Source organism: Chachezhania antarctica (assembly GCF_003646465.1).
In the GTDB taxonomy this organism is placed as follows: domain Bacteria; phylum Pseudomonadota; class Alphaproteobacteria; order Rhodobacterales; family Rhodobacteraceae; genus Chachezhania; species Chachezhania antarctica.
In genome coordinates, this window is sequence record NZ_QZEX01000020.1 from 1 (window position 1) to 47,330 (window position 47,330).

The following is a 47,330-nucleotide window of genomic DNA, read 5'->3' on the forward strand; positions in this document are numbered from 1 at the left end:
GTCCGTGGGGGGTCCGGCATCCGCGGGCGATGGCCTTCGTCCCGCGCCACCTCGCGCATCCGTTCGCCCAAGCGGCCCTGGTAAGCCGGGCCCATGACGGGCCGGATCGGCGGGCTGAAGTATTTCAAGGCATCTCCCCCATCACGAACACCGGCGTGCGCAGGCCCAGGGCCCACCGAAGGACGGCCCAGACCTCGGCACTGGCGTTCCAGCCCGGCACGGGCGCGATCGCCACCGCGCCGGCCCCGCGCAGGAACGGCGCCGACCAGCAGGCCCAGAATTCGCGGTCCAGCGGATCAAGGCGGAATTCATCCATGTCGGCCTGCACCATCCCCGCCATCAGCGCGGCGACCGGCAGCGCCGTGACCCCGGCCAGCACCAGCTCACGCGCGCAGGCCATCGCGGCGTCGCCACAGGCGATCGATGCGTCGAGGTCGAAAGGCATGCCGTTGGCATCGCCTGCGATGTCGTCGACATAGGGCGTGGCCAGGTACACGATCCGGCCCGCCGCGTGTCGGGCGATCAGGGCGGGCGTGGCATTGTGGGTCAGGAGGCCGGCCGCGGCGCAGTGGTTCAGCGCCGGGTGCGTCCAGTCAGGGATGGCGGGCAGCTCAAACATCGGCCCGCGCCTCGCGCCGCTCAATCGTTTTGGTCAAAAACGTTTGGGCGGGGGTCAAAAGACTGGCCAGCCATTGAAAAGTTATTCCAGACCCGGCGAGGATGCCGATGGCGAGGGACACCGCCCCCCGCGCAATACGAAGGGCGGCAATCATGCGGTCTCCTCCCCCATGTGCTTGGTCAGCGCGTCGCCGTGGCGCAAGACGGCCATCATGACGAATTCGCCACCGGGCTTGTTGGCCCCGTTCCACCAGTTGAGAGCCGTCTGGTACCGCACACCGAACGCGACCGAGACTTCCTCCGGATTGCGGTAGTTCTCGTGAAGGAATTCAGACCAGCGCGCTGCAAAGAACGTACGAAATCCGCGTGGTTCAAAAGGTTTGGATAAAGACATTTGAGCTGGTGCCCCCCTATGTTCGCCTTGTGACGGGCGAACAGGAACACTGGTTGAAAGGGCGGATGCGGAGGCCATCAGAGGGTGGTCTCCGTTTCTGTTTGGGCGGGGTTCTGCTCCATGTACTTTACGATTTTGTCTGCGGTCTTGAGAGTAGGCGATCCATCGCCAGCCTCCCATTTCGACCACGCCGAACCACCAAGCTTGGCCGCTCTCTGGATCACAGTTGAAGGCCGTACCCCCAGCGCGTCCGCGTAGGCGCGCACCATATCCATGAACTGCTCCATGATCACGGGATAGGACTTTTGTCCTACACCGTCAAAGGATTTTTGAACGATAGGCGAAAAAGCCTATTTCGTTAGAATTGAAGCCATGCCCGAGCCAACTTTTTCAGAACGCCTTCAAAGTGTAATCGACCGGGATCCGAACCTGACGGTAGCGGGACTGGCGGTCAAAGCCGGGTTGGACAACAGTGCCCTGCGGTCGCTTCTATCCGGGCGAGTAAAGAACCCGCGCATGGATACGGCCATCAAGGTTTGCGCGGCACTCGGGACCACACTCGAGGATTTCATGTCCGGGGCATTCCAGGCCGGGCAGGTTCCTGCTGACTCAGAATTGCAGCGTATTCGTTCCCTACTGTCCGAACTATCACCTCGAGAGCGCCATCTTCTGATAACCTACGGAGAAGGTCTTCGCGATGCGCATCGTCCTGGCAGCGAAGAACCTCCAGAAGACGACGGATAAACTCTTTACTTTCCACTGACACCTCCCTGTGGACAGGAACATTTAGCGAACAGATGACCAGATTTTCAATGCACAAGATGTTGGATATCCCGCCAAGGTTGAGCCAAAGGAGAGTGCAACTAACAAGCCGAAGCTGCAGAATCGGCAGAACGAAGCTTCGGAAGCGGTCAGTTGCCTAGCAAGGGCTGTGACTTGGAGTTCCGTTAGCCTCATCGTGGTTCGGCGCACTCGTTGCCGCTGCCAACGATACGCGAACAACGAATCTCATCATAGGTTTTTTATCCTACTTTTGTTGACTTAGGTTTTTTGTACTATTACAAAACCCTCCATTGACGCCGCGTGCCACAGGCATACCGGGGTCCTATGGAGGAAACAAATGCACGCGCAAGCCGACAACATCGCCCCCGAACTTGTCACCCTCTGCGACGAGTTGGACCGCCTGCCGCAGGCCGAAATGGCCGACCGTCTGTGCACAGCCATCATGGAAAACGACGGCCTGCTGGCCCTCCCGTCGCTCAATAGGCGCCGGGGGCAGGCAGGCTACGAATTCCAGGTCTTCGGCATCCGCGCCAGCGGCCACACCCAGCGCGCGGCCGCAGAACTGTGGCGCTGCACCGCCCGCACGGCGATCGGCGGCTACGATGCCCCCGCCGTCGGCGACATGGTTGTGCTGCAGGCGCAACTGCGCTGGCTGCAATCCGCGATGATCATCCGCATGCCGCCCGACACGCGCCACCGCTGGGCCACGCTGGCCGTGGCCATTTCCACCGACCACGGCCTGCTGACCCGCGCCGATGCGGTGCTACGTGCCAGTGTGCCGATGGCGGCGGAATAGGAGCGCAGCCCCATGGATCATCGAAACGCAACCATGTTCACCCTGCCGGCGATCACCGCATCGGCCCCGCGGGCACCAGCGCAACGACGGGCCCAGAAACGGAAGCCGACCGCCCATTGGCTCGGTTGGGCACTGCCCGCCGCACTGGTGTTTTGGGTTATTTTCCTCGCCGTGATCGCAGCGGCTTGCGCAGGGGCGCTGTGATGGCCGTACACGTCGATGACATGCGCGCCCTGTTTGGCCGCGTGGTCATGTGCCACATGGTTGCCGACACCACGGCCGAGCTGCGCGGACTGTCCCGTTTGATCGAGGCCGCGCGTCTGCGCAGCCGGTCCTTCCCGGGAATGATGAACGCCGCCGCCGACCAATGGGGCGGATATGCGATGCAGGAGGTAGCAGCGTGAAGGCAGAACCCGCCCGCCCCTACACCCCCGAGCAACTGGCTGTCCGATGGGATTGTTCCGCTGAGACCGTCCGGGCCATGATACGGTCCGGGAGTCTCCCGGCATTCCGAGTCGGCGGGAAACTCTTGCGCATCGCGCGCCAGACCGTGGAGGACTTCGAGTGCGGGACTATCGGATCGGGAGACTCAAGGGACGTTTCGTCGTCATGTGGAACGACGACGACGGCACGCGGCGCCGATATCGCCTTGCGGCACACACGGCCAAGGAAGCCGAACGCGAAGCCCGCGACGTCATCCTGACTGCCTCTGCGCCACCTTCCGGCCTGACAATCGCGCAGGCGTGGGGGGCGTACCAGGTCGAAATGGGTGAGCGCAGGCAAGCTGCCAAGTTGGCACAGACGGGCAAAAACGTATTGCCCGAGCTCGGCCACCTATCCGCCGAAAGCCTGTCCCGCGACGACTGCCGGCGTTACATCGCCTTGAGACGTGAGGGCGGCCGCAAGGACGCGACGATCCGCACGGAAATGGGATGCCTGCGGTCCGCGCTGCTGTGGGCCGCCAAGGCCCGCCTCATCCCCCGGGCGCCAGAGGTGGAAATGCCCGGTACGCCTCCCCCGCGGGAACGCTATCTGACGCAGAGCGAAGCTTTGAAGCTGATCGCGGCTGCATCCGACCCGCACATCCGCCTCGCCATGCTTTTGATGCTAACGACGGCAGGGCGGATCGGCGCCATCCTGGAACTGACATGGGATCGGGTGGACTTCGATCGCCGTATCATCAGGCTCGCCACGACCGACATAGGGCCGCGTAAGGGCCGTGCGACCGTGCCGATCAATGACACGCTCATGGCAGCACTGACGGTCGCCAGAGAGGCAGCCCTGTCGCGCTTCGTCGTCGAATGGGGCGGACGGCCAGTGAAATCGATCAAGACCGGCTTCAACGCCGCCGTGAAGCGCGCCGGGATCGATCACTGTACCCCGCACGATCTGCGGCGCACTGCCGGCCGCTTCATGGTCGAGGCGGGCGTGCCGATCGAGGAAGTCGCCCAGTACCTGGGCCATACGAATCCGAACGTGACGCGCTCGACCTACGGCCAATTCAGCCCCGAACATCTGCGCCGCGCAGCGGGCGCACTGGACGTTTTTGGAGGCGTTTCGGTTCAACGAACCAGAGGTAAAACCCAAAAATGAGAACTAAGTCATTGTTTTTATGGTGACCCCGGCAGGATTCGAACCTGCAACCTGCCCCTTAGGAGGGGGCTGCTCTATCCAGTTGAGCCACGGGGCCAGCCATGCGCAAACGCGCGCGGGGACCGGTTAGCACAACCGGTTTCGGTTGTCTCGCCATCAATTCCCGCTGACCCTCCGCAACAGGGCCGTAACGGAAAAGCGGCGCGCGGGTGCGAGCGTTGTTGAATCCCCTGAACCGCTCACGCTAACATCGCGCATAGTTTTCCCGGAAGGTTCCTCTGTTGGCAGCTCCCCACAACCGCCCCCTGACATTGCGCGATGTTTCCGAAGCTTCGGGCGTGTCGGAAATGACGGTCAGCCGGGTGTTGCGGAACCGTGGCGACGTGTCGGATGCCACCCGCGCCAAGGTGCTGAAGGCGGCCAAGGACCTGGGCTACGTCCCCAACAAGATCGCGGGCGCACTGGCCACCAGCCGGGTGAACCTTGTCGCCGTGATCGTGCCGACCCTGTCGAACATGGTCTTCCCCGAGGTCCTGATGGGCGTGAACGAGGTGCTGGACAATACCGACCTGCAGCCCGTCATCGGCCTGACCGACTATACCCCCGCCAAGGAGGAACGTGTCCTCTACGAGATGCTGTCGTGGCGGCCGTCGGGCGTGATCATCGCGGGGCTGGAACATTCCGATGCCAGCCGGGCGATGCTGAAATCCGCCGGCATCCCGGTGGTCGAGATCATGGATACCGACGGCACGCCGGTCGACGCGATGGTGGGCATCTCGCACCGCCGCGCGGGCCGCGAGATGGCCGAAGCGGTGCTGGACGCGGGTTACCGCCGGATCGGGTTCATGGGCACCAAGATGCCGCTGGACCACCGCGCGCGGAAGCGGTTCGAAGGCTTCACCGAACGGCTGGCGAAATCGGGGGTGGAGATCGAGGACCGCGATTTCTACCTTGGCGGCTCGGCCCTGGCCAAAGGGCGCGACATGACGAAGGCGATGCTGGAACGCTCGCCCGATCTGGATTTCCTGTACTATTCCAACGACCTGATCGCCGCCGGGGGCCTTTTGTACCTGATCGATCAGGGGATCGACATTCCCGGCCGCGTCGGGCTCGCCGGCTTCAACGGGGTCGAACTGCTGCAGGGCCTGCCCCGGCAGCTGGCCACGATGGATGCCTGCCGGAAGGAGATCGGGCGCAAGGCGGCCGAGATCGTGATCCGCCGCCTGGCCGAACCGGATGCCACGGAGCGCGACTCCGTCACGCTGGCGCCGACGATTGCCTGGGGCGATACGCTGAAACGCACCGGGCGCTGACCGCGCCATGGCTGCCCCCCATCTCGACAATCGCACCGCGCGGCGGCTGTTCCTTCACAGCCACGGGCTGGGCGCAGCGCCCGCCGGCCCCGGCAAGGGCGCCGACCTGATGGACGTGGTCGAACGGCTGGGCTTTGTCCAGCTTGACAGCGTGCGCACCGTGGCGCGGGCGCATGACATGATCCTGCGGGCGCGGCGGACGTCCTACCGGCCCCCTGCCCTCAAGAGGCTCTACGAGGTCGACCGCCAGCTGTTCGAACACTGGACGCACGACGCGTCGATGATCCCCAAGGCCTACTACCCGCACTGGCTACTCAGGTTCGACCGGGATGCCGCGCGGCTGAAGGAACGCTGGAAATCGTGGCAGGGCGAGGCCTTCCAGTCCAAGTTCGACGATGTGCTGACGCATATCCGCGACCATGGATCGGTGTCCTCGGCCGAGGTCGCGCCGGAGGAGGAACGGTCGAGCGGCGGCTGGTGGGATTGGCACCCGTCGAAGGCCGCGCTGGAGTTCCTGTGGCGCACGGGGCAGCTGGCCGTCGTGTGCCGGAACGGGTTCCAGAAACGCTATGACCTGACGGAGCGGGTGATCGAGGAACATCTGCACACCCCCTCCCCCCGACCCGAGGCGCAAGAAACCATCGACTGGTGCTGCCGCGGCGCGCTGAACCGGCTGGGCTTTGCGACATCGGGCGAACTGGCGGCCTTCTGGGCGACCGTTACACCCGACGAAGCCAAGGCGTGGTGCACCCGCATGCTGGCGGCCGGAGAGATCGAGGCGGTAACCATCACCTGCAATGACGGCGCGGTCCGCAAGGTGTTTGCCTGGCCGGGGATCGAAAAAGAAGCCGCCGCTCTGCCCCCGCCGCCGGGGCGGATGCGGGTATTGTCGCCCTTCGATCCGGCCCTGCGAGACCGTAAGCGGGCCGAGCGGCTGTTCGGCTTCTACTACCGGATCGAGATTTTCGTGCCCGCGCCCAAGCGGATCTACGGCTATTACGTCTTCCCGCTGATGGAAGGCGACCGGCTGGTCGGCCGGATCGACATGAAGGCCGACCGCGACGCGGACGAATTGGCGGTCACCGCACTCTGGCCCGAGACCGGGGTGAAATGGAGCACGGGCCGCCAAGGACGTCTGGAGGTCGAACTGGACCGCGTCGCCCGGTTCTGCGGTGTCGCCTCGGTACGCTGGCTGGACGGCTGGCTGCGCGACCCGAAGGTTTAGCGCGGCGCCAGAAACCCGCGCGCTTCGATCAGGCACAACAGGTCTTCCAGCGACTGTTCGGTCGTCTTGCCTGACGTGTCCAGATGCGCCTCGGCCCGTGCGTAAAGCTCCTCGCGTTCGGTGAGGATCGAGCGCAGCTGCTCCATCGCTTCCGGGTTGCCGGCCATCGGACGTTCGTCGCCCTGCGCGCGGACGCGGGACATGTGTTCATCGGGGGACGTGCGCACCCAGACCGTGTGGAAATGGGCCAGAAGCTGGGCATAGGCCTCCGGGTCCGACACGATGCCGCCGGCAACCGCCAGCACCAGCGCATCGTGGGTTTCGACCATCCGCGTGACAGCCTGCGCTTCCAGCTTGCGATAGCCCTCCTGCCCGTAGAGCGCCATGACCTCGGCCACGGGCATGCCGCTCTGATCCTCGATCTCCTTGTTCAGTTCCACGAAGGGCAGCCCCAGCGCATCGCCCGCCAGTTCGCCCAGCGTCGATTTTCCGGCCCCGCGCAGACCCACAAGGCAGATCCGGTTGCGCCGCGCATCCGGGACCTCTCCCGGCGCGAGAAGTTCCAGCACCTGCGCCTGCACTTCGGCCGACGCCGCGCGATACAGATCGGCAATCCGCGTCGCCTCCCCCGGCAGATGGGGTTCGCCCGCGATCAGCCATTCAAGGCGCTGGTCCAGCGCGACGGCCACACGCTCCAGCAGCGCGATCGAGATGTTTCCCTGTCCGGCTTCCAGCTGCGCAAGGTAGCGCGCCGATACCCCCGATGCCTCCGACAGCGCCCGCCTTGGCACGCCCTTTTCCGTCCGTGCGGCCCGAACCCGCGCGCCCACGCGGCGCATCACGTCGGATGGCAGCGGTTCCGGCGCCTCCGGTGTGGAGTGGGCGCGAGGCGGACGTAATCCGCGGGGCAGTGGCTGGTCGGACATGAGAAACCTTTAAGAACAATACGCCCGAGGCTACCCCGAATACTTTCCAAGGAAAAGGATGGATGCATTATTCTTCCAGTGGGTCTCACACTGGCAGGTAAGGCTCCACCGCCGCGCGGATTTCATCGGGTGCCGGGCGCGACGTGAAATCGGCGGAGTTCGTGAAGACGCAGACGAAGCGGCCTTCGAAACAGGGCGTGCCATCCTGCGATCCTTCGACGGCGAACTCGATGCTCTTGGTGCCCAACCGCACGGGCCGGACCGCGCAGATCAGCCGGTGGCGCGGCGTGACGGGCGACCGGAAATCGAGCCTCATGTGCACGAAGGGAGAGCCATAGCCGCGGTCGATCTCCATCTGGAACCAGCCGTCGCCGTCCAGCACATGTTCCCAGAACCCGTTGATCGCATCCAGCGCCCAGGCGGGAATGCGGGCGGTGTAGGCGATCCTGGCCGGGTCGCAGTCGCCCCAGGTGACGCGGATTTCGTGCAGGTACGGATCCCGCACTAGTAGGTTTCCACGTGATAGCGCCCGTCTTCGCGCATCTCGTCCCGGATCGCCATCCAGTCCAGCCCAGCGCTGCGCGCAATGTCGGACAGGGCCTGATCGACCCCCTGCTCCATCGCCTTCAGGCCGCAGATATAGATGTACCCCTTGGGGTCCTTCATCAGCGTCAGCACGCGGTCGGCTTCATCGCGCAGACGGTCCTGAACATAGGCCTTCTTTTCCCCCGTCTCGCGCGAGAAGGCGAAGAGCTTGGACATGAAGCTGTCGGGCACCTTCTTCAGCGGCCCGAAATACGGCAGCTCCGCCGGCCGCCGGGCGCCGAAAACAAGCGTCAGGGAGCCGTTCAGAGACGGAAACTCCCGCTGCCGGTGCATCGTGAAGGCGCGGAACGGGGCGGACCCGGTGCCGGTGCAGATCATCAGCAGGTGCGCCTCCGGGTCCGACGGCATCAGGAACGTGGCGCCGAACGGCCCCGTCAGGCTGACCTTGTCGCCCACCTTCAGGTCGCAGATGTAATTCGAACACAGCCCGTGCTCCTCCCGCTTCACGGTCAGGGAGATGTTGTGATAGCCGGCCCGTTCGCCATCCCGCGGGCTGGACACGGAATAAAGCCGCGGCAGGTGGGCCTTGCCGTCCGCGTCCTTGCCGGGCGCGATGATGCCAAGGCTCTGACCTTCCAGCACCGGGAAGGGCAAGCCGCCGAGATCGAGGATGATGTGGCGCACGTCGCTGTCGCTGCCCGCCTCGGTCAGGCGGAAATTGCCGGTCACCGTCGCCTCGGCCGGTTTGCCGAGGTTGTACATGTTGATCGCGGGCTTCGATGCCGTCGCCGGCGCCTTTGCTTTGCCCCCGGCCCCGGCATGGGCCTGGGCCAGAAGGGCCGCGATGGGATCCTCTTCGGCCTCGTCCTCGTTGGCTTCGATCTCTTCCTGCTCGGGCAGTTCCATCCATTCGTACTGGTCGTCCAGCGAATAGGGGTCCGCCACCACGCGCCAGTTGTCGATGGATCCGGTGGGGCAGACCGGGATGCAGTCCATGCAGAAATTGCATTTCGATGCGTCGACCACGACGTTGTTGTCGTCATGTTCGATCGCTTCGACCGGGCAGGCCATTTCGCAGGTATAGCAGCGGATGCAGATCTCGGGATCGATCACGTGCTGCTTCAGGGGCTTGTTCATGAGGGCTTCCGTGATCAGTCGCCGTCGCCCGACCGCGCGGACCGCCGCAGCACTGCGTCGGGCACGGTCAGCGCATCCAACAGGGCAAGACAAGTCCCGTTGCAGCCGGGGCAGTCGATGCAGGGCCCATGGATCGTCGAAAGCTGACGCGACAGGGTGTTGGTCCGGGTGCGGGGCGTGGGTTGGCGAGCAATTTCCATCTCGGTTGCCTCCTCCTTGGTCCGGTCATCCGGCCTGGGTGTCTGGGTCACCTTGGTCTTTGCGCGGTGCGCGCGGGACGGGAACGGGATGATCTTCACGGGAACAGACCGGGATGTCGAGTGAAACCGCTGCGCGGGCGCCCCCCGCGCACCGGGATGGCGCGTATCAGGCCATGTGCAGCTTGACGTATTCGAAGTCGCCCGGCTTGTTGTCGATCCCGACCTTCGGCGGCGCGATCCAGCTGGCGTACTGGCCGGGTTCGGTGACCGGTGTCATCAGCGACTGGATGAAATCGCCATCCGCCTTCGACGGCAGCCATTCGCCGGACTTCGCATCGAATTCCTCCTGCGACAGCAGCGTCCCATCGGGCGCGAAGGTCTTGCCCGCGAACACCCCGATCTGGCGGTGAAAGCTTTCGTGCGGCAGGGCCATTTCGAATTTCACGCCGGTCTTTTCGATGATCTTGTTCCAGCGGCCCACGCCACCGGCGGCATCCTTGGTGTAATCGTCGCGCAGACGCATGTTGATCGCCGTCAGCGCCGGGACCGACTTGCGCACCAGCTTGCCATCCTCGAAATCCCACACGTCGTAGGTGGCATCGTTCAGCTTGTGGTCGTCCTTGATCCGGCTTTCCATGAACCGGCCCTTGATGCCGGAATTGAACGCGTTCGCGGCGTTGGTCGAAACCTCCTGCCCGAAAAGGTCCAGCGACAGGGTGTAGTGCAGGTTCAGCTTCTTCTGGATCGTCGGCAGGTCGATCACGCCCAGCGCGCGGATCTTGTCGATGTCGTAGGGATCGTCGATCCCGGCCTCGATCATCGCCTCGCAGGTCTTCTGGATCGTACGGCCCACACCGGTTTCGCCCACGAACATGTGGTGGGCTTCTTCCGTCAGCATGAAGCGGCAGGTGCGCGACAGCGGGTCAAAGCCCGATTGGGCAAGGCTTTCCAGCTGCATCTTGCCGTCGCGGTCGGTGAAATAGGTGAACATGAAGAACGACAGCCAGTCCGGCGTTTCCTCGTTGAAGGCACCCAGCATCCGCGGCGCCTCGTCCGAGCCCGAGGACCGGCGCAGCAGATCGTCCGCTTCCTCCCGCCCGTCACGGCCGAAATACTTGTGCAGCAGGTAGACCATCGCCCAAAGGTGGCGGCCTTCTTCGACGTTCACCTGGAAGAGGTTGCGCAGGTCGTAGAGCGACGGCGCAGTCAGGCCAAGGAAGCGCTGCTGTTCGACCGATGCGGGTTCGGTATCGCCCTGGATCACGATCAGGCGGCGGAGCATCGACCGGTATTCGCCCGGCACTTCCTGCCATGCGGGTTCGCCGTAATGTTCGCCGCAGGGGATGCGGCGGTCTTCGACTTGGGGGGCCAGCAGAACGCCCCAGCGGTAGTCCGGCATCTTCACGTAATCGAACTTGGCCCAGCCCTTCGGATCGACGCTGACGGCGGTCCGCAGGTAGACAAGGCTCTCCTGGAATTTCTGCGGGATCAGGTCGTTCCACCAGTTGATGTAGCCCGGATGCCATTTCTCAAGCGCCTTCAGCACGCGCTTGTCGGAGCTCAGGCCCACGTTGTTCGGGATCTGCGTGTCGTAGCTTACGTTGATCAAGTCGGACATGTCCGGTCTCCCTCAAATGCTGGTTGCGCGGGGTCCGCGCTGTTGTCTTTCGGGTCATGGTGCGTGGAAACCACGCACCCTACGGATGCCGCCGCGGCAGGGTGCGTGGTTCCTACGCACCGCAACGCCCGGCCGTTACACCCGCTCCATGTTGTAATCGCCGCGCTTGCCGGTGCCGTAGCGGCGCAGCGCACCGTCTTCGCCCACCGCGTTCGGGCGCTGGAAGATCCAGTTCTGCCACGCGGTCAGCCGCCCGAAGATCCGGGTTTCCATCGTTTCGGGCCCGGCAAAACGCAGGTTCGCCTCCATCCCCGTCATCGCATCGGGCGAGAAGCTGGCGCGTTCCTCGAAGAAGATCCGCACCTCGTCCTCCCAGTCGATGTCATCCAGGATCTGCGTCACCAGCCCGGCCTCGTCTGCATCCGCCGCCTCCAGCGGTTCGCCGATCCGGTCCTTCAGCGCGGTCACGGTGTCCGGCTCGCCCAGGAACCGCGTCTCAAGACGGGTCAGGTCGTTCGACATGCGGTAGGTGCCGAAATTGCCCTCCGACAGGGTGACCGTCGCCATCGGGCGATTGTCGCCGTCGAACTCGTCTTCCATCATGTAGCTGCGATCGACCGACCACAGCAGTTCCGCCAGCACGCCCGCGTAGCACGACCCGTGCTCGACCAGCGCCACAAGGCTGCGCGAGGTCATGTCGACCCGCTTCAGCACCCGCTTCCAGTATTTCAGCATCTCGTTGGCCAGCCAGTGATCCTTGTTCGCCAGCAACAGCGCCTCGTGCGCCAGAACCTGTTCCGGGTCGCCCTGCGTGGTGAAAGCCACCAGCCCGATCTCGCGTTCGTTCAGGCGCAGGTGCAGCAGCGCATCGTCCAGTTCCCGCGCGGCGCGAAGCATGTAGGCCTGGTCCCCTGCTGCCAGCAGCGCATCCATGTCGGCGGGCGCATCGGCGTCCGGGCCTTTGACCCGGATCGTGGCCTTGCCGACCGCGCGGTCGATATCGACCTCGACCAGCGAATAGGTGACCGACCCGTCCTCGCCGAAACTGCGCTGGATCGGCGTCAGTTCGATGCCCTTCAGATCGCCCGGTTTCGCGGACGCGGCCGCGAATTCCTTCGCCCGCTCCTGCACCGTTTCGTCGAATGTCGCGTTGGGGATGACCTCGTCCACCAGCCGCCAGTCCCGCGCGCGCTTGCCCTTGATGCCTTCCTCGATCGAACAGAAGATATCGGCCCGGTCGCGCCGAACCTTGCGCTTGTCGGTCACACGCGTCAGCCCGCCCGTGCCCGGCAGCACGGCCAAGAGCGGCACTTCGGGCAGCGCGACGGAGGACGAACTGTCATCGGTCAGCATGATGTAGTTCGACGCCAGCGCCAGTTCGTACCCGCCCCCGGCGCAGGCGCCCTTCACGGCGCAGATGTATTTCTGGCCGGAATCCTCTTCCGCCGCCTCGTAGGTGTTCCGCGTCTCGTTCGTGAACTTGCAGAAGTTCACCTTGTGGGCATGCGCGGCCCCCGCCAGCATCCGGATATTCGCGCCCGAGCAGAAGACCTTGTCCTTGCCCGATTGCATGATGACGACCTTCACTTCGGGATGTTCGAACCGCATCCGCTGGACGACATCCGCAAGCTCGATATCCACGCCCAGATCGTAGGAGTTCAGCTTCAGCTTGTAGCCGTCGAACAGCCCGCCATCCTCGTCCACGTCCATGTAGAGGTTGGCGATCTCGCCATCGTATTCCACCCGCCAGTGGCGGTACTTCGACGGATCCGTCTGAAAGTCGATACGCTGGGACATGCCTTGCTCCGATATCTCGTCATCTTGGGTGCATCTTAGGCGCCGACAGACGCCCGGTAAAGATAAACGTGCATCATATTGCCCACTACGGACCCAGAATTGGGCTGCAGTTCCAGATTTTCATCCATTTTATGCATTATATTTCTCTATTCAGACGTCAGACCCGCTTCCACCCGCTCCAGCCAGTTCAGAAGCTCCTCCGGATCCCGGCCCAGAATCACCTGCCCGCCGCCCCCGATCTCGCTCACATGCCCTCGCGCAATTTCGCAAAGCCGAAGCGCGGCCTTCCCGCGCCCCATCCGCGCCTTCACCGTGGCGTTGGCCCCCTGGATCACGGCCTGCACGAAGATCTTTTCGGCCGATCCGTCGGGCAGAGCCATCCAGACCGGCTCCAGCACCTCGTGCGCTTCCCAGCCATAACCCGCCTGCATCAGCGACCACCCGGCCGCCCATGACCGGCTTTCCGCCAGATCCTTGGGCGAAAGCCCGGGGCGGATCTCGTAATGGAACGCGGCGAACAGCTCCTCGGGATGCCGCGCCGTCTGGCCCGGCAGGTACGCATGGGGCGGGCGCCAGTCGGGATCAGGCGGTTTCAACCCGGGCCGCCTCGAACTCTTCCAGATGGTCGATGAAGCCGGAAACGCCTGCCAAAACCGCCTCGGGCTGTTCCAGATGCGGGGCGTGACGGCAGTGGTCGATCACCAGCATCTCGACCGGCGCGTAGGAGCGCTCATCGATCACCTCGATCTGGGCCAGCGAGCCGTACTGATCGTCGCGGCCTTGAATCGCCAGAACCGGCACGCGGATGTAGTCGATGGTGTCGGCCACGTTCCACGCCTTGAAATCCGGGTGCAACCAGACATCGTTCCAGCCCCTGAATGCCCCCTCGGGATCGCGGTGATACTTGGCCATCTTCGCGCGCATGTCGGTATCGGCGAACGCGGTGCGGGCCTTCGCGATCTCGGCCAGCCCCATATCTTCGGTGAAGAAATGCGGCGCCATCAGGATCATGGCGCGGATGCGATGGTCCTGCACGTTCCCGGCATGAAGTGCCGCGATGGTTGCCCCATCGGAATGGCCGAACAGGATGAAGCGTTCCGCGCCGATGGCATCCAGCACATGGGGCAGCACGTCGACCGCCTCCCGCGTCATGAAATCCAGCGGCTTGGGCAGTTCGGTCGGGTCCGACTGGCCGTAGCCCTGCCGGGAATAGACAAAGACTCCGCAGCCCGCCCGGTCGGCCAGCCGCGCGGGGAAATCGCGCCACAAAGCGGCCGAGCCCAGCCCTTCGTGCAACAACACGATCGTCGGCGCCGCGTCGCCGGGTTCACGTCCGAAACAGGCGTATTCCAGCGTTACCCCGTCCACGGTCAAGGGGGTCTTCGGATCGGCCGACCAGTCGAGTGCCATCGCTTACATCTCCCGCAACTTGAACCGCTGGATCTTGCCCGTCGCCGTCTTCGGCAGATCGTCGGCAAACTGGATCCAGCGCGGATACTTCCATTTCCCCACGCGGGTCTTGACGAAGTCCTTCAGCTCGGCCTCCAGCCCGTCGCGCAGCGCGCCGTCCTTCAGCACGATCACCGCCTTGGGCTTTTCCAGCCCCTCTTCGTCCCGCTGGGCAATGACGGCGGCTTCCAGAACGGAGTCGTGCCCGATCAGCGCCTGTTCCACCTCGAACGGGGACACCCAGATCCCCGACACCTTGAACATGTCGTCCGTCCGTCCGCAGTAGATATAGCGGCCATCCCCGGTCAGTTCGTACTTGTCGCCGGTACGGGTCCATTCGCCCTCGAACGTCGCGCGGCTCTTGTCGCGGCGGTTCCAGTAGCCATCGGCAGCGGACGCACCGCGCACCAGCAGTTCGCCCACGTCACCGGGACCGACGTCCGCGCCATCCTCGTCGACAAGCCGCACTTCGTAGCCCGGCACCGGCTTGCCCGAGGTGCCGTAGACCACGTCCCCCGGAGCGTTCGACAGGAAGATGTGCAGCATCTCGGTCGATCCCACGCCATCGAGGATATCGACGCCCCACAGGGCCGCCCATTTCTTGCCGATCTCTTCCGGCAGCGCTTCGCCCGCCGAAATGCAGCAGCGCAAGGGCGCCTCCGGGCGGCCGTTGCGTTCGTAATGGTGAACCGTCGCGGCATAGAGCGTCGGCACCCCGCAGAAGATCGTGGGCTTTTCCGTGCCCAGCACCTCCGTCACCGTTTCGGGCGTCGGGCGGCCGCCATACAGGATCGCCGTGGCACCTGCCGCCTGCGGAAAGGTCATGCCGTTGCCCAGGCCGTAGGCGAAGAACAGTTTCGCGGCGGAAAAGATCGTGTCGTCTTCCCGGATCCCCAGCACCTGCACGCCATAGGTGTCCGACGTCGCCTGCAAGCTGCCGTGGACATGGCGCACGCCCTTGGGCTGCCCCGTGGAACCCGAGGAATAGAGCCAGAAGGCCACGTCATCGCAGGAGCAGTCCAGCGTCGCCGCCGGTTCCGTGCCCGCCATGAACGCATCGAAGCTTTCCGTGCCGTCCGGCGCCTCGCCCCCGATCACCACGATGTGCCGCACGTCCGGTGCGCTGCGCGCGGCGTCTTCGACCACCGGCCACAGCTCGGACGAGACGAACAGCACGCTCGCGCGGCTGTCCTTCAGGATGATGTCGTAGACCGAGGCCGACAGAAGCGTGTTCAGCGGGATCGGCACGACGCCCGCCTTCATCGCGCCCCAGAAGATCAGCGGGAATTCGATCTGGTCCAGCACCAGCATCGCCGCCCGCTCCTCGCGTCGGATGCCCGCGCGGGCAAGCGCCGCGGCGACGCGCCCCGAGCCATCTGCGAGGTCACCGTAGCCCAGGGAACGCTTGGCGCCCCCGGCCTCGCGAAAGGCGGTCTTGGCCGCCCGGCCTTCGGTGACATGACGGTCCACGAAATAGGATGCTGCGTTCCCGGACATGGTGCGATTTCCTCCCTTGCTGGGCCCTGACGGACCTTGCATCGCTGCCGACCGCCGCCCTGCCGGAGCACCGGACAAGACAGCGGATCAAGGCGCGTCCATGGGCTCCGCTCCTCCTGGAGCCCATGGACGAATCCTGCCTGGCCCATAATGCAGCGCGCCCGCCGTATTGCAACATAATGCTTCATATGTGCATTATAGTGCACCTAAATCCGGATCACGGCCGGGTCGTCGTCATCGTACAATCGCTCCAGCACCGACTGGCGCCGCATCAGCAGCTTGCGGAAGTTCAAGTTCCCCTTTGCCGTGATCTCCCCGTCCGCGATCGAGGGCGGTTCCGACAGGAAAAGTGCCCGCGTCACCCGGTTCGATGCGCCATGGGCGTGCTTCGCGGCATGGGCCAGTTTTGCGCGCAGTTCCTCCTGCACCTCCGCTCCCACGGCGGCCGCGCCATCGGCGGTCAGGCGGCCCATTGCCATCAGGTTCGGCGCGGGCACGATCAGGATCCCCACCTCGGTTTGACCTTCCCCTGTCAGCACCACGTCTGCCGCCAGCGGCGCCAGCGCGACCAGCATGTCGAGCCGCAGGTTCCCCGCGCGCACCCAGACGCCGGACATCAGCTTGAAATCCTCGGTTATCCGGCCGTCGAACCGCAGGCCGCGATTGGCGTCGGACGGATCGACCAGCCGCATCGCGTCACCCGTCGCAAAGAAACCTTCGGTGTCGAACGCCTCTGCCGTGCGGTCCGGGTCGCGGAAATAGCCTGGGGTGATGTTGGGGCCCTTCACGCGCAGCTCGAACCGGTTGTCGCTGCCCTCTTCCGGCATCAGCTTCAGTTTCGTCCCCGGCATCGGCACGCCGACGACACCCGCTTCCTGCGTTTCCTCCTGCAGGATGATGCAGGCGGGCGCGGTTTCGGTCATGCCCCAGGAGGTCGTCAGCCGCACCCGCTGCCCGCGCACCTCTTCCGACATGTCGACAAGATCCTTCCACACGTCCCGGGGCAGCGAGGCCCCGGCATAGAAGATCATGTCGAGATCGGCGAAATAGCTTTCCTTCAGCGCCCGGTTCACCTTCATCTCGTCCCGCAGCAGCTTGAAGCCAACAGGCACGTTGTAGGCGATGGTGCCGTTGCGCTGGATGTTGTTTTCGACCGTCTTGGGGAACAGCGCGGGCGTGGGCTTGCCACTGTCGATATACAGCGATCCGCCAAACGCCAGCATCTGGTTGAAGTTGGCCGACCCGCCGAACACGTGGTTCCACGGCAGCCAGTCGACGATCCGCGGCGGGCGATGCTTCAGGAAAAGCAGCGAATCCGCGTACATCGTCTGGTTCACGCACATCATCCGGTGGGTCGTCATCACCCCCTTGGGGTTCGAGGTCGAGCCCGACGTCATCAATATCTTCACGACCGAGTCCGGGCCCACCTTTTCGGCGGCGGCCTCTACATCGGCCCCGCCGCCTTTCAGCAGATCGGCCATGGTCCCCTGGCCCGGCGCCGGATTGCAGGTCACGACGATGTCGTGGCGCGCGAACTCCGCCAGCGCATCCGCGTATTGCGCGCCGTCTTCGGCGAATATCATCCGGGGCCGGATCAGGTCGGCCACATAGCGCAGCGTCCCGCGGGCATCCGGGATAAGGGCGTATTGTTCCGCCACAGGCACGGTCGGGATGCCCACCCAATGCGCCGCCATCGACAGGATCCCGTGCGCCACCGAATTGCCCGATATGATCAGGATCGGCGTGTCCGGCCCCAGCCCGCGCTCCAGCAACGCGGCGGCAATCGCCCGCGCCTGTTCCAGCGCCTCGCCATAGGGCAGTTCGTACCAGCCATCGCCGTTGCGTTCGGCCAGGAAGGTCGCGCCCGGCCGCTCGGCCGCCCAGCGTTTCAGCCACTGGTCGGTGGTGTCGACATGGTCCGACAGCGCATGGCCAGAGCGCAGCAGGATGCTCCCGTCGTCCCTGTCCTCCCGCAGCACGTGGTTGCGTGCGAACGCCTCAATCGTCTTCGTCTTCGTCTTCATCCTCGTCCTCCTCCCCCCGGGCGCGTGGCCCCGTCTCCGCAAGGCCCGTCTCCACGAGAACCGACAGGGCGCGGATCAGCGCCTGACGGTCCTTCTCGCTCAGGCCCTTGGTGATCCTCTCCTCGTGCTCGGTCACCGCGGCGAGCGCCATCCGGTACAGTTCGTGTCCGGCCGTCGTCGCCTCCAGCGCATAGGCGCGCTTGTCGTCCGGGGCGCGCTCCCGGCTGACAAGTCCCCGGCTTTGCAAATCGTCCAGCACGGCGACGATGTTCGGGCGCTCAACCGCCAGCGCATCCGCCAGGTGCGCCTGCCGCAGGCCGGGAGTGTCGACGATGACCGCAAGGGCCGAAAAGCTGAACATCCGCAGGCCCAGTGGCGCCAGCGCCGCGTTCACGTCCGACCGCACGACGCTTTCGGCGCGCTTGATCAGGTAGCCCGAGAACCGGCGCAGCGTGGCATCCGGCGCAGGATCCAGCGTCGCCCGAGCGACCGGTTTGCGGCCCGGCGCCGTCATCCCCGCCGCCGTGCGAAGGCAAGAACCGCACAGACGTCTTCCCTTGCGCCGTTTCGGATCGCGTCCGCCATGCCGCCTCCCCAAGCCTCGCGCATTAGATATGACTTATATCGAAATTCATACAATCCCCGCGCGCATCACTCAAGCAAAACACGCGCATCGGGCATGGCCCGCGCGCGTGGCCCGTGGCGAGGTCGGGGCCCGCAGGGGCCCCGGCCGACGGGAGGGCGGGCGGGCCACGGGCCGCGCGCGCGGCTCACGGCGTTATCGGGCGATCAGGAACAGGGTGATGAACGGGAAGGCGACAAGGATCACCACGCGGATCAGGTCCGAGGCCACGAAGAACATCACCGCCTTGTAGGTCTCCACGATCTTCGTCTGCCGCTCCATCGCGTTGATAATGAACAGGTTCATCCCCACCGGCGGCGTGATCAGCCCCACTTCGACAACGATCAGCACAAGGATCCCGAACCAGATGGCCACGTATTCCGCCTCGATCCGGTTCGCCATGCCCCGGCTCATCCGGATATCCAGCGCGCTCATCTGCTCGCGCGTCAGCTCCGCCCCGCCGGCAATTGCCTGCTTGATCGAGGCGAGCATGTCCGCCCCCATCCCTTCGGGCACACCGTTCTTCAGCACGTCCATCGCCAGCCCGGCCTGCAGGTCGGCCAGGTTCGTCAGCCCGAAATCCATGGCCGAGATCACGGGAAAGAAGATCGGGATCGTCAGCAGGATCATCGACAGACTGTCCATCAGGCAGCCGAAGATCAGGTAGAAGACAAGGATCAGCGCCAGCACGAACCACGGCGACAGGCCCTGGCTGACGACGAAGTTCGAAAGCTCCTGCGGGACCTGCGTCAGCGCAAGGAAACCGTTGTAGAACCCGGCGCCCAGCACGATGAAGAAGATCATCGCCGTCGACCGCGCGGTCACGGTGAAGCTTTCCATCAGCGTGAACCGCGTCAGACCGCCGTTCAGCCACGCGATCAGCCCGGTGCCGAAGGCACCCACGGCCGCGCCTTCGGTCGGTGTGAACCACCCGGCATAGATGCCGCCCACCACAAGGAAGAAGACCAGCAGCACGGGCCAGACCTTCAACAGCGCCACCATCCGTTCCGACCACGGCATGCGGTCCTTCACGCCGGCCCTGTCAGGGTAGATCCGCACGTAGATCGAGATCGCGATGACATAGCCCAGCGCTGCCAGAAGGCCGGGGATGAAGGCGGCAAGAAACAGCTTGGCGATGTTCTGTTCGGTCAGGATCGCATAGATCACCAGCACCACGGACGGCGGGATCAGGATGCCCAGCGTGCCGCCCGCGGCCAGTGTCGCCGTCGAAAACCCGCCCGCGTAGCCGTATTTCCGCAGTTCTGGCAGCGCGACCCGGCCCATCGTGGCCGCCGTCGCCAGCGACGATCCGCAGATCGCGCCGAAGCCGGCACAAGCGCCGATTGCCGCCATCGCGACCCCGCCCTTGCGGTGGCCCAGGAACCCTTCGGCCGCCTTGAACAGCGCCGAAGACATGCCCCCCAGCGTCGCGAAATGGCCCATCAGCAGGAACATCGGCACGATCGACAGCGAATAGCTGGAAAAGGTCGAAAACGTCTCGTTCTTCAGCTTGGCCAGTGCGACGGTCGTGCCATCCGTCACCCAGACAAGCCCGCCCAACCCCACGACGAACATCGCAAGCCCGATGGGCACCCGCAGGAAGATCAGGATCATCAACGCCGGGAAGGACGCGATACCGATTTCAAGCGGCGTCATTGCGGCACCTCTTCGGTTCCGTCCCAGACGATGATGCGGCCGGTCACGCATTCGATCACGCGGACACAGGCCATGTAGACGCCGACAATCGCCGCCGTGACCGACGCGGCGAAGCTGGCCGCATAGGCCCACCAGACGGGAAACTGCAGCAGGAACGTCGTCTCGGCATAGCGGATCTTGTCCTGCATGCCGACGCACAGCCGCCACGAGATCAGGATCAGCACCGCGGCGAACAGGATTTCCACCAGCATCCGCAGCGCCCGTTGAACCGGGGCGGGAAACTGGCTGACCAGAAGATCGACGGACGCGTGCCCGGCAGTGATCTGGCAATAGGGAATGAAGGCAAAGATGGCGAAGGCCATGCCGGATTCGACGATCTCGAAATCACCGTTGATGGGCCCTGTACCCAGGTCCAGCATCCAGCGTGCAAACCCGGGGGCTACGGTTTCAAAGAAGCCGGAATGGAACAGCCCGTTCAGCTCGCGTCCCACGATGGACGCGCAGGTCAGCAGGATCAGGGCGCTCAGCGTCAGCCCGCCCAGCAGGGCCATCAAGCGGGCCAGCCCCATCATCAGCTTGTACAAAGCTCTCTCCCCCGTGTGCAGGGGCCGCGGCAGTCACCCGCCGCGGCCCCTTTGGTCTTGGTTGGTGTCAGTTCGCGTACTGGTCGGTGTACTTCTCGATCAGCGATTGCGCCTGATCGACCAGCGCCTGCCCGTCCTTGCCGCGCCCGTTCATGTCGGCGATCCATTCGTCATAGATCGGCTGCGACAGCGCGCGCCATTCCTGGGTGCCTTCTTCATCGATGGTGATGATGTTGTTGCCCAGGTCGACCGCAACCTCGCGCGCCGGACCGTCGGAATCGGCCTGCGTGCCCCCGGCAAAGACCGAGAATTCCAGCCCCGACGCATCGTCGATGGCCTTCTTCAGGTCGTCCGGCATGGCGTCATACTTGTCCTTGTTCATCGCCAGAACGAAGGTCAGCGTATAAAGCGCGTTGCCGCTGAACTCGGTATGGTTCTCGACCAGCTCCGGCACCTTCAGCGAGGTGGTCACTTCCCACGGGATCGTCGTGCCGTCGATCACGCCCTTGGACAGGCCTTCCGGCACCGCCGGCACCGGCATGCCCACGGGCGTCGCGCCCAGCTTGGTCAGCAACGCGTTGACCGACCGGCCACCGCCACGGATCTTCATGCCTTGCAGGTCTTCCGGCGTTTCCACCGGATCGGCCGTATGAATCATGCCGGGGCCGTGGACCCATGTGCCAAGGATCTTCACGTCCTTGAACTCGTCATCCTTCATGTGCTCTTCGAACATTTCCCAATAGGCGTGGCTTGCGGCACGGGCATTGGTCATGATGAAGGGCAGCTCGAACACTTCCGTCGTGGGGAAGCGGCCGGGCGTGTAGCCGACGACGGTCCAGACGACATCCGCCACCCCGTCGATGGCCTGGTCCATCAGCTGCGGCGGCGTGCCGCCCAGCTGCATCGACGGATACATGTCGACCTTGATGCGGCCGTCGGAATTGGCTTCGACATCCGCGGCCCACTTTTCCAGCACCAGCTTCGGCACGTTGGCCTGCTGCGGCAGGAAGTGGTGCATTCTCAGCGTCTCTTCCTGGGCGAATGCCGGTGCGGCTGCCATGGTGGCAAGCACTGCTCCGCCAGCCAGGCCCAGAAGCGTTCTACGATTGGTCATGGTTCTCCTCCTTTGACTCCCTGAAGTCCGTATACTTGTTAACTCTGTTCATCGTCATACCGCCCCGGCGTCTGCCGGATGCGCGTATCCCTCTCCGGCACGGTTTCCCCGTGCTTCTGAACCGGCCGACCGCGTCACGCACTGCGTTTCGTTTCGGTCGATACGGCGCCCTGCAACCCGGTGCTGCCGTAAAGCCAGTCAAGATCGTCATACCAGTCCTGCGGTGTCTTTGCGCGCATGATTTCATTGCGCAAAGCGGCGTGGGCGTGGTCCGGATGATAGATGTGCTGCCCGATCTCGCGCGATTGCAACTGCACCCGCGCCGTGCGCAGCCGCCGCCGGTTCTGATAGCTTTCGAGGATCGCGGGAACCGCCCCCGGATCGCCATCGAACCCCGCCTCGAACTCGGCCGAAAGCGCCACGGCATCTTCCATCGCCATGCAGGCACCCTGCGCCATGTACTGCATCATCGGATGCGCGGCATCGCCCAGCAGGGCGACCTTGCCGTCGGTCCATGTCATCACCGGATCCCGGTCGCACAGCACCCACAGCTTCCAGTCCCGGCCCTTTTCGATCACCTGCCGCGCCCTGGGGTGGACATGGTCGAACCCCTTCGCCACGTCCTCGTGGCTCACCGGTTGCCCCGCCACCGGTTCCGGCGCGTCGTTGTGATAGGTCACGACAAGATTGAACGTCTTCCAGCCCGACAGCGGGTAATGCACGATATGGCATTTCGGTCCGGCCCACAGCGTCGCCGCGTTCCAGCGCAGATCTTCAGGCATCTCCTCGGTCGGGATGACCGACCGGTAGGTGGTATGCCCCGAAACCCGCGGCGCGCCATCGTCCAGCATCTGCGCCCGGATTTTCGACCACAGCCCGTCGGCGCCGATCACGGCCACGCCCGTCACGATCTCGCCGCTCTCCAGAATGGCCGAGGCGCTGGTGTCGTTCTGTTCATAGCCCACCACGGCCGAAGACGTCCGCAGTTCGACCAGCGGATGATCTTCGCAGGCCCGCAGGAACACGCCATGCAGGTCGCCGCGATGCACCACGGCGTAAGGGTTGCCCATCCGCGCGCGGAAATCATCGCCCAGCGGCACGCGCGTGACCTCTTCCCCCGTCGTCGCATCCATCAGGCGAAGGTGTTCTACATAGACCGCCATCGCCCGTGCGGCATCGCCCACGCCAAGGTAGTCGAACGCGTGAAACGCATTGGGGCCAAGCTGAATGCCCGCCCCGATCTCCCCAAGTTCAGACGCCTTTTCCAGCACCACCGAAGCAATGCCCCGCTGCGCCAGGCCGATGGCCGTGGCTAGCCCGCCGATGCCGCCGCCGCAGATCAGAACAGGCGCCGCAGGGGCGGTCATGAATGGCACAGCATCCCCGGTGCCAGATGGCCAAGGGATGCACGAGAGGCGTGCCGAGCATATCGGATTGGTTTGATCACCGGTCTCCTCCCCTGCCGGATCGCACGTCGGAACCAGTATAACGTATATCTAATTCCGTCAACGAAACCTGCGCTCCTCCAGCGCGACGCCCATTGAATTGTTACGAACGTGGCGCACTTTTGGAATTTTTGCAACGCAAGACATGGGGCATCCACCAAATGAGTGCCGTTCGTTTCAATACCTGTCCCGCCCGAGGGCCTGGGCGGAAAATTACCTATGTAATTCAATTGCCTAATGCACCCCGGAAACGGAGAATGCCGCGGCCGGCAACGGCTGAACCTTTCATGTTCACGTTGATCCGTTCACGCTAAACTCGGCCGATCAATCACGAAAGGCGCCTGATCATGCCGGCACTCTCCACCCGTTTCACCGAACGCTTCGGCCTGGATCACCCCATTGCGCTGGCGCCCATGGACAAGATTTCAGGCGGACCGCTGGCCGCCGCGGTGTCCGAAGCCGGCGGGCTGGGGCTGATCGGCGGCGGCTACGCCGATGCCGCTTGGATCACCGATGCCTTCGCGCAGGCTGGGAACCGCCCCGTGGGGATCGGACTGATCACATGGGCCGCGCTACGGGCGCCCGGGGCGTTCGAGACCGTGTTGAACAGCAATCCGCGCGCCCTGCTCGTCTCCTTCGGCGATGCCGAACCGCTGGTCGTGGCTGCCCACGCCCGCGAGATTCCCGTCCTGTGGCAGGTGCAGACTTTGGCGCAGGCGAAACAGGCCATGGAAGCCGGGGCCGAGGTGATCGTGGCACAGGGGCAGGAGGCCGGCGGCCACGGTGGCGCGCGGGGGCTCATGTCCCTTCTGCCCGCGATCCGTGACATGGCCGGCCCCGACCAGATCATCCTTGGTGCCGGCGGCATCGCCGACGGGCGCGGGCTGGCGGCCGTGCTGATGCTGGGCGGCGACGGAATAATGATGGGCACCCGCTTCTGGGCCTGCCGCGAAGCGACTGGCCCCGACGTCGCCAAGCAGCGCCTGACGGAAACCGGCGGGGACGCGACCGTGCGCTCCAGCGTCTTCGACGTCGCGCGCGGTCTGGACTGGCCCCGGCAGTTCACCGGGCGCGTGGTCCGCAACGATTTCCTGAACCGCTGGCATGACGACATGGCCGGTCTGGAAGCGCAAGCCGGGGCCGAACAGGCACGCTATGCCGCTGCGGACGACACCGACTACACCACCCGCGCCCTGATCGCAGGAGAGGCGCTGGACCTGATCCATGACCTGCCGAGCGCGGCAGAGATCGTCAGGAAGACCAGCACCGAAGCCGCGGCCCTGCTGAACGGTGCCCGGCGCTATTCAGGCGGGACGGCAGGGTAAAGACCCACGCTCCCGCTTCAAGCATTTCGACAGACAGTCAAAGATCCAACGGACGGCAGCGTGAAGACTGCCGTCCAAGTGCCTGCGATCTTGCTAATTCAGAAGTCCAGGTTTTCGACGCTCAGCGCGTTCTTCTGGATGAACTCGCGGCGGGGTTCCACCACGTCGCCCATCAGCTTGGTGAAGATGTCGTCGGCTTCGGCCATGTCCTCGACCCGGACCTGCAGCAGCGTGCGGGCGTCGGGATCCAGCGTGGTTTCCCACAGCTGGCCGGGGTTCATTTCGCCCAGCCCCTTGTAGCGTTGCAGCGTCAGGCCCTTTTCGCCTTCCTCCAGGATCGCCTTCAGCAGATCCAGCGGGCCATAGATCACCTGCGACCGGTCCTTGCGGACCAGCGTCGCGGGGGTGGCATAGGTGTCCTGCAGGGACTGGGTGAAACTGCCGGTCCTGCGCGCCTCGCCCGACCGCAGCATCGGGCCGTCCAGCGTGCGAACCTCTTCCACGCCGCGCAGGATACGCGCCAGCCGGATACCGTGATCCTGCGTGATCCGGCCCGTCCAGCCGCGCTCGTATTCCAGCGCGATCATGTCGAGCCGCTTGGCCACCAGATCGGCCACACCCTGAAGATCGGCATCCACCGCGCCGGGCACGAAGGCACCGGCGATGGCCGCCTGTTCAAGGATATGTTTCGGGTAATGCGTTGGGAACGCTTCCAGAACCCGTTTCAGCTGCCGGGCTTCCAGCACCACGCGCGCCAGGTCGGTTCCGGTGATCTCCTCGCCCGAGCCCAGCCGCAGCACGACGCCATCGACGCCCTGATCGATCAGGTAATCGTCCAGCGTCGCCTGATCCTTCAGGTAGACCTCGGACTTGCCGCGCGCCACTTTGTACAGCGGCGGCTGCGCGATATAGAGGTACCCGCCTTCGATCAGCTCCGGCATCTGGCGGTAGAAGAAGGTCAGCAGCAGCGTACGGATATGGGCGCCGTCGACGTCGGCGTCGGTCATGATGATGACCTTGTGGTACCGCAGCTTGGCGATGTTGAATTCATCCCGCCCGATGCCGGTTCCCAGCGCCATCACGAGGTTCCCGATCTCCTGCGAGCCCAGCATCCGGTCGAACCGTGCGCGTTCCACGTTCAGGATCTTGCCCTTCAGCGGCAGGATCGCCTGCGTGCCCCGGTCGCGCCCCGTCTGGGCCGAGCCGCCGGCGCTGTCGCCCTCGACAAGGAACAGTTCGGTCTTGGACGCATCCTTTTCCGAACAATCCTTCAGCTTGCCGGCCAGGAAGTTCACGTCCATCGCCGATTTGCGCCGGGTCAGTTCGCGGGCCTTGCGGGCCGCTTCACGGGCCAGCGCCGCCTCGACGATCTTGCCGACGATGTGCTTGGCCTCGCTCGGATGTTCCTCGAACCACGCCGTCAGCTTTTCGCTGACAAGGCCCTCGACGGCCGGGCGCACTTCGGAAGACACCAGCTTGTCCTTGGTCTGGCTGGAGAATTTCGGATCCGGCACCTTGACCGACAGCACGCAGGTCAGGCCTTCGCGCGCGTCGTCACCGGTAAAGGTCACCTTTTCGCGCCGGGCGATGCCGCTTTCCTGCGCGTATTTCGTCAGCGTCCGGGTCAGCGCGCCGCGGAAGCCCGCGATATGGGTGCCGCCGTCGCGCTGGGGGATATTGTTGGTGAACGGCAGGACGTTCTCGTGGTAGGTATCGTTCCACCACATCGCGACCTCGACGGTGATCCCGTCGCGTTCGCCCTCGATGAAGATCGGATCGGGCAGCAGCCCGGATTTCGACCGATCGATATAGCGCACGAATTCCTTCACACCGCCTTCGTAGTGCAGTTCGCTCCGCAGCGGTTCGGCGGGGCGTTCATCGACCAGCAAGATGCGCACGCCGGAGTTCAGGAAGGCCAGCTCCCGCAGGCGGCGCTCCAGGATCTCGAACGAATATTCCAGGTTCGAAAACGTCTCGGTCGAGGCCAGGAACCGCACTTCCGTCCCGGTCTTGCCCTCGGACGGGCCGACGCGGGTCAGGTGCTGCACGGTGTCGCCATGTTCGAAGCGGGCCACGTGTTCGCTGCCATCGCGCCAGATGCGCAGTTCCAGCCACACGGACAGCGCGTTCACGACCGACACGCCCACCCCGTGCAGACCGCCCGACACCTTGTAGGAGTTCTGGTCGAATTTGCCGCCCGCATGCAGCTGGGTCATGATCACTTCGGCGGCGGACACACCTTCGCCTTCGTGGATGCCCACCGGGATTCCGCGCCCGTTATCGGTGACGGAAACCGAGCTGTCGGCGTTGATCTTGACCTCGACATAGTCGGCATGACCGGCCAGCGCCTCGTCGATGCCGTTGTCGACCACCTCGTAGACCATGTGGTGCAAGCCCGACCCGTCATCGGTATCGCCGATATACATCCCCGGGCGTTTACGCACCGCCTCCAGGCCCTTGAGAACCTTGATAGAATCGGCGCCGTATTCTTCGGGTGATGCTTTCGCGTCGGACATCCAAAACTTCCTTCGTAATTTTGTCACCTTATACGAATCCTGACCGGGAATGTCACGGTCTGACGGCCGGAATCGGCCATTAAGACAAAGGAAATCACGGGCCCCGACGCCCGGCCGGAAACACGGCTTTCGGGGCTCACGGCCCGGTCAGGTAAAGGGCAGGATCAGCCCCACCACGATCAGCAATCCGCCCGAGATCAGGTTCATCCGCCGCAGCCCTTCCGGCGTGGCAAAGCGCAGGCGCAGGCGGTCGACCATGAAGGCGAAGGCGAAGTTGCCCAGCAGCGGGATCACCATCGAAAGCGCCACCACCGCGGCGATGTCTAACGGGCCCAGAACGCTCATGTCGAAGAAACCGGGCAGGACGACCATGTAGAACAGGATCGCCTTCGGGTTGGCCAGGATCACCATGACGCCGGCCGCAAACCCCGCCCAGATGCCGGGCCGCGTCAGCCGGCTTTCCGTCTCGACCCGGGCGCGGGCGTTGCGGATCGTGTTGATCCCCATCCACAGGAACACAAGGCACGCGCCCCAGCGCAGAACATCGGCGGCAAAGGCGACCTCGGCCACCACCCAGGCCATGCCCAGCATCGCCAGCAGTGGCCACAGCATGTCGCCCACCGCGACGCCAAGTGCCAAGGGCCAGCCCGCCTGGAACCCGCCCGCAACCGTCCGCGCGATCACCGCCAGCCACACCGGCCCCGGTGTCAGGAACAGCGCCAGCAAGCCCCCGGCATAAAGGACCAGATCCCACGGGTTCACGTTCATCGCAGCGTCTCCACAAGGGCGGATATCGCCTCGACCGTCCGCCAGTTGCGCCCGGTCACGGGGATACCCGCCAGCTTTTCCATCGACGCGGCCAGTTTCGACCGGCCGATCCCCGACGGCGCCCAAAGCCAGATCGCCCCTTGGGTATGGCCGAATTCCTCGTCCGGGCCTGCCACCGCGAAGAACGGCGCCAGCCGCGGCCGGTCGGCGCCCGGATCCCTGATCGCGCCGTCGAAGAAGAAGACATGCAGGCATTTCGGATCGGCTGTACCCATCCGCGCCGCGAACGGGTTCCGCGCCACCCGCGCGGTCCATTCCTCGGCCGTCAAGGCAAAGACCTGGGGCCGGACCCCCTGCGCCGCCTCGATCCTGTCGGCCAGGGCCTCCGGATCCACGGCCGGGGTCACCACCGCGTTGCCGCTCTGGATATAAGTCTCGGCCCGTTCGGCCCCCAAGCCCATCAGGTGCGCCTTCAGATCGGCCATGGACAGCGTGCCATGCCCGCCCACATTGATGCCCCGCAACAAGATCACCTGGGCCGTCATGTCACCGCCTCCACCCGGCTTGCGCCGCCCTCGTCATGCACCACGAACCGCTGCGCCCGGTCTCCCAGATCCTCGAACAGCTCCGGCCCCGTGCCGGTCATCCACGCCTGCGCGCCCAACGCACAGATCTCGTCATAAAGCGCCGCGCGCCGGTCGGCGTCCAGATGCGCCGCGACCTCGTCCAGAAGCAGGATCGGCGGCGCGCCCATCCGATCCGCCAACGCCCGCGCATTGGCAAGGATCAGCGACACCAGCAGCGCCTTCTGCTCCCCCGTCGAACAATCCCGCGCCGGCACCCCCTTGGCCGCGTAAACCGCCGCCAGATCCGCCCGGTGCGGCCCCACCAGCGACCGCCCCGCCGCCAGATCCCGCCCCCGGCTCTCTGCCAGCAAAGCGGCCAGATCGGCGGCCGAGCCCGGCCGCTCCGCCGGTTCCAACGCCAGATCGGCCACCGGAAACGCCGTCTCTGCCGCCGCCTGCGCTGCTGCGATCAATTCCAAAGCCTCGACCCGCCCGCGATCCAGCGCCACCCCGGCCTCGGCCATCTGCGCCTCCAGCGCGCCATACCAGCCGGGATCGCGCACCTGGTCGCGCAGCAGCCGGTTCCGCTCCCGCATCGCCTTCTCGTAGGTCAGGGTCACGGCGCCATGGTCGGGGTCGAAGCTCATGGCGATCCGGTCAAGAAACCGCCGCCGTCCTTCGGCGCCTTCGGTCCACAGCCGGTCCATCGCCGGCACCAGCCACAGGACCCGCGCGATCCGCCCCAGCGCCAGCTGCGCCGCCGCCTTCCCGTCGATCCGCACGGCGCGCGACGCGCCCGGCTCCGCCCGCATCTCGATCTCGTGCACCTGCCCGCCCGCGACCAGTTCCCCCCGCAGGGACCAGCCGACCGATGCCGGCCGCCGCGCCAGATCCTCCGCCACCGCCCGACGCAAACCGCGCCCGGGCGAGAACAGCGATACCGCTTCAAGGATATTGGTCTTGCCGGCCCCGTTGGGCCCATACAGCGCCACCGGCCGTCCATCCAGCGCCAGTTCCGCCCGCGGGTGCGAGCGGAATTGCGCCATTCGCAACCGCTCCAGCACCGTGCCCACTCCGAAATCGGTCGAAAGGAAAGGCGCGCGCCGGCCCTTCTTCTTTCTCTAAATACTCAAACTCGCCGTCCGCTACACGCGCATCGGCATGACGACATAGACCGCGCTCAGATCATTGCCTTCGCGCATCAGCGTCGGATCGCCCGACGTGTTGAACATGAAGACAGCGTTCTCGCGGTCCACCTGGCTGGCGATCTCCAGCAGGTACTTCGCGTTGAACCCGATCTCCAGCGCCTCGTCGCCATAGGCCACGGCCAGCTCTTCCTCGGCCGCACCGCTGTCGGGCGCGTTGACCGACAGGATCAGCCGATCCTCGCCCAGTTGCAGCTTCACCGCGCGCGACCGTTCCGACGACACGGTCGATACCCGGTCCACCGCCTTGGCGAATTCGCCCGCGTCCACTTCCAGCCGCCGCGTGTTGGCATGCGGGATGACCCGCGTGTAATCCGGGAAGGTCCCGTCGATCACCTTCGACGTCAGCGTGATCTCCGGCGTGGCAAAGCGCACCTTGGTTTCCGACACCGACACCGCAATCTGCGCGTCGTCATCGTCCAGAAGCTTGCGCATCTCGCCCACGGTCTTGCGCGGCACGATCACGCCCGGCATCTCGTCCGCACCATCGGGCAGATCCGCGTCGATCCGCGCCAGCCGGTGGCCGTCGGTGGCCACACAGCGCAGCACCCGGCCGCCATCGCCATCGGCGACATGCATGTAGACACCGTTCAGGTAATACCGCGTCTCTTCCGTCGACACGGCGAATTTCGACTTGTCGAACAACCGCCGCAACACCCCGGCCCGGGCCGAGAAATTCACATCGTATTCCGACGTCGCCATGACCGGGAAATCCTCGCGCGGCAGCGTCGCAAGCGAGAAATTCGACCGTCCTGCCTCCACCGTCAGCCGGCCTGCGGCGGTATCGGCGGTCACCGTCACCTGCGCGCCATCGGGCAACTTGCGCACGATCTCGTGCAGGGTCGTGGCGGCCACGGTGGTGGCGCCCGCGCGCTCGACCATCGCGTTGGCCTTGTCGACGACCTCGATATCCAGATCCGTCGCGCGGAAATGAACCTGGTCGCCCTCGGCCTCGATCAGCACGTTGGCCAGGATCGGGATCGTGTTGCGCCGTTCCACGACCGACTGTGCCTGCGACACCGCTTTAAGGAGGGCTGCACGCTCGATGCTGAACTTCATGACTTGGGTCCCCTGGCGATCCACTGCGACTGCGGGGCCTGCCCCGCCCGGCCGATCCAGCCGGAAAGCCCCCGAGGGCCGGCAATCGTCCACCCCGGCCTCAGGGACCGTCACCGTAGCGCCTTGTCCGCCCGACACAAGCCGTTTCCAGTCGCTCGGGAAAATTTCCTGTAGGGTGAGGATACCGGGCAAAAGTCGTGTGAATTTGCTGCACCCACCACACCCTGTCGTGGTCACGGCGCAGGCTACGCGCCAACCCGCGTCCTCTTCCTTGGTCCCCAGATACCTCGGGGAAGTCCGCGACAGCGGACGGGGGCATAGCCCCCTGCCCCAGCCCCCCCAACAGGGCCTCCCGGATACGAAAAAAGGTGCGTGGACACCACGCACCCTACGGCAAGTTTTCCAGGGCTGGCGTAGGGTGCGTGCTCTGCACGCACCGTAACCGGTTACGCCTCCAGCGCCCGGCGCAGGATCTCCAGATCCTCGGCGATCTGCGCGTCCACCGCCATCAGCTCCTCGATCCGGCGCACGCCGTGGATCACCGTGGTGTGGTCCCGCCCGCCGAACCTGCGCCCGATCTCGGGCAGCGAGCGCGAGGTCAGTTGCTTGCACAGGTACATCGCGACCTGCCGGGGCCTGGCATAGCTCCGCAGACGTTTGGGCCCCACGATATCGCTCATCCGGATATTGTAGTGCTCGGCCACCTTGCGCTGGATTTCCTCGATCGTGGTCTTGCGTTCCGATGCGCGCAGCACGTCGGCCAGGCAATCCTGGGTCAGGTCCATGTCGATGGGCCGGTCCACAAGCGAGGCGAACGCGAAGAGCCGGTTCAAGGCACCTTCCAGCACCCGAACGTTGGTCGAAATCCGCTGCGCCAGGAATTCCAGCACACCCGACGCGATGCGCACGTCTTCATAGGTCTGGCGGTACTGCTGCACCTTGGCTTGCAGGATGCCCAGCCGCAGTTCGTAATCCGTGGGATGCAGATCCACGACCAGCCCGCATTGCAGGCGCGACTTCACCCGTTCTTCCAGATCCTTGATCTCGCCGGGGGAGCGGTCGGCCGAGATGATGATTTGCTTGTTCTGGTCCACAAGCGCGTTGAACGTGTGGAAGAACTCTTCCTGCGTGGAATCCTTGCCGGCGATGAACTGCACGTCATCGACCATCAGCACGTCGACCGACCGGAAGAGGTGCTTGAAATCCATCATCTTGCGTTCGCGCAGTGCCTGCACGAAGCGGTACATGAACTGCTCGGCCGACAGGTACAGCACGGTCAGATCCGGCTGGCCCGACCGCAATTCCCACGCGATGGCATGCATGAGGTGCGTCTTGCCCAGGCCCACGCCGCCGTACAGCACCAGCGGGTTGAACGTGACAGGGCCGCCTTCGCTGACCCGGCGCGCGGCAGCATGCGCCAGTTCGTTGGGCTTGCCGACGACGAACTTGTCGAAGGTGAACCGCGCGTCGAGCGCCGCGGCCTGAAGCGTTTCGGCGGGATCGAGGGCGTCAGGGGCAGCGGCGCGCCCGGTCTCGGCCGGGGGCGTGCTGGCAGGCTCCCCCACGCTGTCCACCTTGGCGGGGCTGCTGGGACGGTTCGGGGTGTTGGCAGCCACCCGGAACGCGATCCGCTGGACGCATTCGCCCGCCGAATTGAGCACCCGCAGGATATCGTCTGCGAAATGCTGATTGACGTAATTGCCCATGAAGGCCGACGGCACGTCGAACAGTGCCACGCCGTCCTCGAGATCCGCGAACTCCAGCGGCTCGATCCACGCCCGATAATTGTTCTGACCAACCGCCTGGAGCAGCCGCTCCCGCAACTGACCCCACTTTTCCTGTGTCATTCCACGCCTCACGCTTCCCATGTCCGACCCTTTGGGCCGTCTCATTACTTTTGTCCGCCGGGTTTCCCCGGATGGATTCAGGCACGGGACAAGTGGACGCTGGCAGACCACTACCATACGCGGCCGCACGAAACGGCCAACAGTCCGATTGCGCAAACCTCTGCTGTTCGCGTGATCCGGCAAAGATGGACCATGCGAGCGTGCGCAGTGCGCGACACCAACGTTCTTGTCATGACAGGGCCGGTCCCGCGGGGCAAACCACGGAAAGCAGCAGGCTGACCTGGGTCGCAATCGACCCCTCTTGCCATGCTCCGCAACCTACCGATGCCCGTCGGTCGATCCCGGAAGCAGCCTGTCCCCCCAGCGAATGAATCGCAGGGATATAGGTAGCAACTTGGCGTCGCTCCCGGCAACGAAACTATGATGTTGACTCGGACCAAACCGACAAAGAATCTCTCGCCCTTGCAGCATCGGCCCAAAAGGCGTCAGATTGCACAAAAAAAGGCACCACAAACTGCGATGCCTTTGAAAAATATGATATTTTCTCATCTTTTCACGAACCGGCCCCCGCTTGCGCCGTTTGCGCCCGCGGAAGGAAACCGGTTGAGAAACAGGGGCTAAGTCAGCCCAGCGCCTTCACACGCGACGACAGGCGGGACATTTTCCGCGCTGCAGTATTCTTGTGCAGAATGCCCTTGGTCACGCCGCGCATCAGCTCGGGCTGAGCAACTTGCAGGGCGTTCTTTGCGGCTTCTTTGTCACCAGAGGTGATCGCTTCCTCGACGCCGCGGAGGAAGGTACGGATGCGCGAACGGCGGGCCTTGTTGACGGCAAAGCGGGCCTCGTTCTGGCGGGCGCGCTTCTTTGCCTGAGGCGAGTTTGCCATGTAATATTCGTCCTACTGTCTGATCCGACCGCCATATGGGCCGGACATAGAATTCCGGATGTGATCTGAAGCCGCGTCTCTAGACGCGAGTCGCGGCCAAGTCAACTGTGGATCGGGGTCTTTTCGTCGTTGCGGGAACGGGCGTCAAGAGCCCGTTCCCGCGGGGCTCATTTATCCCGAAACTGCGCTTCGCGCTTTTCAAGAAATGCGGCCATGCCTTCCGTCTGGTCTTCGGTCGCGAACAGCGAATGGAAAAGCCGGCGTTCGAACATGATGCCCTCGTGCAGCGGCGTCTCGTAGGCGGCGTTCACCGCTTCCTTCGCCGCCATAGCGGTGATCATGCTCTTCTCGGTGATCTTCTGGGCGGCGGCCATGGCCTCGTCCATCAGTTTCTTGCCCGGCACCACGCGGCTGACCAGGCCCGACCGTTCCGCTTCCTCGGCCGTCATGAAGCGGCCGGTCAGGTTCATGTCCATGGCCTTGGCCTTGCCCACGAAGCGGGTCAGGCGCTGCGTGCCGCCGATGCCCGGAATGACGCCCAGGTTGATCTCGGGCTGGCCGAACTTGGCGTTCTCGGCCGCGATGATGAAATCGCACGCCATCGCCAGTTCGCAGCCGCCGCCAAGGGCGTAGCCGCTTACGGCCGCGATGATGGGCTTGCGGACAGCGGAAATCTTGTCGTTGGCCGCGGCAAAGAGGTTCTTCGAGAAGACCTCGGCATAGGTCAGCTCCGACATCTCCTTGATGTCCGCTCCGGCGGCAAAGGCCTTTTCCGAACCGGTCAGGACGATGCAGCGAACCTTCTCGTTCGCGTCGGCCTCTTCCAGCGCCTGGATCAGTTCGCCCAGAAGCGCCTGGTTCAGCGCGTTCAGGACGTCGGGCCGGTTCAGCTTGATCAGGCAGACGTGGTCTTCCGTCTCGACGACAATCGTCTCAAAGGCCATCAGGATCGCTCGTTGTTGTTAAATCAGACCTCCGTGCTTAACACGGCGCGTCCGCGGTTCAAGTTATCTTTGGCAGGCAGGGCAGTAGAACGTCGACCGCGCCGATTGCACGATCCGCGCCACCGTTCCGCCGCAGTTGTCCCGCCGGCAGGGCAGGCCCTCGCGGCCGTACACATCGAAGGAATGCTGAAAATATCCAAGCTCTCCATCGGCTTGGCGATAATCCTTCAGCGATGACCCCCCCGCGGCGATGGCATCCGTCAGCACATCGCGGATCGCCTGCGTCAGCGCCTCGATCCGCGCGCGCCCGACGCGTCCCGCCTGACGTTTAGGAGATATGCACGCACGGAAAAGCGATTCGCAGACATAGATGTTGCCCAGGCCGGCCACGTTCCTCTGGTCCAGAAGCGCCGCCTTGATCGACGTCCGCCGCCCCGCCAGCCGCGCCGCCAGGTGATCGGCGTTGAAGGCATTGCCCAGCGGTTCGGGCCCGATCCCCGCCAGAAGGCGGTGCCGGTCCATCGCATCGGTGGCCATCAGGTCCATAGCCCCGAAGCGGCGCGGATCGTTCATCGTGATGCGCGTGCCGTCGGCCATGTCCAGCACGACATGATCGTGTTTTTCGGGCGCGGCCTGGGCATGGACAAACCGCCCCAGAGGATCGCCCGAAACGGTCATCCGCCCCGACATGCCCAGATGCACCAGCAATGTCTCGCCGCCCGACAGGTCCGCCAGCAGGTATTTCGACCGCCGCCCCAGCCGCAGCACCCTCTGCCCGGTCAGCCGGTCTGCCATGCCCTCGGGGAAGGGCCAGCGCAGATCCGGCCGGTACACGCTTGCCTTGGCGATCACCTGCCCTTCCATCACCGGCGCCAATCCGCGCCTTACGGTTTCCACTTCGGGCAGTTCAGGCATGGTGACAGGGATCCCGTGACGAAAGGGGCGCATTGTGCCCCGGGCTATGCGCCCTATAACAAGGCGCAACACCACAGGACGGCAAGGCCCCATGGACGAGACCGACGCAAATACCACCCATTTCGGCTATCAGACCGTACCCGAAGGCGAAAAGGCCGATAGGGTCCGCGGCGTCTTTTCGTCGGTCGCCAGCCGCTATGACCTGATGAACGACGTGATGAGCGGCGGCATCCACCGTGTCTGGAAGGACGCGATGATGGACTGGCTGGCGCCCCGCCCCGGCCAGCACCTGCTCGACGTCGCGGGCGGCACCGGCGACATCGCGTTCCGCTTCCTGAAGCGCGCGGGCGAAGGACAGGCGACCGTTCTCGACCTGACCGCCCCCATGCTGGAAGAAGGCCGCAAACGGGCCGAGGCCGAGGCGATGTCGGACAGCCTGTCGTGGATCGTGGGCGACGCCATGGCGCTCCCGTTCGAGGACAACACATTCGACGTCTACACGATCAGCTTCGGCATCAGGAACGTGACCCGCCCGCAGGAAGCGCTGGCCGAAGCGTTCCGCGTCCTGCGCCCCGGCGGGCGCCTGATGGTGCTGGAGTTCAGCCAGGTTCCCGTCCCGATGCTGCAGAAGCTCTACGATCTTTACAGCTTCAACGTGATCCCGGGCATGGGCAAACTGATCGCGGATGACCGCGACAGCTATCAGTACCTTGTCGAATCGATCCGCCGCTTCCCGGATCAGGAGACGTTCCTGTCGATGATCCGCACCGCCGGGTTCGAAAACGCCAAGTACCGCAACCTGTCGATGGGCATCGCCGCCCTTCATTCCGGCTGGAAAATCTAGATCATGCGCGGGCCGCACAATATCTGGCGCCTCATCCGTACCGGCGCGACCCTTGAGCGTGCGGGCGCGATGAATGTCGTGCTCGACGCGTTCGAGGCGCCGACCGGCGTGCGCATCGTGGCCCGTCTCTTGGCGAAACCGTTCCAGTTCCTTGGCTATCACGGCGACCCGTCCATGCCGCCCGCGCCCCGCGCGCTGACGGCCTTGGGCCCGGCCTACATCAAGTTCGGCCAGATCCTGTCGACGCGCCCCGATGTGGTGGGCGACGAGCTTGCCGACCAGATGCGCGTCCTGCAGGACCAGCTGCCCCCTTTCCCCGTCGAACAGGCCAAGGCCGAAGTCGAACGCGAACTGGGCCAGCCGGTGGAAGACGTCTTCTCGGAATTCAGCGATCCCATCGCCGCGGCCTCCATCGCGCAGGTCCACAAGGCGCGGCTGGCCGAAACCGGTGACGAGGTCGCCGTGAAGGTCCTGCGCCCCGGCATCGAACGCGCCTTTCGCAAGGATATCGACGCCTTCTACCTCGGCGCCTCGATGGTCGAGATCTTCGCCCCCTTCTCGCGCCGCCTGCGCCCGATGGAGGTCATCCGCCATTTCGATGGCGTGGTGCGTGGGGAACTGGACCTGCGGCTGGAATGCGCCTCGGCCTCGGAATTCGCGGCCAACACGGTCGACGACGAAGGGTTCGAACTGCCCAAGGTCCGCTGGTCCTATTCCGGGCGCCGGGTGATGACGCTGGGCTGGGCCGACGGTCTGCCGCTGGGCGACAACGCGGCGCTCGATGCCGCGGGGCACGATCGCAAGGCACTGGCCGAACGGGTGCTGACGCTGTTCCTGAACCACGCCCTGCGCGACGGCTTCTTCCACGCCGACATGCATCAGGGCAACCTGAAGGTCGCGGCCAGCGGCAACATCATCGCCTACGATTTCGGGATCATGGGGCACATCGATCTCTATACCCGCCGGGTCTATGCCGAGATCCTGTATGGCTTCATCCGCAAGGATTACAAACGCGTGGCCGAAGTCCATTTCGAAGCGGGCTACGTGCCTGCCGATCAGGACGTCGACGAATTCGCCCGCGCCCTGCGCGCGGTGGGCGAACCGATCTTCGGCATGGATGCCTCGCGCATCTCGATGGCCAAGCTGCTCAGTTACCTGTTCGAGGTGACGGAACGTTTCGGCATGGAAACCCGCACCGAACTGATCCTGCTGCAACGCACGATGGTGGTGGTCGAAGGCGTGGCCCGGTCACTCGATCCGCAGATGAACATCTGGGAAGTCGCGCGCCCCGTGGTCTCGGACTACATCAAGAAAAGCATCGGCCCCCGCGCCGTGTTCCAGGACCTGGCGCATACCGCGAAGGTCATGGCCCGCTTCGGCCCGCGCCTGCCGCAACTGGTGGAATCCGCGCTAATCGCGCAGACGCAGGGCCCCTCCCTGAAACCACAAAACGCCTTGCGTCTCTGGCCGGCACTGATCGGGGCCGCCCTTGGCGGCGCGCTCGTCGCCCTGGGCTTCCTCATCGCCTGAGCCCGCAGCAGGCCGTGCCCGTCGGATGCCCGTTCTTCAACGGGCGCCCGACAGTGAACGCTGTCAGATGCGTTCGATCGCCAGCGCGATACCCTGTCCGCCACCGATGCACATCGTGATCAGCGCCTTCGAGCCGCCGATCCGCTCCAGCTCATAAAGCGCCTTCACCGTCAGGATCGCGCCCGTGGCCCCCACCGGATGGCCCAGCGCAATCGCGCCGCCATTCGGGTTCACCTTGCCCGCGTCCAGCCCAAGTTCCCGGTTCACCGCGATGGCTTGCGAGGCAAAGGCCTCGTTCGATTCGATCACGTCGAAATCGTCAACCGTCAGGCCCGTCTTCTCCATCAGGCTCCGCACCGCCGGGATCGGGCCTAGCCCCATCACCTCCGGCCGCACACCGGCATGGGCATAGCCCAGCACGCGCGCCTTCGGTTTCAGCCCGGCCTTCTCCGCCGCCTCGGCCCGCGCAAAGACAAGCGCCGCCGCACCATCGTTAATCCCCGACGCATTGCCGGCCGTGACCGAGCCATCCTTCTGAAACACCGGCCGCAGCCCCGCCAGCGCGTCCATAGTCGTGGCGCGGGCATGTTCGTCTTTCGTGAACGGCACCTTCTCGCGCCGGACCATCACGTCGACCGGGGCGATCTGGTCGGCAAACCGGCCCTCGCCCAGCGCCACCTGCGCCCGCTCCTGGCTGGTCATCGCGAAGGCGTCCTGATCCTCGCGCGTGATCTGGTGCTCGCGCGCCACGTTCTCGGCCGTCACGCCCATGTGCCCGGTCCCGAACGGGCAGCTCAAGGCCCCCAGCATCATGTCGAGCGATTTCACATCGCCCATCTTCTGCCCCCAGCGGGCATTCGTCATCGCGTAGGGGCTGCGCGACATGCATTCCGCACCGCCGGCCAGCGCGAAATCCGCGTCGCCCAGCATCAGCGACTGCACCGCCGACACCACCGCCTGCGCGCCCGACCCGCACAGCCGGTTCACGTTCATCGCCGGCGTCCCTTCCGGGATCCCCGCCTGCATCGCCGCCACGCGGCTCAGGTACATGTCCTTCGGTTTGGTATTGATCACGTGGCCGAACACGACATGGCCGATCTGACCGCCCTCCACGCCCGACCGCTCCAACGCCGCTTCCGCCGCCACCGTCGCCAGTTCGATCGGCGGCACCGAGGCAAGCGTGCCCCCAAAGGTGCCAATCGCCGTCCGCGCGCCATCAAGCAAAACAATATCGGTCATATCCGGAAATCCTCTCAATCGGTCCGCCAGCCCGGCGGATCATCTCGTCCGCAGTGATAGGACACCTCCGCCCGACTGTCAGCCGGGACAGCACGTCAGACGCAGACCCGGCTTTCCCGAAGCGCATGACGCGCCCCCTCGGATTTGCCGCGGAAATGGCTAGAGTGGCGCCACACCAACCGGAGTCGCCCCATGGTCCAGACCTTCCTCAACGACATCTCCGAGACGCTGCGCCAGATCGACGCCGACGGGCTGATGAAACGCGAACGCCTGATCGCCTCGCCCCAGGGGGCCGAGATCACAGTGGACGGGCGCAAGCTGATCAACCTCTGCGCCAACAACTACCTTGGCCTGGCCGACCACCCCGACCTGATCGCCGCCGCGACAGCCGCGATGGACCCCCGCGGCTTCGGCATGGCCTCCGTCCGCTTCATCTGCGGCACGCAGGACCTTCACCGAGAGCTTGAGGCGTCACTGGCCCGGTTCCTCGGCACCGACGATTCGATCCTGTTTGCCGCCTGCTTCGACGCCAATGGCGGCCTGTTCGAACCGCTGCTGGGCGACGAGGACGCCATCGTCTCGGACGCGCTGAACCATGCCTCGATCATCGACGGTATCCGGCTCTGCAAGGCCCGCCGCTACCGCTACGCCAATTCCGACATGGACGATCTGGAAACGCAGCTGAAAACCGCCCGCGCGGACGGCGCGCGCCACGTCATGATCGCCACCGATGGCGTCTTTTCCATGGACGGCTACCTGGCCAAGCTGCCCGAGATCCGCGCACTGGCCGACAGCTACGATGCCGTGGTGATGGTCGATGACTGCCATGCCACCGGCTTCATGGGCCCCAAGGGACAGGGCACACCCGCCCATTTCGGCATCCGCGCCGATATCCTGACGGGTACGCTGGGCAAGGCCCTGGGCGGCGCCATCGGCGGCTACATCGCCGGGCCGCAACCGGTGGTCGACCTCCTCCGCCAGCGCGCGCGGCCCTATCTGTTCTCGAACGCGCTGCCGCCGTCGATCACCGCCGCCGGGCTGACCGCGCTGAAGCTGGTGGAACAGGGCGACGCCCTGCGCGCGCAACTGTTCGAAAACGCCACCTACTGGCGCGCGGGGCTCGAAGGGCTGGGCTTTGACCTGCTGCCGGGCGAACACCCGATCATCCCCGTCATGCTGGGCGAAGCGAATCTGGCGCAGGCCATGGCCAATGCGCTCTATGACAACGGCGTGCAGGCGTCGGGCTTCTTCTTCCCGGTCGTGCCCAAGGGCACCGCCCGCATCCGCACGCAGATGAACGCGGCCCTCACCCGCGACGAACTCGACCGCGCGCTCGACGCCTTTGCCAAGGCCGGCAAGACGTCCGGCGCTTTGGGCTGAAGGACCAAGCCATGACAACGAACCAGATGAAAGCGCTGGAGAAGAGCCACCCGAAGGAAGGCCTCTGGATGGTCGAAGCCCCGGTGCCGGAAATCGGCCCCGACGAGGTGCTGATCAAGGTGAACATGACCGGGATCTGCGGCACCGACATCCATATCTGGAACTGGGACGACTGGGCCTCGCACACCGTCCCCGTACCCATGATCACCGGCCACGAATTCGCGGGCGAAATCGTGGAGCTGGGCCGCGACGTGACCGGCCTGGCCATAGGCCAGCGCTGCTCCGGCGAAGGCCACCTCGTGGGCACCGACAGCCGGCAAAGCCGGTCGGGCAAGTTCCACCTCGATCCGGGCACCCGCGGCGTGGGCGTGAACGTGCAGGGCGCCTTCGCCCAGTACCTGCGCCTCCCCGCCTTCAACGTCGTGCCCCTGCCCGACAACATCCCGGACGAAATCGGCGCGATCCTCGATCCCCTTGGCAACGCCGTCCACACCGCGCTCAGCTTCAATCTGTTGGGTGAGGACGTGCTGATCACCGGCGCCGGCCCCATCGGCATCATGGCCGCCGCCGTCGCCCGCCGCGCCTCGGCCCGGAACGTGGTGATCACCGATGTGAACCCCGACCGGCTGGCGCTGGCGCGCGAGGTCGCGGATGTGCGCACCGTCGACGTGTCGCAGGAAAGCCTGCACGATGTCGTCGCCGAAATGGGCCTGAAGCAGGGCTTCGACGTCGGGCTCGAGATGTCGGGCAACCAGACCGCGCTCGACCAGATGTGCGAGGCGATGGTGATGGGCGGCCGCATCGCGCTCCTTGGTATCCCGCCGGGGCTGGCGCCGATGGACTGGTCGAGAGTCGTCTTCAAGGCGCTGACCATCAAGGGCGTCTACGGCCGCGAGATGTTCGAGACCTGGTACAAGATGATCGCCCTTCTGCAGAACGGCCTCGACGTGTCGAAGGTCATCACCCACCGCTTCCCCGTCGCCGAGTTCGAACAGGGCTTCGCGGCGATGAAATCCGGGAAAAGCGGCAAGGTCGTGCTCGACTGGCGAGACGCCTGAGGCAGGTATCCCCCGCCGGATCGCCTCCGGCGGGAGTATTTCGGGAAAGAAGAAAACCGGGTGCACCACCCCATGTTCTTCTTTCCGCAAATACTCCGGGGGAGTCCTCCCGGAACGGGAGGGCGGGGGCAGCGCCCCCTATTCGGGCCGCAGCGGTACCCGGCCGTCCGGGGTCAGCAGCCAGCAATCGCGGCCTTCGAACACCGCCGGATGCAGCGTGCGCCCGTAGCCGGTGCCGGCGTCCAGATCCACGCGGTTGCCGAAATGCGCCGGGTGTTTCAGCGCCGTGTGGCCGTGGATGACGAGCCATGGATGCCGGGTTGTGTCTTCCAGAAAGCCGTCGCGGATCCAGATCAGGTCGCCTTCGGCCTGTCGGGCCAGCGGCACGCCGGGGCGGATCCCCGCGTGGACGAACAGCAGCTCTTCCCGTTCAAGGTAAAGCGGCAGGTCCGCCAGGAACGCCCGGTGCGCGGGGGGGACCGCGGCCGCCGCCTCGACGCGGATCTCTTCGACCGCGCGGTCGTCGGCGCCCGTCACGCCATAGGAGGCCAGCGTCGCCTTGCCGCCCAGGCGGTCATCGAAATAGCTGAGCCGCGACGCGATATGCGGGTCGTGTTCCACGCCTTTGCCCACGAAGTTCTCGAACATGTCGTCGTGATTGCCTTTCAAAACCGTCCAGCGCCGTCCCGCTGCCCGGCCCTCGATCAGGCGATCCAGAACGCCGCGCGACTCCGGCCCCCGGTCCACGAGATCGCCCAGGAAGACGATCTGCGCGCCCGCGCCGCCGTCGGCCTCGATCAGGGCAAGCGCGCGGTCGAGTTCTTCCAGATGGCCGTGAATGTCGGCAATGGCATAGATCGGTTCGGACATTCCGGTCTCCTGTAGTGTCGCCCTCTCCTAGACCAGCCCGCAGCGGGGCGGAACCACTGGCGCCGGGATTCAGGTATTCGCGTGCGGCAAGCCCGCCCGAAACGGAAAACGGGCCGCGCGATGGCGGCCCGTTCCTGAAATCTGTGTCGATCCCGGATCAGGCGACGTCGAATTCCAGTGCCTTCACCTGCCGGAACATGCCGGTTTTGCGCAGATGGTCCAGAACCGGGGTCGGGATCGGCGCGTCCACGTACAGAAGCGCGATCGCCTCGCCCCCGGCCGACGCGCGGCCCAGCGTGAAGTTTGCGATGTTCACGCCGTTCGTCGACATCGTGTTGCCCAGCGTGCCGATCATGCCCGGCTGATCCTCGTTCGTGGTATAGAGCATGTTGGCCCCGATCTCGGCATCGATGTTGATGCCCTTGATCTGGATGAACCGCGGCTTCCCGTCCGAGAACACTGTCCCCCCGATCGACCGTTCGCGCGTGTCGGTGACCATCGTCACCTTGATGTACCCTTCGAACGCGCCCGACTGGTCCTGCTTGGTGGTCGAGATCTGGATCCCCCGCTCCTTCGCCACGACAGGGGCCGACACCATGTTCACGTCCGGCGTCACGGTCTTCATCATGCCCGCGATCACGCCGCAGTTCAGCGCTTCAAGGTTCATCTCGGACACGGAACCATCATACAGGATGTTCACGGCCTTGATCGGCTCGTCCGTCATCTGACCGATGAACTTGCCCAGATGGTCCGCCAGTTTCAGCCACGGGCCCATGATCTTGGCTTCCTCGGCCGTCACCGACGGCATGTTCAGCGCGTTCGACACGGCCCCCGTCAGCAGGTAATCCGACATCTGTTCCGCCACCTGAAGCGCCACGTTTTCCTGCGCCTCCGACGTGGCCGCGCCAAGGTGCGGCGTGCAGACGACATTGGGCAGACCGAAGAGCACGTTTTCCTTCGCAGGCTCTTCCGAGAACACGTCGAACGCGGCGCCGGCGACATGGCCCGATTTCAGCGCCTCGGCCAGCGCCTCTTCATCCACCAGACCGCCACGGGCACAGTTGACGATCCGCACGCCCTTCTTGGTCTTGGCCAGGTTCTCGGCCCCCAGGATGTTGCGGGTCTGGTCCGTCAGCGGCACGTGCAGCGTGATGAAATCGGCGCGCTTCAGCAGGTCGTCCAGTTCCACCTTCTCGACATGCATCGCCTTGGCGCGGTCTTCGCTCAGGAACGGATCGTAGGCCACGACCTTCATCTTCAGCCCGCGCGCCCGGTCGCAGACGATCGACCCGATGTTGCCCGCGCCGATCACGCCCAGCGTCTTGCCGGTGAGTTCCACGCCCATGAACTTGGACTTTTCCCACTTGCCGGCATGGGTCGAGGCGCTGGCCTCCGGGATCTGGCGCGCAACCGCGAACATCATCGCGATGGCATGTTCGGCCGTCGTGATGGTGTTGCCGAAGGGCGTGTTCATCACGATGATGCCCTTCTTCGATGCCGCGGGCTTGTCGATATTGTCGGTCCCGATCCCGGCGCGGCCGATCACCTTCAGGTTGGTGGCCGCTTCGATGATCTTTTCCGTGGCCTTGGTGGCCGACCGGATCGCCAGACCGTCATACTGGCCGATGACCTCCAGCAGCTTGTCCTTGTCCTTGCCAAGGTCGGGCTGGAAATCGACGTCAATGCCACGGTCCTTGAAGATCTGGACGGCGGCGTCGGACAGTTTGTCGGAGATGAGAACTTTGGGTGCCATGTCAGTGGTCCTTGAACGGGGGCGCAGAGATGCGTGGCAACCACGCACCCTACGGGATGTCTTGGGGTAGGGTGCGTGGTTTCCACGCACCATTCGCTTTCAGGGGGTCAGGCCGCTTCGGCCTGCGCCGCGATCTCGGCCTCGAAGGCCCAGTCGAGCCACGGCAGAAGCGCCTCGATATCCGCGGTTTCCACGGTCGAGCCGCACCAGATCCGAAGGCCCGCCGGGGCATCGCGATAGGCGCCGATGTCATAGGCCACGCCTTCGGCATCCAGCCGGTTGGCAATCGCCTTGGCAAAGGCCGCGCCATCGCTGATCCGCGCGTCGGTGAACTTCAGGCAGACCGAGGTCGTCGACCGCGTCGCCGGGTCTTCCGCCAGGAAATCGATCCAGTCATGGCTGTCCACGAACGCCGCAATCGCGGCCGTGTTCGCATCGGCGCGGGCGATCATGCCTTCAAGCCCGCCGACGGATTTCGCCCAATCGAGCGCAACAAGGTAATCCTCGACCGCAAGCATCGACGGGGTGTTGATCGTCTCGCCCTTGAAGATGCCTTCGTTGATCTTGCCGGCCTTCGTCATGCGGAAGATCTTGGGCAGCGGCCATGCGGGCGTATAGCTTTCCAGCCGTTCCACCGCGCGGGGGCCCAGAACCAGCATCCCGTGCGCGGCTTCCCCGCCCAGAACCTTCTGCCAGGAGAACGTGACGACATCCAGCTTGTCCCACGGCAGCTCCATCGCGAAGGCGGCCGAGGTCGCGTCGCAGATGGTCAGGCCTTCGCGGTCCGCCGGGATCCAGTCGCCGTTCGGAACCCGGACGCCCGAGGTGGTGCCGTTCCACGTGAAGACGACGTCATTGGTGAAATCGACGGAAGCAAGGTCCACGATCTGGCCGTAATCGGCCGTCTTGACCACGGCATCAAGCTTCAGCTGCTTGACCACGTCGGTGACCCAGCCGGCGCCGAAGCTTTCCCAGGCCAGAAGCTCGGCCCCGCGGGCGCCCAGCATCGACCACATGGCCATCTCGACCGCGCCGGTGTCGGACGCGGGCACGATGCCTACGCGGTAATCGTCGGGGATGCCAAGGATTGCGCGCGTCTCGTCGATCGCGGCTTTCAGCTTTTCCTTGCCGATCTTGGCCCGGTGGCTGCGGCCCAGGGCTGCATCCTTCAAGGCATCTGTCGTGAATGTGGGGATCTTGGCACAGGGGCCAGAGGAAAAACGCGGATTTGCCGGCCGCGTAGCCGGTTGAGCGATAGCCATTTCTGTTATCCTTACAGATATACGCCCCTCGTTGGGGAGGGGTGTCCCACCGCCGGACATACGCCCGGGCTCGCTCTGGCACAAGTCGCAAAATGACGATAAGGCGCCGCTTGCGGGGGCCGTGCAGACAGCAGGCCCCCGGTCGATCCGAACTTTCGAAGGCGCCTGCCATGTCCGCATTTACAGTGACCCTCCTCACCGATCCCGCAGCCCCCGCGCTCGATCCCGCGCTGGCGGAAGCCCTGCGCAACGCGTGGGGCGGGGGAGAGATCCGCTGGCTGGCGCCCGACGAGGCCGCGGAATTCGACCTCCCCGCCCTGCCCGACAACCGCGATTCGGTCTGGTCCGACCTGCAGGCGCAACGCGTCGACATGGCGATCCAGCCCAGCGAAGGGCGCCGCAAGAAGATGCTGCTGGCCGACATGGACAGCACCATGATCGAACAGGAATGCATCGACGAACTGGCCGAAGTCGCAGGCGTCGGCGAACACGTCCGCGCCATCACCGCCCGCGCCATGAACGGAGAGCTCGATTTCGACGGCGCCCTGCGGGAACGGGTGGGCCTGCTGAAGGATCTCGACGCCGCCGTCATCGACCGGGTCGTGGCCGAACGGATCACCTATCGGTCAGGCGGCGACGCACTGGTCCGCACGATGAACGCCACCGGCTATACCGCGCTGGTGTCGGGCGGCTTCACCGCCTTCACCGCCCGCGTGGCTGCCCATCTGGGCTTCAACGAAAACCGCGCCAACACGCTGGAAATCGCGGATGGCAAACTGACGGGCGTCGTCACCCCCCCGATCCTTGGCCGCGAGGCGAAGATCGTGGCGCTGGAAGAGATCACCGCCCGGCTGGGCATCGCCGAATCCGACGTGATGGCCGTGGGCGACGGCGCCAACGACCTCGGCATGCTCCACCGCGCGGGTGCGGGCGTGGCGCTCCATGCCAAACCGGCCGTCGCCGCGCAATGCGACCTGAGGATCAATTTCGGCGATCTCTCCAGCCTGCTGTTCCTGCAGGGCTACTCTGCTGCCGAGTTTCGCTGAGCGAGGTCCCGGTGCGAAAGGGAAAACGGCCGTTCGTGGCCGGAGCCGCGATTGGCCGGAAAGAGCCCCCTACCTCCAAAGTTGCTTCACAGCGGAGAATGTCAGCTGTCCTGGCGGAGGCCGTTCTTGACGATCTGAGCCCTTGTCCAATGCGTGTCGCTCTGGACATGCCCTTCACGGACATATTTCGCGATATGCGTGGCCATATCGCTTTCAACAAACGATGAAACCAACCTTACAACAAAGCCTTCTTGTTTCTCCAAGTCTAAGTGGTCGAGCACCAATTTTATCGCAGCGTCATCGAACCGACCTCGGTGAAGGATAGGGACAGATTTCACGCCCAATTCCTCAAAGCGGCCCATCGTATTATCCCAGCATTGGACTTCGTTGTTTACGATCCATGCAAAGCCGAGGAAATAGGATGGCAAATCTTCATAAGCCACAGAATGCTTTGCAAACAAGTATTCCCCTACAATCCTTTCATCGCGGGAAAGGCTTGGCGAAATGCCAGCCGCGTAGGCCTTCATCCAGTCGCGAGATGCGTGGTATCCGCTGTCAGGGCTTCGAGCATGACAACCACCAGCGAAGATAGTCGTGTTCTCGCCGTCCATCTTTTCGGTGAAAACGACTTCGTCGGCGCCCTTTAGATGGGTAAGGTCTTGAATGACCTTGTCATCACTCCCGACACCCGGGGAGGCAGGCAAGTGGAATGTACGTCCGTATTTCTTCATGCAAATCTAATGGCAGAACTGCTTCGCAGAAGGAAGAGCGCACCGAAGCGGTCCTTCAATCGGAGATGCCGAACGGCGGTAAGGTCCGCCGTGCGGCCATCCGAACAGGCTGCGCCGAATGACGGCTTCTCTAATTGGGCGTTTTGGTCAAGCTCGTTTTCCTTGTTGTTTGGGATCTCTGTCACTCATCCGGGTCACGCTTCTCTTCGCAGTCTGGTTGATACCACGTGGGGCATCGCTGCACGCATG

47 protein-coding genes and 1 tRNA gene are annotated in these 47,330 nt (G+C 64.8%); 14 read left to right on the forward strand and 34 right to left on the reverse strand.

What is annotated here, in order from left to right; translation table 11 throughout:
* Positions 1-124 precede the first annotated feature (124 nt).
* From D4754_RS22475 to D4754_RS22485, 4 genes are all read right to left on the reverse strand, one after another.
* A complete protein-coding gene (locus D4754_RS22475; RefSeq protein WP_121068284.1) occupies positions 125-619 on the reverse strand; it encodes a DUF1937 family protein in 495 nt (164 codons plus the stop codon).
* Positions 612-773 carry a hypothetical protein gene (locus tag D4754_RS24165; RefSeq protein ID WP_163026032.1) on the reverse strand — a complete coding sequence of 54 codons (162 nt, stop codon included), beginning with the start codon at positions 771-773 and terminating at the stop codon, positions 612-614. The genes D4754_RS22475 and D4754_RS24165 overlap by 8 nt, the downstream gene beginning before the upstream one ends.
* Positions 770-1,012, reverse strand: a complete 243-nt coding sequence (locus D4754_RS22480; protein ID WP_121063443.1) for a hypothetical protein — start codon at positions 1,010-1,012, stop codon at positions 770-772. Before D4754_RS22480 ends, D4754_RS24165 begins: the two co-directional genes overlap by 4 nt.
* Before the next feature lie 77 nt (positions 1,013-1,089).
* Positions 1,090-1,299 carry a helix-turn-helix domain-containing protein gene (locus tag D4754_RS22485; RefSeq protein WP_121068365.1) on the reverse strand — a complete coding sequence of 70 codons (210 nt, stop codon included), beginning with the start codon at positions 1,297-1,299 and terminating at the stop codon, positions 1,090-1,092.
* A gap of 85 nt (positions 1,300-1,384) precedes the next feature.
* On the opposite strand from D4754_RS22485, the gene D4754_RS22490 reads away from it, so the two are divergent.
* The 6 genes from D4754_RS22490 to D4754_RS22510 all read left to right on the forward strand — a co-directional run bounded on the left by D4754_RS22490 (position 1,385) and on the right by D4754_RS22510 (position 4,184).
* Positions 1,385-1,756 (forward strand): helix-turn-helix domain-containing protein, encoded by a 372-nt coding sequence (locus tag D4754_RS22490; protein WP_121068286.1) that lies wholly within the window; start codon positions 1,385-1,387, stop codon positions 1,754-1,756.
* A gap of 376 nt (positions 1,757-2,132) precedes the next feature.
* Positions 2,133-2,591 (forward strand): hypothetical protein, encoded by a 459-nt coding sequence (locus D4754_RS22495; protein WP_121068288.1) that lies wholly within the window; start codon positions 2,133-2,135, stop codon positions 2,589-2,591.
* A gap of 12 nt (positions 2,592-2,603) precedes the next feature.
* Positions 2,604-2,795 (forward strand): hypothetical protein, encoded by a 192-nt coding sequence (locus tag D4754_RS24170; protein WP_163026033.1) that lies wholly within the window; start codon positions 2,604-2,606, stop codon positions 2,793-2,795.
* Positions 2,795-2,995, forward strand: a complete 201-nt coding sequence (locus D4754_RS22500) for a DUF4031 domain-containing protein (protein WP_121068290.1) — start codon at positions 2,795-2,797, stop codon at positions 2,993-2,995. Before D4754_RS24170 ends, D4754_RS22500 begins: the two co-directional genes overlap by 1 nt.
* Complete coding sequence (locus tag D4754_RS24685; protein WP_121068292.1) at positions 2,959-3,294, forward strand: helix-turn-helix domain-containing protein; 336 nt, start codon at positions 2,959-2,961, stop codon at positions 3,292-3,294. Before D4754_RS22500 ends, D4754_RS24685 begins: the two co-directional genes overlap by 37 nt.
* Entirely contained in the window at positions 3,201-4,184 is a 984-nt protein-coding gene (locus D4754_RS22510) for a tyrosine-type recombinase/integrase (protein WP_240453985.1), read from the forward strand. Before D4754_RS24685 ends, D4754_RS22510 begins: the two co-directional genes overlap by 94 nt.
* 20 nt (positions 4,185-4,204) lie before the next feature.
* On the opposite strand, the gene D4754_RS22515 is transcribed toward D4754_RS22510, so the two are convergent.
* Positions 4,205-4,281: transfer RNA gene (locus tag D4754_RS22515), tRNA-Arg, on the reverse strand.
* Positions 4,282-4,465: 184 nt separating this feature from the next.
* Here D4754_RS22515 and D4754_RS22520 point away from each other — a divergent pair.
* Positions 4,466-5,497: a LacI family DNA-binding transcriptional regulator gene (locus tag D4754_RS22520; RefSeq protein ID WP_121068296.1), complete on the forward strand. Its 1,032-nt coding sequence runs from the start codon at positions 4,466-4,468 to the stop codon at positions 5,495-5,497.
* A gap of 7 nt (positions 5,498-5,504) precedes the next feature.
* Complete coding sequence (locus tag D4754_RS22525; RefSeq protein ID WP_121068298.1) at positions 5,505-6,722, forward strand: winged helix-turn-helix domain-containing protein; 1,218 nt, start codon at positions 5,505-5,507, stop codon at positions 6,720-6,722.
* Here the strand turns inward: D4754_RS22525 and D4754_RS22530 are convergent.
* The 15 genes from D4754_RS22530 to D4754_RS22600 form a co-directional block, all read right to left on the reverse strand.
* Entirely contained in the window at positions 6,719-7,648 is a 930-nt protein-coding gene (locus D4754_RS22530) for a helix-turn-helix transcriptional regulator (RefSeq protein WP_121068300.1), read from the reverse strand. The two genes, D4754_RS22525 and D4754_RS22530, sit on opposite strands and share 4 nt — an antisense overlap.
* Before the next feature lie 85 nt (positions 7,649-7,733).
* A complete protein-coding gene (locus tag D4754_RS22535; RefSeq protein WP_121068302.1) occupies positions 7,734-8,153 on the reverse strand; it encodes an acyl-CoA thioesterase in 420 nt (139 codons plus the stop codon).
* On the reverse strand, positions 8,153-9,331 hold the full coding sequence (gene boxA / locus D4754_RS22540) for a benzoyl-CoA 2,3-epoxidase subunit BoxA (RefSeq protein ID WP_121068304.1): 1,179 nt from the start codon (positions 9,329-9,331) through the stop codon (positions 8,153-8,155). Before boxA ends, D4754_RS22535 begins: the two co-directional genes overlap by 1 nt.
* Positions 9,332-9,345: 14 nt before the next feature.
* Positions 9,346-9,630, reverse strand: a complete 285-nt coding sequence (locus D4754_RS22545) for a hypothetical protein (protein ID WP_121068306.1) — start codon at positions 9,628-9,630, stop codon at positions 9,346-9,348.
* A 67-nt stretch (positions 9,631-9,697) separates the two neighbouring features.
* Entirely contained in the window at positions 9,698-11,149 is a 1,452-nt protein-coding gene (gene boxB, locus D4754_RS22550; RefSeq protein ID WP_121068308.1) for a benzoyl-CoA 2,3-epoxidase subunit BoxB, read from the reverse strand.
* A 135-nt stretch (positions 11,150-11,284) separates the two neighbouring features.
* Entirely contained in the window at positions 11,285-12,946 is a 1,662-nt protein-coding gene (boxC, locus tag D4754_RS22555) for a 2,3-epoxybenzoyl-CoA dihydrolase (protein ID WP_121068311.1), read from the reverse strand.
* Positions 12,947-13,092: 146 nt separating this feature from the next.
* Positions 13,093-13,542, reverse strand: a complete 450-nt coding sequence (locus D4754_RS24490) for a DUF309 domain-containing protein (protein ID WP_240453986.1) — start codon at positions 13,540-13,542, stop codon at positions 13,093-13,095.
* Complete coding sequence (locus tag D4754_RS22565; RefSeq protein WP_121068312.1) at positions 13,529-14,356, reverse strand: alpha/beta fold hydrolase; 828 nt, start codon at positions 14,354-14,356, stop codon at positions 13,529-13,531. The genes D4754_RS24490 and D4754_RS22565 overlap by 14 nt, the downstream gene beginning before the upstream one ends.
* 3 nt (positions 14,357-14,359) lie before the next feature.
* Positions 14,360-15,892, reverse strand: a complete 1,533-nt coding sequence (locus D4754_RS22570) for a benzoate-CoA ligase family protein (protein WP_121068314.1) — start codon at positions 15,890-15,892, stop codon at positions 14,360-14,362.
* A gap of 206 nt (positions 15,893-16,098) precedes the next feature.
* A complete protein-coding gene (locus D4754_RS22575) occupies positions 16,099-17,916 on the reverse strand; it encodes a feruloyl-CoA synthase (RefSeq protein WP_121068316.1) in 1,818 nt (605 codons plus the stop codon).
* The gene (locus tag D4754_RS22580; RefSeq protein WP_121068318.1) at positions 17,891-18,430 is read right to left on the reverse strand and encodes a MarR family winged helix-turn-helix transcriptional regulator; all 540 of its coding nucleotides are present in this window, start codon (positions 18,428-18,430) and stop codon (positions 17,891-17,893) included. Before D4754_RS22580 ends, D4754_RS22575 begins: the two co-directional genes overlap by 26 nt.
* Positions 18,431-18,694: 264 nt before the next feature.
* On the reverse strand, positions 18,695-20,194 hold the full coding sequence (locus D4754_RS22585; RefSeq protein WP_121068320.1) for a TRAP transporter large permease: 1,500 nt from the start codon (positions 20,192-20,194) through the stop codon (positions 18,695-18,697).
* A complete protein-coding gene (locus D4754_RS22590) occupies positions 20,191-20,778 on the reverse strand; it encodes a TRAP transporter small permease (RefSeq protein WP_121068322.1) in 588 nt (195 codons plus the stop codon). The genes D4754_RS22585 and D4754_RS22590 overlap by 4 nt, the downstream gene beginning before the upstream one ends.
* A 67-nt stretch (positions 20,779-20,845) precedes the next feature.
* A complete protein-coding gene (locus tag D4754_RS22595; RefSeq protein WP_121068324.1) occupies positions 20,846-21,892 on the reverse strand; it encodes a TRAP transporter substrate-binding protein in 1,047 nt (348 codons plus the stop codon).
* 134 nt (positions 21,893-22,026) lie between these two features.
* Positions 22,027-23,259, reverse strand: a complete 1,233-nt coding sequence (locus D4754_RS22600; RefSeq protein WP_121068326.1) for a 3-hydroxybenzoate 6-monooxygenase — start codon at positions 23,257-23,259, stop codon at positions 22,027-22,029.
* Positions 23,260-23,684: 425 nt separating this feature from the next.
* Here D4754_RS22600 and D4754_RS22605 point away from each other — a divergent pair, with 425 nt between their 5' ends.
* Complete coding sequence (locus tag D4754_RS22605) at positions 23,685-24,662, forward strand: NAD(P)H-dependent flavin oxidoreductase (protein ID WP_121068328.1); 978 nt, start codon at positions 23,685-23,687, stop codon at positions 24,660-24,662.
* A gap of 98 nt (positions 24,663-24,760) precedes the next feature.
* On the opposite strand, the gene gyrB is transcribed toward D4754_RS22605, so the two are convergent.
* The 9 genes from gyrB to mutM form a co-directional block, all read right to left on the reverse strand.
* A complete protein-coding gene (gene gyrB, locus D4754_RS22610) occupies positions 24,761-27,178 on the reverse strand; it encodes a DNA topoisomerase (ATP-hydrolyzing) subunit B (protein ID WP_121068330.1) in 2,418 nt (805 codons plus the stop codon).
* 147 nt (positions 27,179-27,325) lie between these two features.
* Positions 27,326-27,946, reverse strand: coding sequence for a LysE family translocator (locus D4754_RS22615; RefSeq protein WP_121068332.1), 621 nt, complete (start codon positions 27,944-27,946; stop codon positions 27,326-27,328).
* A complete protein-coding gene (locus D4754_RS22620; RefSeq protein ID WP_121068334.1) occupies positions 27,943-28,491 on the reverse strand; it encodes a DUF1697 domain-containing protein in 549 nt (182 codons plus the stop codon). Before D4754_RS22620 ends, D4754_RS22615 begins: the two co-directional genes overlap by 4 nt.
* Complete coding sequence (gene recF / locus D4754_RS22625) at positions 28,488-29,585, reverse strand: DNA replication/repair protein RecF (protein WP_121068336.1); 1,098 nt, start codon at positions 29,583-29,585, stop codon at positions 28,488-28,490. The genes D4754_RS22620 and recF overlap by 4 nt, the downstream gene beginning before the upstream one ends.
* A gap of 72 nt (positions 29,586-29,657) precedes the next feature.
* Positions 29,658-30,776, reverse strand: coding sequence for a DNA polymerase III subunit beta (gene dnaN / locus D4754_RS22630; RefSeq protein ID WP_121068338.1), 1,119 nt, complete (start codon positions 30,774-30,776; stop codon positions 29,658-29,660).
* 446 nt (positions 30,777-31,222) lie between these two features.
* A complete protein-coding gene (dnaA, locus tag D4754_RS22635) occupies positions 31,223-32,623 on the reverse strand; it encodes a chromosomal replication initiator protein DnaA (RefSeq protein ID WP_121068340.1) in 1,401 nt (466 codons plus the stop codon).
* Between the two features lie 622 nt (positions 32,624-33,245).
* Positions 33,246-33,509, reverse strand: a complete 264-nt coding sequence (rpsT, locus tag D4754_RS22640; RefSeq protein ID WP_121068342.1) for a 30S ribosomal protein S20 — start codon at positions 33,507-33,509, stop codon at positions 33,246-33,248.
* A 167-nt stretch (positions 33,510-33,676) separates the two neighbouring features.
* On the reverse strand, positions 33,677-34,453 hold the full coding sequence (locus D4754_RS22645; protein WP_121068344.1) for an enoyl-CoA hydratase: 777 nt from the start codon (positions 34,451-34,453) through the stop codon (positions 33,677-33,679).
* A gap of 63 nt (positions 34,454-34,516) precedes the next feature.
* On the reverse strand, positions 34,517-35,368 hold the full coding sequence (gene mutM, locus D4754_RS22650; RefSeq protein WP_121068346.1) for a bifunctional DNA-formamidopyrimidine glycosylase/DNA-(apurinic or apyrimidinic site) lyase: 852 nt from the start codon (positions 35,366-35,368) through the stop codon (positions 34,517-34,519).
* Positions 35,369-35,459: 91 nt separating this feature from the next.
* Here mutM and ubiE point away from each other — a divergent pair, with 91 nt between their 5' ends.
* Positions 35,460-36,212, forward strand: a complete 753-nt coding sequence (gene ubiE / locus D4754_RS22655) for a bifunctional demethylmenaquinone methyltransferase/2-methoxy-6-polyprenyl-1,4-benzoquinol methylase UbiE (protein WP_121068348.1) — start codon at positions 35,460-35,462, stop codon at positions 36,210-36,212.
* A 3-nt stretch (positions 36,213-36,215) separates the two neighbouring features.
* Entirely contained in the window at positions 36,216-37,742 is a 1,527-nt protein-coding gene (gene ubiB, locus D4754_RS22660; protein ID WP_121068350.1) for a 2-polyprenylphenol 6-hydroxylase, read from the forward strand.
* Positions 37,743-37,805: 63 nt separating this feature from the next.
* Here ubiB and D4754_RS22665 read toward each other — a convergent pair whose 3' ends face one another.
* On the reverse strand, positions 37,806-38,981 hold the full coding sequence (locus tag D4754_RS22665; protein ID WP_121068352.1) for an acetyl-CoA C-acyltransferase family protein: 1,176 nt from the start codon (positions 38,979-38,981) through the stop codon (positions 37,806-37,808).
* Between the two features lie 192 nt (positions 38,982-39,173).
* On the opposite strand from D4754_RS22665, the gene D4754_RS22670 reads away from it, so the two are divergent.
* Together D4754_RS22670 and tdh are read left to right on the forward strand one after the other, a co-directional pair.
* Complete coding sequence (locus D4754_RS22670; RefSeq protein WP_121068354.1) at positions 39,174-40,361, forward strand: glycine C-acetyltransferase; 1,188 nt, start codon at positions 39,174-39,176, stop codon at positions 40,359-40,361.
* 26 nt (positions 40,362-40,387) lie between these two features.
* Positions 40,388-41,419, forward strand: coding sequence for an L-threonine 3-dehydrogenase (tdh, locus tag D4754_RS22675; RefSeq protein ID WP_121068369.1), 1,032 nt, complete (start codon positions 40,388-40,390; stop codon positions 41,417-41,419).
* Between the two features lie 138 nt (positions 41,420-41,557).
* On the opposite strand, the gene D4754_RS22680 is transcribed toward tdh, so the two are convergent.
* From D4754_RS22680 to D4754_RS22690, 3 genes are all read right to left on the reverse strand, one after another.
* On the reverse strand, positions 41,558-42,289 hold the full coding sequence (locus D4754_RS22680) for a metallophosphoesterase (protein WP_121068356.1): 732 nt from the start codon (positions 42,287-42,289) through the stop codon (positions 41,558-41,560).
* 157 nt (positions 42,290-42,446) lie between these two features.
* Positions 42,447-44,042 carry a phosphoglycerate dehydrogenase gene (gene serA / locus D4754_RS22685; RefSeq protein WP_121068358.1) on the reverse strand — a complete coding sequence of 532 codons (1,596 nt, stop codon included), beginning with the start codon at positions 44,040-44,042 and terminating at the stop codon, positions 42,447-42,449.
* Between the two features lie 107 nt (positions 44,043-44,149).
* Positions 44,150-45,304 carry a phosphoserine transaminase gene (locus tag D4754_RS22690; protein ID WP_121068360.1) on the reverse strand — a complete coding sequence of 385 codons (1,155 nt, stop codon included), beginning with the start codon at positions 45,302-45,304 and terminating at the stop codon, positions 44,150-44,152.
* Between the two features lie 170 nt (positions 45,305-45,474).
* Here D4754_RS22690 and serB point away from each other — a divergent pair, with 170 nt between their 5' ends.
* Positions 45,475-46,350 carry a phosphoserine phosphatase SerB gene (gene serB, locus D4754_RS22695; protein WP_121068361.1) on the forward strand — a complete coding sequence of 292 codons (876 nt, stop codon included), beginning with the start codon at positions 45,475-45,477 and terminating at the stop codon, positions 46,348-46,350.
* Positions 46,351-46,451: 101 nt separating this feature from the next.
* Here the strand turns inward: serB and D4754_RS22700 are convergent, their stop codons facing one another.
* Entirely contained in the window at positions 46,452-47,081 is a 630-nt protein-coding gene (locus D4754_RS22700; protein ID WP_121068363.1) for an RNA ligase family protein, read from the reverse strand.
* Positions 47,082-47,330 lie beyond the last annotated feature (249 nt).

Excerpts from the sequence above, each read along its gene's own strand:
- D4754_RS22475 (WP_121068284.1), bottom strand. The coding sequence starts at position 619 with ATGTTTGAGCTGCCCGCCATCCCTGACTGGACGCACCCGGCGCTGAAC.
- D4754_RS24165 (WP_163026032.1), bottom strand. The coding sequence starts at position 773 with ATGATTGCCGCCCTTCGTATTGCGCGGGGGGCGGTGTCCCTCGCCATC.
- D4754_RS22480 (WP_121063443.1), bottom strand. The coding sequence starts at position 1,012 with ATGTCTTTATCCAAACCTTTTGAACCACGCGGATTTCGTACGTTCTTT.
- D4754_RS22485 (WP_121068365.1), bottom strand. The coding sequence starts at position 1,299 with ATGGAGCAGTTCATGGATATGGTGCGCGCCTACGCGGACGCGCTGGGG.
- D4754_RS22490 (WP_121068286.1), top strand. The coding sequence starts at position 1,385 with ATGCCCGAGCCAACTTTTTCAGAACGCCTTCAAAGTGTAATCGACCGG.
- D4754_RS22495 (WP_121068288.1), top strand. The coding sequence starts at position 2,133 with ATGCACGCGCAAGCCGACAACATCGCCCCCGAACTTGTCACCCTCTGC.
- D4754_RS24170 (WP_163026033.1), top strand. The coding sequence starts at position 2,604 with ATGGATCATCGAAACGCAACCATGTTCACCCTGCCGGCGATCACCGCA.
- D4754_RS22500 (WP_121068290.1), top strand. The coding sequence starts at position 2,795 with ATGGCCGTACACGTCGATGACATGCGCGCCCTGTTTGGCCGCGTGGTC.
- D4754_RS24685 (WP_121068292.1), top strand. The coding sequence starts at position 2,959 with ATGGGGCGGATATGCGATGCAGGAGGTAGCAGCGTGAAGGCAGAACCC.
- D4754_RS22510 (WP_240453985.1), top strand. The coding sequence starts at position 3,201 with ATGTGGAACGACGACGACGGCACGCGGCGCCGATATCGCCTTGCGGCA.
- D4754_RS22525 (WP_121068298.1), top strand. The coding sequence starts at position 5,505 with ATGGCTGCCCCCCATCTCGACAATCGCACCGCGCGGCGGCTGTTCCTT.
- D4754_RS22530 (WP_121068300.1), bottom strand. The coding sequence starts at position 7,648 with ATGTCCGACCAGCCACTGCCCCGCGGATTACGTCCGCCTCGCGCCCAC.
- boxA (WP_121068304.1), bottom strand. The coding sequence starts at position 9,331 with ATGAACAAGCCCCTGAAGCAGCACGTGATCGATCCCGAGATCTGCATC.
- boxB (WP_121068308.1), bottom strand. The coding sequence starts at position 11,149 with ATGTCCGACTTGATCAACGTAAGCTACGACACGCAGATCCCGAACAAC.
- boxC (WP_121068311.1), bottom strand. The coding sequence starts at position 12,946 with ATGTCCCAGCGTATCGACTTTCAGACGGATCCGTCGAAGTACCGCCAC.
- D4754_RS22565 (WP_121068312.1), bottom strand. The coding sequence starts at position 14,356 with ATGGCACTCGACTGGTCGGCCGATCCGAAGACCCCCTTGACCGTGGAC.
- D4754_RS22570 (WP_121068314.1), bottom strand. The coding sequence starts at position 15,892 with ATGTCCGGGAACGCAGCATCCTATTTCGTGGACCGTCATGTCACCGAA.
- D4754_RS22575 (WP_121068316.1), bottom strand. The coding sequence starts at position 17,916 with ATGAAGACGAAGACGAAGACGATTGAGGCGTTCGCACGCAACCACGTG.
- D4754_RS22580 (WP_121068318.1), bottom strand. The coding sequence starts at position 18,430 with ATGACGGCGCCGGGCCGCAAACCGGTCGCTCGGGCGACGCTGGATCCT.
- D4754_RS22585 (WP_121068320.1), bottom strand. The coding sequence starts at position 20,194 with ATGACGCCGCTTGAAATCGGTATCGCGTCCTTCCCGGCGTTGATGATC.
- D4754_RS22595 (WP_121068324.1), bottom strand. The coding sequence starts at position 21,892 with ATGACCAATCGTAGAACGCTTCTGGGCCTGGCTGGCGGAGCAGTGCTT.
- D4754_RS22600 (WP_121068326.1), bottom strand. The coding sequence starts at position 23,259 with ATGACCGCCCCTGCGGCGCCTGTTCTGATCTGCGGCGGCGGCATCGGC.
- D4754_RS22605 (WP_121068328.1), top strand. The coding sequence starts at position 23,685 with ATGCCGGCACTCTCCACCCGTTTCACCGAACGCTTCGGCCTGGATCAC.
- gyrB (WP_121068330.1), bottom strand. The coding sequence starts at position 27,178 with ATGTCCGACGCGAAAGCATCACCCGAAGAATACGGCGCCGATTCTATC.
- D4754_RS22615 (WP_121068332.1), bottom strand. The coding sequence starts at position 27,946 with ATGAACGTGAACCCGTGGGATCTGGTCCTTTATGCCGGGGGCTTGCTG.
- D4754_RS22620 (WP_121068334.1), bottom strand. The coding sequence starts at position 28,491 with ATGACGGCCCAGGTGATCTTGTTGCGGGGCATCAATGTGGGCGGGCAT.
- dnaN (WP_121068338.1), bottom strand. The coding sequence starts at position 30,776 with ATGAAGTTCAGCATCGAGCGTGCAGCCCTCCTTAAAGCGGTGTCGCAG.
- dnaA (WP_121068340.1), bottom strand. The coding sequence starts at position 32,623 with ATGACACAGGAAAAGTGGGGTCAGTTGCGGGAGCGGCTGCTCCAGGCG.
- rpsT (WP_121068342.1), bottom strand. The coding sequence starts at position 33,509 with ATGGCAAACTCGCCTCAGGCAAAGAAGCGCGCCCGCCAGAACGAGGCC.
- D4754_RS22645 (WP_121068344.1), bottom strand. The coding sequence starts at position 34,453 with ATGGCCTTTGAGACGATTGTCGTCGAGACGGAAGACCACGTCTGCCTG.
- mutM (WP_121068346.1), bottom strand. The coding sequence starts at position 35,368 with ATGCCTGAACTGCCCGAAGTGGAAACCGTAAGGCGCGGATTGGCGCCG.
- ubiE (WP_121068348.1), top strand. The coding sequence starts at position 35,460 with ATGGACGAGACCGACGCAAATACCACCCATTTCGGCTATCAGACCGTA.
- ubiB (WP_121068350.1), top strand. The coding sequence starts at position 36,216 with ATGCGCGGGCCGCACAATATCTGGCGCCTCATCCGTACCGGCGCGACC.
- D4754_RS22665 (WP_121068352.1), bottom strand. The coding sequence starts at position 38,981 with ATGACCGATATTGTTTTGCTTGATGGCGCGCGGACGGCGATTGGCACC.
- D4754_RS22670 (WP_121068354.1), top strand. The coding sequence starts at position 39,174 with ATGGTCCAGACCTTCCTCAACGACATCTCCGAGACGCTGCGCCAGATC.
- tdh (WP_121068369.1), top strand. The coding sequence starts at position 40,388 with ATGAAAGCGCTGGAGAAGAGCCACCCGAAGGAAGGCCTCTGGATGGTC.
- D4754_RS22680 (WP_121068356.1), bottom strand. The coding sequence starts at position 42,289 with ATGTCCGAACCGATCTATGCCATTGCCGACATTCACGGCCATCTGGAA.
- serA (WP_121068358.1), bottom strand. The coding sequence starts at position 44,042 with ATGGCACCCAAAGTTCTCATCTCCGACAAACTGTCCGACGCCGCCGTC.
- D4754_RS22690 (WP_121068360.1), bottom strand. The coding sequence starts at position 45,304 with ATGGCTATCGCTCAACCGGCTACGCGGCCGGCAAATCCGCGTTTTTCC.
- serB (WP_121068361.1), top strand. The coding sequence starts at position 45,475 with ATGTCCGCATTTACAGTGACCCTCCTCACCGATCCCGCAGCCCCCGCG.
- D4754_RS22700 (WP_121068363.1), bottom strand. The coding sequence starts at position 47,081 with ATGAAGAAATACGGACGTACATTCCACTTGCCTGCCTCCCCGGGTGTC.